Below are 46,700 nucleotides of genomic sequence, written 5' to 3' on the forward strand. Positions count from 1 at the left end.
GCGAGGAAGATGGCGCCGATGGTGACGAAGGCGACATCGGGCGAATTGATCAGGAAGGCGACGATGTAGTGCGGGCTGACCGCCCACAGGATTTCCGGGTCGGCGATGATCTGGTTGAGACCGGAAAGGCCGATCGCCAGGAACCATACAGCGGTCACCGGACCGAAGACTAATCCCACCCCACCCGTGCCAAAGCGCTGCACCGCGAACACCATGGCGAGGATGACCAGGGTCAGCGGCACCACATAAGGCTGGAAAGCAGGCGTGACGACGTTCATGCCTTCGACGGCCGAAAGCACCGAAATCGCGGGCGTGATGACCGCGTCGCCGAAAAACAGCGAGGCGCCGACGATGCCGATGCCCAGGATCACCGCCGACCGCTTGGGGAAACTGCCGCGCGCTAGCGCCATTAGCGACAGCACGCCGCCCTCGCCGCCGTTATCGGCGCGCAGCACGAACATGATGTACTTGATGGTGACGATAATAGTCAGCGACCAGATGATCAGCGACAGCACGCCGAGGATATCGCCGCGCTCGGCGACATTGCCGCCCGACGACGCCACCAGCGCCTCACGGAATGCGTAGATCGGGCTGGTGCCAATGTCGCCATAGACAACGCCGAGCGCGCCTAGCATCAGCACCTTGGGGCTTTGCTGTTCGATTGCCGGATGGCTCGACTGTTCGACGGGTTCTGCCTCGCTACCAGTATTGGTAAGGACCATGGACGACACTCCGATAAGGGGCGGCCCTCTACCTTTGCTGCACTGCAATATCAAGTGCCGCAACGTAATGGCTCCGTATGCGGACCGCATTTGTTGCCGCACCGGCGGATTGTCTCATACGAAACCACGATCCCGCTCCCGGGCCATTTCCCCGACGAGACACAGGCTCAAGGGGAACCTGATGGAGGGCCAGACCGGATCAGCGATGATCTGCGGCAGGAAACGATGGCGCTGCTTGTAGCTGACGGCATATCTTTCTACTGTGTGTGTCTGCCAGACGAGTGGGCGGGCACGGAAGTGGTCGCGCTCTACTGCCAGACATGCTCGTCGAACCTGATGAAAACCTGACTTGTACACCCAGCCCAAACAGGTGCGAGGGGTCGGTCTATTACCAAAGGCTCTGAGGGCTGATGGTAGTGTGCTGAGAGTTCTGCAAATTCGCTGAGAGAGGGCGGTCATGGCAGGCTGGTGATGTTCAACGTCACCGATTCCCTGGAAGGAACGCCACCATGACCAAGACAGAAGGTAAATCGACCAGCGCTGCCGTCAAAGACATTCTGCTTTCGAACCCGGAGGGGCTGCACGAAGTGATCCGTGCGGTAATGCAGGAGGTTCTCGAGGCCGAGATGGAGGAGGCGCTGGGTGCTTCGAAGGGCGAACGCACGCCTGAGCGCCTTGGGTAACGCTCGGGTTACTACGGCCGCACCCTGGTCACCCGGGTGGGCAAGCTTGAGCTGCGGGTTCCGCAGGACCGGGCGGGTCACTTCTCCACCGAGCTGTTCGAGCGCTACCAGCGTTCGGAGCGGGCCTTGGTTGCGACGCTTGCGGAGATGTATGTCCAGGGCGTGTCGACCCGCAAGGTCAAGGCGATCACGGAAGAGCTGTGCGGTCATGCGTTCTGGGCTTCGTCGATCTCGGCCATCAACAAGCGCTTGGACGAGAGCCTGAAGGCGTTTGCCGAACGACCGCTTCAGGAGCCATTCCCCTACCTCATTCTCGATGCCCGCTACGAGAAAGTGCGCGAAGCCGGCATCGTGATGAGCCAGGCGGTGCTGATCGCGGTCGGCATCGACTGGGACGGAAGGCGCCAGATCCTGGCCGTGGAGATGGCCAATCGCGAGAGCCGCTCGGCCTGGAAGGACTTCCTCGTCGGCTTGAAACGACGCGGTCTCAAGGGCGTCGAACTGGCCGTGTCCGACGACCATGCCGGCCTGGTCGCGGCGATCGGCGAGGTGATCCCGGAAGCAGCATGGCAGCGCTGCTACGTCCACTTCCTCGGGAACGCGCTCGATTAGTCAGCATTCGATACACCGAGCGCTTGGCGGAGGCCGGCGTCGAACCCTCGGTGGGCAGTGTCGGCGACTCTTTCGATAATGCTCTCGCCGAAACGATGAACGGTCTTTACAAGGCCGAGGTGATCCATCGACGCGGACCCTGGCGCTCATTCGAGGCCGTCGAGTTCGCCACGCTCGAATGGGTCGACTGCTTCAACAATCGCCGGCTGCTGGAGCCCATCGGCAACATCCCGCCGGCCGAAGCCGAGGAACGCTACTACGCCATGTTGGATGAACCAGCCATAGCCGCGTGACTCAAACAAAACGGCCTCCGAAAAGCCCGGGGCGGTTCACATCGCATTTGATGCCAACTTCATCGTATTTTCTTCGTCTTAGACGGGCTCTTTGCAGACCCACAGAGCTGGGAACCCTTTGCCATACTACAACTGTAACATCATATCGGTTTAGCAGGTCAAGCTTCGGTGGTACCCTCATTGGGTAGAATAACTACTTTGGAGGCGAGCAATGGATCGCGATAGCAAACGGGCACGCGCAGCTGCAAGATCATCTCAAGGCGTGGGGAGCAGTAGCCTCCGTGACGTTCCAGAGGGGCCATTGAGCGATGTTGCAGAACGGCTGGTAACCGCTAACCCGCGTGATACAGCGCGAAATCTTGGGGGCTTCAAAGGCCTCGGGACGCACGAGCGAACAGCCGTTCGGGGCACTCAAGCCGGGCCAGAAACTGACCTCGCGAGATTTGAAAGGCGGGCCAATCAGCTTGGACGATCAGCCATCGATCTGGCCGAGAAATTAACAGCCGGATTGGGGTACACCCCGGATGACGTAGCGTTGCAGCAAGTCAGAGCGGTCAGTAATGTATGCCATTACCTAACGCCAGGGATGCAAGATGCTATTGTTAATCGCATTGGCAACATGGAGCCGTCGTCGCAAGCTCTCGGAGCTCTTTACGTTGCGCCACACTTCAGTAAGTTTAATGACGAAAATAAATCTCGCATTCTTGATCAGGCCATTGGATTGGCTTCTGATCCGGATGTCAATGTCAAGTTGACAGCATCCAATGCTATTCTCAACGCGTATCACCAGTTCGACGCAAATCAACAGGCCCAAGCTCACTCAGTTCCCGGCATGCAACACATCTTGCCGCACATGCCGCCGCCGCAGCATGCAGCAGAGGAACGGAGTGCGAATCTGGACGGCCACATAGCAGGTATTGAGGCTGCAGTCCGTGATACAGTAAGCCCGCAAACCTCCTATGAACAGCTGCAGCGGGGTGCTCAAGTCGGGCAGTCCATAAGCCACACCTACAATCACGCCCGAGAGGACCTAATGGAGGCCACCAGAAGCAGAGATCGCTCCGGCCGTTGAGGTCTCGGCCATGGTACAGTGACGCTTTCTCTCCCGAATTCCGTTTACGGCCTTGCCGTTTCCAATTCGCTGGCCGTTGAGGCGCCTGCTTAGTGTAACTTTCAAAAACCACGTCTGCCGGGTGATGCGCTGCAAGCATCGCACCACCCGCTGCGGCATCGATCTGTCGAGCGGCGACATCGCGCGACGCCGGTTCGGTCTCTGAAGCACGCGCAGCATTAGCTACGGCTAATCCGGCAATGGAACAATGCTTTCAACAAAAACGACGCCCCCCAACTTGGCCATTAGCATCGCGTGCTCACTCGCCGTGGGCTTCTGTGCGGCAAGTCTTTACGCAACCTTCCGCCACGGCGGTAGCGGCGAGGCTCTGATGGCGTTTGATGTCCGTGCCTTTTGGTTTGAGACGCCCTTCTATTTGGGTTTCGCAACCCCCGTTTTCTATCGGGGCGCGGCTATCGTGCTCTCGACGTCCGCGGTCGTCTTGCTGATTCAGCAGATCGTATTGCGCCGCAAGCTCGAACACCACGGGACGGCTCGTTGGGCTCGCGTGGATGAAATGCGACGCACGGGATATCTGCGACGATACCGCGGCGTGACAGGGCCGGTGTTTGGGAAGACAAGTGGCCCTTTCTGGCCTGGCTACTACCTGACCAATGGCGAGCAGCCTCACAGCCTCATCGTTGCACCGACCCGCGCTGGCAAGGGCGTCGGCATAGTCATTCCAACGCTACTTACATTCAAAGGCTCGGTGATAGCTCTGGACGTCAAGGGGGAGCTCTTTGAGCTCACCTCGAGGGCGCGCAAAGCCGCAGGTGACGACGTGTTTAAATTCGCGCCGCTGGATTCGGAGCGGCGCACAAACTGCTACAATCCGCTGTTGGATCTTATAGCGTTGCCTCCACAGCAGCAATTCACCGAAGCCCGCCGCTTGGCCGCAAACCTGATTACGGCCAAGGGGGAGGGCGCGGAAGGTTTCGTCAGCGGCGCGCGAGATATCTTTGTCGCGGGAATCCTTGCCTGCATCGAGCGGGGCACGCCAACAATCGGCGCCGTCTATGACCTCTTCGCCCAGCCGGGGGAGAAGTTTAAGCTCTTCGCGCGACTCGCCATGGAGACCCAGAACAAAGAGGCACAACGCATCTTCGACGACATGGCGGGGAACGATACGAAAATCCTAACCTCCTACACTTCCGTGCTCGGCGATGGCGGGCTCAACCTGTGGGCGGATCCCGCTGTAAAGGCGGCCACAAGTCGCTCGGACTTTTCGGTCTATGATCTTCGCCGTCGCAGAACGTGCATCTATCTTTGCGTTGGTCCGAACGACCTTGAGGTGATCGCGCCTTTGATACGTTTGTTTTTTCAGCAAATCGTTTCAATTCTGCAGCGGTCGCTGGCCCGTCGGGATGAAAAGCACGAGGTTCTCTTCCTGCTCGACGAGTTCAAGCACTTGGGTAAGCTGGAGGCGATCGAGACCGCAATCACGACTATCGCGGGCTACAAGGGGCGTTTCATGCTCATCATCCAAAGCCTTTCGGCACTGACGGGGGCTTATGGAGAGGCTGGCAAGCAGAATTTTCTCAGCAATACCGGACTGCAAGTGTTCATGGCCACGGCTGATGACGAGACTCCGAACTACATTTCCAAGGCCATCGGTGAATACACGTTTGAAGCCAAATCGATTTCCCACAGCCAGGCGCGAACGTTCGACTGGACCATTCAGAATTCACATCAAGGTGCACCGCTATTGCGTCCCGAACAGGTTCGGCTGCTCGATGACGACTACGAGATTGTTCTTATCAAAGGTCTGCCACCATTAAAATTGAGGAAGGTGCGTTATTTCTCGGATCGCATTCTGAAACGCATCTTTGAAAGCCAGACAGGCGCCCTCCCGGAGCCGGCGCCCTTGACGGGAGCAGAGGAGGCGCTCTCCGCCGAATCTCAACTCGATGACCCGCTGTGTGAATTGGCGCAGGACTTTGACGATACAGTTTGATGTGAGGCTGGTGTGGACCCCGCGAAAAAATCCATCCCGTGTAACAGCTTTGTCGCAGGTGCAGGACGCGGCTTGGAAGAGGGGCAAGCGGGCCAAGCCCGGCGAGTGGGCTTTGAGCAGCACGCGTCCGAGGCGCTCCGGCCGCTATTCGATGGTCGAGCTGACGAGCCGCCAACCAATCCAGAGGAGCTTCTGCGACTGGAACAGGGGGTCTCGCGAGGTGCTTCAGCGAGGGCAGGATCATCAAGCCGCCTCATCTTTTTCCAGCAACCCAGGGATGCCCGATGGACGGGATGACCTCAACAGAAGCGTGTCGGAGGCTTTCGCAAGCTCTGGGACGCCGGAGTTCGGGCCGCCGCCCCCAGTCTTGGCTGCCAGCCAACAGCAGATCCGCCCTTCGCCGGATGAGCTTGACCAGGGCAACCACCTGCCACACGAGTGAGTCGTCCCAACAATGAACATTCACCAGCGCTGTTGTGGCCAGCGGAGACGCAGAGGGCTGCTGAATGCGCCGCAAGCCGTCGCCATTCAGCAGCAGCTGAGCGAAATCGGCAATTCAGGCGGCCGCGTGCATATGCAGAGAGGGGCTGATGCGATCTCCAGACCGGTAGCTCTCGCCGTAATTGATCAGGCTGGTACTGTTGGAAGGCTTGATCAGCCTCGTCGCCCCAATCTCCAGCATAGCTCACTGTCACGCGGCCAACGTGCCTCCGTAGCTAACGTCTACGTCAGCGTTGAAGAAGTACCCTGCGCCACGGGATGTTTTGACCAGGCGAGGGTTGGCCGCATCAGCCTCCAGCTTTCGGCGCAAGCGCATGATTAGGACATCGATACTTCGATCGTACACCTCTTCTCCACGCACACGGCTCGCGAGCAAAAGCCGTTCTCTGGATAGCACGTTGCGGGGGTTCTCCAGAAATGCGATCAACAGATTGAACTCACATGCGGTAAGCTTGACCTCGCCACGCTCCGCACAGATCAGTCGCCGCTGCTTCACGCTGAGCTTCCAGGCCCCAAAGCGAAATGAGCGCTGCTCTCTGGTTCGCGGACTAGAAATGCGCTGGCGTAGCGCTACTCGAATGCGGGCCAGGAATTCGCGCATCCCGAAAGGCTTGGGAATGAAATCGGTTGCGCCGAGCTCCAGTGCAACCACTTTTTCCGCCTCATCAAGCCGGTCGCCGCTGATCACTATGATAGGAACATCCGATTTTGTCGCCAGATTGCGGACGATCGCAAGTCCATCCTCCCGGCCTAGGTTAAGGTCGACAACCACGAGATCGACTGGCTCACGTGAAAGAACATAGTCAAACTGCTTGCTATCGTGGACTGCGGTTACCTTCAGGGCATGCATCGTGAGATACTCGGCGATGAGGCGCCGCATTGCGGCATCATCGTCAATGACAAGAACATGTTTCAACGGCACACCTTCAATCTTGAATCCCCTTGTTAAACCTGTTGCCGAGCAACCCTGGGGCACCGACCCAGAACAGCTGCTCCTTGATACCACTCGCCGTTGCGTGCGGCCAATGTGAGGCCGTGCTCGTCCTGTTCTTTTCATCCCCAGCGAATTGACCGCACCAAGGCAGCCCGCGGCCACCAGACAGGTCCAAGCGCCGACATGACCCTGCCGTGTGGTCCTTCGCTTTTTCGCTTCGAGCTCCCCCGTTGGTGCAGGCCTGCCAATATCACTCAAGTTCGACCTCATGGATGCCAAGTTTCCTGCTATGCCCTTGCATCCTGGTCATCCTGGAGTTTGCGGACCTGGATCATCTCGATATCCTCCGGCTCGTGGATCCAGCTCGGACATGGTTGAGCAGCGCGGCGTTTGGCTTGATCGGAGAGGCGGTCGGCGGAAGAAGACCGTGATTCGCTGCAGCGGCCTTGTGCAAAATAGTGTGTCTCCTGCCAAGCCGGCTTCGTCCAAGGTGGCCGGCGGCCTCAAATGCTGTTCGGCGACCGGCAGGTCGCCGGTTGCGGTGAACGTCCGGGCTAACATTTCTCAGTTACTGCAACTCCTCCATCTTGAGCGTGTCACTATGCTTGTCCATTGCGCCGTCGGACTCCGTCAATGACGTGCGGTTATCTGCCGATGGGACTGTGCATGATCCACCCTTTGGCGGCGGCGGCCGAACAGCTGAACGAGGCTCGCACCCGGATGGGCTGCGCCGCCACGTCTTCCCGGTTGACCCTCGCCGCCGCGGATTTGCGCCTTCGAGCCAGCTTCGCGGACGAGCTCGCGTCTCAAGCAATGATCTGAGTGTGCAGGGCCGCGCATGGCTGCTCTTTAAGGACCGGCAGCATACCGGCAAAGTTGGGCCGCTTTATCGCCTTAGTCGATTCCCCACGGTGATCCCGAGCCTGAACAAGCCCGCCAAGCTCCCCATTTTAGTCCTTGGCTTGGCGCTGACAGAAGTACCATCCATGACGCCAAAGTCGCGGCCCACACTCCAGGAGCAACGGACGGCCGGGACGAGCAATCCTGTACAGGAGTCATTGTACCAAGATGCTCCGGATGTCGCTGGCTGATCGGGCCCGCGCCACCCACGCATGCGCAAGATGCTCACCCACGCTGATACGAACACGGTCTTTGCTTCAATTGAAACCGAAAAGCTGAACTTGAACATCACACAGTAACAAACCTCCCCGATAAGCGCGTGCCGAACAGGGCCAGAACCCGTCCGGCGGCTTGGAAAGGTAGGTGATAGGGAATGTTTATTGCAGCTTGGCCGCTGGCCGTCGTCCTGTTGACATCCATGTTACTCCCAGCCGAGCCCGCGCCACTTTCTCCGCGTGAGTTCCGCAGCCTGTCGCGCAAATGCGCCCCCTGGGTTGCGCCCTCCACCCTCGCCGCGATTGCCAAGATTGAAAGTGGCTTTGACACGCTGGTGGCTCATGACAACACCACAGGTGAGCAGCTTCGCTGGATAGACCACCTGGAAGCCACGCGGGGCATCAAGGAACGCCTCGAAGCACAACATTCTGTCGATGTTGGATTGATGCAGATAAACAGCAAGAACTTTGCCATGCTCAATCTTACGCCGGAAAGGGCTTTCGAGCCCTGCGCCTCGCTTTCGGCTGCCGCCCACTTGCTTGAAAGCCGGTATGCCGGCGGCACCACTGCTGTGGCCCAGCAACTGGCGCTTCGCCGTGCCATCTCGGCCTATAACACGGGCGACGTCACGCGTGGCTTCGCCAACGGTTATGTACGCAAGGTCGAGTCGGCCGCAAAGGACATCTCAAGTCTCCTTGAGCGAACGTTGGAGCCGACTGCTCGAGATGTGCCGCACCTTGAGGCACCCGGTCGGAAAGCCGTGCCGCCTCTGCTCCAGCAGAGCCAACAGGCCAATAGAAAGAAGCAGCCCAACCAAGATTCTTGGGACATTTGGGGCTCGTATCAGCCAGACCGCTCCGGGGCCGATCCCTCCGGTCCGACAGGCAGCCAGGCTGCGAAAGCACGGGAACCCGCGAACCCGAACAAACTCGTATTCGATTGAAACATGGAGATGCAATGATGACGCCACTCAAGATACTTCGTGCGCTTAAAACGCGTGTTCCTTCGCCTTTTTCCATGCTGCGCATGGCGGCTGAATATGTACCGGCCGCTGCTGCAGGCGCGGCGTGGACGGTCTTCTACAGCGGGCCAGCCGCGGCTCAGGTGACCGGAGGGACGGATCCTGCCAAGATGGTCCAGAATATCTGCACGTTCATACTTGGCCCCTTTGGACAATCACTGGCCGTGCTCGGGCTCGTAGCCATCGGTATCTCTTGGATGTTCGGTCGTGCTTCACTTGGCCTGGTTGCGGGTGTCGTTGGAGGGATCGTCATCATGTTCGGGGCCAGCTTCCTGGGCAAGGCGCTCATAGGCGGCGGCTGATGAGCGACCGGTTGGAAGTGAGCACCCTCTATGTGGCGGCGACGCGCCCCGCACTGTTTCTGGGGGTGCCGCTGACGCTGGCCGGATTGCTCATGATGTTGGCTGGGCTTGTTATCATTATCCTTCAGAACCCGCTCTACGAAATCGTTCTCGTGCCACTCTGGTTCGGAGCACGGCTGGTTGTTGAGCGTGACTATAACGCGGCAAGCGTCGTGCTGCTCTATTTGCAGACGGCCGGCAGAAGCGTGGACGGGCCGGTCTGGGGAGGCGCAAGCGTCAGCGCCAATCCGATCAGAGTGCCGAAACGCGGAAGAGGAATGGTGTAATGTTCGGCGCCAGCGGCCGGACCGAGAGGTCTGGCGAGATCTACCTTCCGTATGTTGGTCACGTAAGCGATCAGGTTGTCCTTCTGGAAGACGGATCGATCATGGCCATGGCACATGTGAACGGTGTGCCCTTTGATTTGGAAGACGCTGAGATGCGCAACTCGCGCTGCCGCGCGTTCAACACTCTCTTGCGCAACATCGCCGATGACAATGTCTCGATATACGCTCATCTTGTGAGACACAACGATGTGCCGGCGCCGGCGCCGCGCCAGTTTCAAAGTGCATTCGCTGGCAGTCTGAGCGAGGCCTACGAGCGTCGTGTGCTGTCGGGAAAGCTCTTTCGCAACGATCACTTCCTCACTTTGATCGTGTCCCCCCGCACCGCAATCGGCAAGATCGGCTTGCGGATTGCCAAGTCCCGCAGACGGAATGAGCACGATCTAGCCACCCAAATGCGGAGCCTGGAAGACCTCTGGCACATCACTGCTGGCGCACTCGGCGGTTACGGTCTGCGCCGGTTGGGCATTCGTGAGAAAGGCAACGTGCTCTTCACGGAAATCGGCGAGGCGCTTCGGCTCATGATGACTTGCCGGTTTCTTTCGGTTCCGATGGTTACCGGCTCACTTGGCGCCTCGATCTACACTGACCAGGTCATCTGCGGGAAGCGGGCGCTTGAGATTCGAAGGCCCGGGGATAGCTCCGTCGGATCATTGTTTTCGTTCCGTGAATATCCGGCGACGACGCGGCCGGGCATGCTAAATTCCTTGCTGTCCGCCAACTTCCCGCTTGTCCTGAGCCAGAGCTTTTCCTTCCTCACTCGCCCACAAGCTCATGCCAAACTAAGCCTTAAGTCCAGCCAGATGACGAGTGCCGGCGACAAGGCTCTCACCCAGATCAATGAACTTGCCGAGGCAGAGGACGCACTGGCAAGCAACGAATTCGTGATGGGTTCGCATCATCTGAGCCTGTGCGTCTATGCCGACAGCCTCAATAGCCTTGCAGATCGCGCAGCAAGTGCCCGCGCACGGCTGGCCGACGCGGGCGCCGTTATCGTCCAAGAGGGCATCGGCATGGAGGCCGCATATTGGTCCCAACTTCCGGGGAACAACAGGTGGCGCACGCGCCCGGGGGCGATCACCTCACACAATTTTGCCGGGCTCGTCTCATTTGAGAACTTCCCAAGCGGTTCCAGTTCCGGTCACTGGGGCAATGCTGTTGCGCGCTTTCGCACAAACGGTGGAACTTCTTTCGACTACATCCCCCATGAGAATGACGTCGGCATGACGGCAATATTCGGGCCCGTTGGCAAAGGCAAGACGACGCTGATGACCTTTGTCCTCGCGATGCTTGAGCAAAGCTTGGTCGGTCGCAATGGTGCGATCGTCTTCTTCGACAAGGATCGGGGTGGTGAACTGCTGGTGCGAGCCACGGGAGGGACATATCTTGCGTTGCGCAGAGGCGCTCCGAGCGGCTTGGCCCCTCTGCGTGGACTGGACAACACCTCCGCCTCCCGGGACTTTCTGCGCGAGTGGTTGATGGCCCTGATCGAGAGTGACGGCCGTGGTCCGATCTCGCCGGAGGAAAGCCGTCGGCTGGAACGCGGCATTGTTCGTCAGCTTTCGTTCGAACCCCCTATGCGCTCACTTGCGGGCCTGCGCGAGTTCCTATTGCACAGCCCCTCCGAGGGCGCAGGAGCACGGCTGCAGCGGTGGTGTAGAGGGGGGGCGCTTGGATGGGCCTTTGACGGCGACGTGGACGAAGTAAGGCTGGATGCCTCCATTACGGGCTTCGACATGACGCAGCTCCTGGAATATGAGGAGGTCTGTGCACCGGCCGCCGCATACCTTCTGCATCGAGTGGGCGCTATCGTCGATGGTCGTCGGTTCGTCATGAGCTGCGACGAATTTCGATTCTATCTACTCAACCCCCAATTCTCGGCCGTTATCGACAAGTTCTTGCTCACGGTCCGCAAAAACAACGGCATGTTGATACTCGCAACGCAGCAGCCTGAACACGTTCTGGAATCGCCTCTCGGAGCTAGTCTCGTTGCGCAATGTATGACGAAAATTTTCTACCCATCACCGACGGCGGACCGCTCTGCGTATGTCGATGGCTTGAAGTGCACTGCGCAGGAGTTCGAGGCAATCCGCCAGGGAATGGCAATCGGCAGCCGCAAGTTTTTGCTCAAGCGCGATAGCGGGAGTATTGTTTGCGAATTCGATCTTGGGCAGATGCGCGAGTACGTAGCCGTACTCTCGGGGCGGGCCAACACAGTGCGCTTTGCCGACCAGCTTCGTAACCAGCACGGAGACGCCCCAAGTGGGTGGCTCGACAAGTTCATGGCCCGGTACCACGAAGTTCAAGATTGACGGAGGAATATTCATGAAATTTGCCAAACTTGCAGTAACGACCCTTGCTGCTTCCCTTCTGCTTCACGGACAGGCCCGTTCGCAATTTATCGTCAGCGACCCTGTAACAGAAACACAAGCGACCTTAACAGCGCTTTCCAATGCGGCGATCCTTGAGAGGTCAATCGAGACGCTTGCTACCACGATTGAAATGGTGACAATTCTAACGTCGTCATTCGCTGTCACGGGACTGCTAAGCTCACTGAACCAAGGAAATCACTACCCGTCGAGCAATAAGCTGGAGGAGCAGATGTTTGATGCTCGGGCGCCAGCTTCGATTATGGCCCGTAACATTGCGAAGGACCCAAATCGGATAGTCAACGGCACCGATTCAGAAGCGAAACTGTTACAGGGACAAATCGCCGGGGCCGCCAATGCCGCAGCTATTGCAGCCGACACTTTGGGCATGATGGACAAGCGCCTTAAGGATAACGCCGGCACGCTTGGTCAGCTTTCCCGCTCGGGAAATATTATGCAGGCCACCGTGACCAACGGTCTGGTCCTCAAGCAGATTCACGATGCGATGATCCAAAATGTCCAGGCCACGAGTCTGCTGACAATGGCCACTGCACAAGGGAGCCTTCACGCCGTGGAGGAGGCCGCCACGCAGCGTCGCGAACATCAGGACACCGCTAATATGTTTAGCATCCTCCCGTAAACCACACAGAGTTCATCAGGCTCAGCTGCGCTGATCAGGGACACATCAGGCTCACGCCATGAATTTCAAAATTCCCGCGCCATTCACGACTATACACACGATCTTTCATGGGGCCTTCACGTCCGGGCTGCACAAAGTGCTTGAAAACGTCCAAGCGGCGGTCAGTGCGCCTCTGGTTGCGTGTGTCACGCTCTGGATAATAATCCAAGGCTGTCTGGTCATGCGTGGTCAAGTCGATGCGCGCGGGGGTATCTCGCGCGTAATCATGGTGTCGATTGTCGTCGCCCTTATCTTAGGGCAGGCCAACTATCAGCAGTACATTGAAGCGCTCTTCGACGACACGATTCCGAGGTTGGCTCACGACATCAGTGGCAGCGACTTGCCCTTCATCGGAATCCCCCAGAAGCTCGATCTCATGTTTGCTTCAAGCCAGTATGTCTTTCAGCTGATTGCTTCCGAAATTGGGCCTATGAACGGCCAGGACATACTTGCTTTCGAGGGAGCGCAATGGATTTTCTACGGCGCGCTGTGGACAGCGTTCGAGATCTACGATGCCGTTGGAATTCTGACGAAGGTGCTCTTGACGATCGGCCCCCTGGTCCTTGTAGGCTACCTTTTTGATCACACTCGAGACATAGCCACCAGATGGATCGGCCAACTGCTCTCGTACGGGCTGCTGCTTCTCCTCCTCAACATCGTTGCAACGATAGTAATCGCTGCCGAAGCAGTCTCGCTGGCAGCCATGCTTTTGATGATCAAATTCTCGGGCACGACAGCAGCCAAGATCATCGGGCTTTACGAGCTCGACATGCTTTTCCTAGCTGGTGACGCTCTGATCGTCGCGCTTCCGACGATTGCCAGCAGCATCGCCGGCGGCTCTTGGGGAGGTGCGAACCGACCTCTTAACAGCCTCAATCGCCACTTTGCCAAAACGGCGGGTGGCTAATCAATCGACAAGCTCGGTGCCAAAAACATGAAATATTGCCTACTTCTGTCAATCCTCGCTTTGGCCGCCTGCAAGACGAGCCATGGGCTTGCGACATGCGCGGGTGCCCCATTCCAACTGAACGTGGGACAATGGGAAACCACCCCTGAGGATCTTCAGGTCGAATGCGCGGAAGAGCCAAAGTGAAAGTCCCTGAACATGCCCTTCTGGTGGAGAGAGAAACGCTAGCCGCCCACTATAAGAAGGTGGAAGCGTTTCAAACTTCACGAGCGAAGTCTGCGCGGCGCCTGTCAAAGGCCCTGATAGCCTTTGCCGCAGCGGCGGTCCTAGGAAATGTTGCCCAGGCATTTACCATCGCTGCCATGGTCCCGTTGGCCAAGCTCGTACCTGTGTTCCTCTGGGTCCGGCCGGATGGGACCGTCGACAGCGAAGTGTCAGTGTCTCGACTGCCGGCAACCCAAGACCGAGCCGTCATAAATGCTTCGCTGTGGGAATATGTACGCCTGCGCGAGGGGTACACAGCAGATACAGCCCAATACGGCTATGACCTCGTATCCAGTTTCAGCGCGCCGGCTGTGCGACAGCAATATCAAGATTTCTTCAACTATCCGAATCCCACCTCGCCGCAAGTCACGGTGGGCAAGCGCGGCAAGCTCGAGGTCGGGCATATTTCTTCAAACGACATCAGTCCGGACGTTCAACAGATCCGTTACAAACGTACGCTTGTTGTCGATGGGCAGATGCCGATAGTGACCACCTGGACAGCTACCATCCGCTACGAGCGCTTGACGGGTCTGCCTGGGCAATCGAGGCTCACCAATCCGGGAGGTCTACTCATCACTTCCTATCAAAGCTCGGAAGATAGCGTATCGAACCTGGGCTATGTGCAGCCATGACAAAAAGAGCGTTTCTCGCGCTGGTCTGTTCGCTCTTCTTAACGATGGAAGCGTCCGCGGAAGACACACCACTTGCCGGCAAGCATGATGCGCGCATGCGCTACCTGGCTTACCGTCCTGACGAAGTGGTGCGCCTGTCTACCGCAGTGGGGGCAACGCTGGTTGTCACATTCGCGGCCAACGAGACAGTCGCAGCCGTGGCCGTTTCCAATAGCAAAGACCTGGCTGCGCTCCCGCGCGCCAACTATCTCTTTTTTAAGGCTAGCCGGATGCTCCCGCCGCAGCCGGTCATCGTGCTGGCCGAGAGTGAGTCCGGTACACGGAGATACGTCTTCAGTATTTCAACGAGAGCGATGCCAAAACTCGATGAGCAGCAACCTGACCTATACTACAGTGTGCAGTTCACCTATCCTGCTGATGAGGCTGCTGCTCAGAGAAAGGACGCAGAAAGGCGCTCGATTCTTGGTCAGGCCCGGGCGAAAGTGCTGCGCGACGAGAGAGTTCAGGATTTGTTGAATCGGCCCGCCGCAACTACCAGTCCGGACGAAAGCAATTTTCATTACGTCGCAAAGGGCGATCGATCGCTGGCGCCGCTGGAAGTTTTCGATAATGGCTTTACCACCGTATTTGGCTTCGCAAGCAATTCCCGCATACCCTCCCTCTACATTATCAATCCCGACGGCAAGGAAGCCGCTGCCAATTACACGGTCAAAGGAGACTATGTTGAAGTATCCGCAGTCGCCCGGGAATGGCGTCTGAGAGATGGCAATACGGTCTTGTCCATTTTCAACAGGGCTTATGACCCTGTGGGACGAGCGCCAGGGACCGGTACAGTGACACCCGACGTGTGGCGCGTTTTGAAAGGCCCGGCCGATGAATGAAACCGGCCCACAGTCGGGACATGATGTCCATGCCTCAGGATCGATGGTCTCGGAGCCGGCCCGCCGGCATGTTTCGGGATTGCAGAAGTTGGCCGTCGCTGCTCTTGTTCTCATCTCATCTCTATCGCTCATCTGGCTCGGCGGTCGTCCCAGCACACAAGACGAGCCAACTCAGCCAAAACCTCCAATTGTCGCCGACGCCGAGCCATTCCGCCCCGTGCCGATTGAGATTGCTCCCGAAGCTCCAGCACCCGTACAGGCGGCGCAGGCAGGAGATCCTGCGCCATCCACGCCGCCTCCGGCGCCAGCTGATCCGCCGCCGGAGGAAACACCAATTTTCGCCTACAGTGGCAGCGGTCAAATGCCCAACGACGGTCAGCGGAGCGAAGACAACCATAGGGATGCTCCCGCGACCTCGCATGAGATTTCAGACGCTGGCGATCTGACGGGGCGATTGAAGCCAGATATACAGGAGCCAAGCCGGGCCACACTTTTGCCGCACCCTGATCTCGTGATTACCCAAGGAACGATAATTCCCTGCATTTTGCAAACGGCAGTCGACACAAATTTACCGGGTTATGTGAAGTGCGTCTTACCTAAAGACGTCCGCGGCGCCACCAACAACGTGGTGCTTTTGGATCGCGGGACGACCGTGATTGGCGAGATCCAGCGTGGTCTCCAACAGGGGGATGCGCGTGTCTTCGTGCTGTGGACGCGCATCGAAACGCCTGACCATGCCCTCGTTTCGCTAGCGTCGCCGGGCGCTGACGAGCTCGGCCGCTCCGGAATGCCTGGCACGGTGGATAATCACTTCTGGCAGCGCTTTGGCGGAGCAATGCTCATGAGCGTCATTCAAGGCGCGTTTCAGGCCGCCGGTCAATACGCTGGCAGCTCAGGTGGAGGAAGCGGCATCAACAGCTTCCAGAGCAACGCCGGACAAGCCGTTGACACGACCCTTAGAGCAACGATCAACGTTCCGCCAACTCTGAAGAAAAACCAGGGAGATGCTGTATCCATCTTTGTGGCTCGGGACCTCGATTTCTCAGATGTATACGATCTTAGACCGATCGCCGTGGCGCCAGCCCCCCAACATCGCCAACGCCGGAGAGACAACAATGCGACCGGAGGCTGACCCTCAATTGCGTTTGCTTCTCAACCCTGTTTTGAAATGGCTTGAGGAGCCAAGGACCGAAGAGGTCGCTATCAACCGGCCTGGGGAAGCCTTTGTCCGACAGGCCGGCGTTTTCACGAAACATCCGCTGCCGCTATCTTATGACGATCTGGAGGACATCGCGATCCTCGCTGGAGCGCTGCGCAAGCAAGATGTCGGACCGCAAAGCCCCCTCTGTGCGACTGAGCTGCCGAACGGAGAGCGGCTGCAGATCTGTTTACCGCCCGCTGTTCCCTCAGGAACAATAAGCCTGACGATACGGCGTCCCTCAAGTCGTGTGACCGAACTCAAGGAAGTTTCTTCTCGCTACGAATACTCGCGTTGGAATCAATGGCGGTCACGAAAGGAGCGCCAAGAGCGGCAGGACGAAACGATTCTTCAGCACTACGACCATGGTGACTTGGAGCAATTTTTGCGAGCATGCGTTTGCGGGCGGCTCACGATGCTGCTTTGCGGACCTACTGGAAGCGGCAAAACGACAATGAGCAAGACTTTGATCAACGCTATACCCCCGCAAGAGAGGCTGATAAGTATCGAGGACACGCTCGAACTTGCAATCCCGCACGAGAACCATGTCCGGTTACTCTATCCGAAGGACCGAGCAAGCGTAGGTGCGGTGACAGCCGAGCAACTGTTGCAAGCCAGCTTGCGCATGCGCCCTGATCGAATATTGCTTGGCGAGATGCGCGATGATGCTGCTTGGGCCTACCTTAGCGAAGTCGTCTCCGGCCATGCGGGATCAATATCAACGATTCATGGGGCGGATCCGGTCCAAGGCTTTAAAAAGCTCTTTTCACTCGTCAAGAGCAGCCCGCAAGGAGCTGCTGTGGAAGACCACACGCTTCTTGACCTGCTGTCGGCTGCCATTGACGTCATTGTGCCGTTCAGTACCCACGGCGACGTGTATGAGGTGGGGGAGGTGTGGCTCGCCGCCGATGCCCGGCGACGCGGAGAGACAGTAGCCGACCTTCTTAACAAGCACTAAGGCTAGAGCACGTCGGGGATCGGTAAGTCTTTTGTGATACGATGGCGTAATTTGTTCAGATTGAACGTCCACTTTGATTTGAGGGAGGTGGATAATGGGAGGAGGACTGGGCGTAGACCTTCGGTCACAAGTCTGAAGTCTTCGGGCGCCCTGTCGGCGCGGCAAGTTGCGGCACGATTCGACTGGGTGTATCGAGCGCGTCCGCTGAATTGCGCGGGCGACGCTCACCGAGCTGGTGCCGATGCCTGCTTCAAAAGCGGCATCGACACCCGGCAGGTCGTACCCTTGATTTACCTAGCCGCGCTCAATGAGTGTCTTCAAAGCCGCCGAACGTGGTTCGGAATGACCGGTGGTAAGTCGGGAAGTGCCATATAGGGAATCCTCCTGGTATTGCCTCCAGGGGGTCCTCTCAATGAATAAAGCCGCACCCTTGCGACCTCAGCTGGAGTTTGCGACGCAACCCATAGGAGGATCGATGCGCAGAGAACTCGCAGGCAGAGTCGGTGGCATTGTGGGCCCGCCGACCGACGGTTTCAGCCCGCTAACAGGTCTTCACGTGTTCCATCCTCGACTATTGCAGGCGTGCGGCTTGCATGCTCCCGCGATCACCCATCGGAAAGAGCGTTACGAACACTACGAAGAGTTGCGCGACTTCTGCTGTCGCCCCGGTCTTACAGCGGACGGTGACCTGTCCGACCTTGATAGGACGTGAAATGCGAACGCTGCTCATTGATCATCATGTGGATCTTACGCGCGCTGTGCGAGTTGCGCTCGGGGATAGCGGTTTTGCCGTTGATGTAGTTGGCAACCTGGAACAGGCGTCGAGGGCATTTTGTTGCGCAAACTATGAAATTCTCCTGCTGGAGTTGGCTCTGCCAGATGGCGATGGCTTGGGCTGGCTGAGACAGCTAAGGAGCGACGGGCATTCAGTTCCAACCCTCATTATGAGTAGCATCAACGATCTCGAGAAGCGAATTGCAATTTTCAACGGTGGCGCGGACGACTTTCTGCTCAAGCCCGTCTCTTTCGATGAGCTCATCGCCAGAATGAGAGCCATTCTGCGCCGGTCGACACAGGTGACCGACCCCATCGTTGTATTTGGCAATCTCAATTTCGATCCGATCGGCCGACGGGTTTCCGTCTCGGGTCATCCTCTGAAGATCGCACGCCGCGAACTATGTATTTTAGAGCATCTGCTTATCCGTGCAGGCCGCATCGTGCCTCGTGCGCAGTTGGAAGATCACCTCTATTCGTTCAACGACGAGGTATCTGCCAACGCGCTTGAAGTCGGAATCTATCGCTTACGTGGACACCTGAGTAGGTCAGGTGCAACGCCACGTATCACGACCGTGCGCGGCATTGGTTACATTCTTGAATTGACTGAGGCGGCATCCGCATAGTTGGTCCAAATTGAAAGAACAGACTGCCTGCCCGTCGTGAGGTCGAGCTTGTGGCCATAATGGACATCGCGGCCGCCCTTGACGATGGTGTCGGCATGCGGTTCGAACGGCTCTGTCGCAAACCTTTTTGTAAGCGAGCATGGCAAGAAAAACGCCTCAGCTGTGGAGGAGCACGTGATGTTAAAGGGCCGCCATTTGGACCAGTCGGTGATCCTGCTGTGCGTGCGCTGGTACCTGGCCTACACTCTGAGCCTGCGCGATCTGGAAGAGATGATGGCCGAACGCGTTGAAGGTCGACCACTCCACTGTGCATCGCTGGGTCGCCCACTTCTCGCCGAGCTGCTGGAGCGCTTCAACCGGCGCAAGCGTGTGGTCGGCAGCAAGTGGCATATGGACGAGACGTACATCAAGGTCCGCGGCCATGGATGTATCTCTACCGCGCTATCGACATCCTCGGCGACACGGTCGAGTTCTTCTTTAGCGAAAACCGTGACCTGGTGGCGGCCCAACGCTTCCTCCGCAAGGCGCTGACGCGCCATGGCCGGCCGGAGCGCATCGTCATCGACGGCAGCCAGACCGAAGCAATCCTTTCCTGCGACGCTGAAAGCCGGCTGCGGCAGCGATCGCGGCGACCGCTGAAGCCGATCCGGCATCCGTAATAGCCCGCATCTCAACAATCGGATCGAACAGGATCACCGGCGTATCAAGCGCCGCATTCGATCCATGCTCGGCTTCAAGTCGCATGCGAACGACGTGGTTATCCTCTCCGGCATCGAGATGATCCACATGATGGGCAAGCGACAGGCGAGGTATGCCTACAAGTCTGTCGATCGCTGTTTCGATATCCAGCTGCCTGACGGACAGGCCGAAATGGCCGTTCACAACCCAATTTCCAGGTTTGCGACAGAGCCTTTTGCCGGCGTTGCCGGCTTCGAAGGGCCGGTGCGCGCCGAGCGCATCAAGATCACCCCCGGCCACCTTGCTGCGGCCACTCGCCGAGTACGAAGCGGTGGCCGGAGGGAGCTGGTGATGACGACCATAGATCATGACCTGCTGATCGCAATCCTGGATCGGCTGAAGTTGACGGCGATCCGCGACCAGCTCGACACGCTCATGTCGAGCAAGATCGCGCAGTTCACGTTTGTCCGCGAACTCGACGGCTTCGGCTTCGACGCGCAGCCATCGGTCTGCATCAGCCAAACGTATTCATAGGTATGGGACAGGCTGCTATGTCCGCCACCCACGCCTGCTCCGAGGCCCTCCAGGGCAATGGTCTGAGACCTGGGCTCAAGCCCTTCGGCGAGGAGGATGAGACGCCGCTGGAGCTCGGGTGCAAGCGCTGCCACGCCCGCTCCGAGGCCCCACAAGGCCGAAGCGCAGTCGTCGGGGTCACGAGGCCCCTCGGCCACGACGACGAGGCGCTGCTGGAGCCCGGTTGCAAGGCTGCCACAGATGGCCTGAACCTGAATCCGCCTTTCTTGAGGCGTTGCGACTATCATCGCGGCGACACGCAGCTCTTGATTTGTGTGCGAAATCCTCAGCAGATCCATCGGGCTGAGCCGCTCAGCAATATCAACGAGAATGTCCAGCGGCAGATCAAGGATACTCAGAGGAGGAAACGCTTGATCTTGAGGCTCAGAGCGCGTCTGCTCCACTATAGAACAGGATGATTCACCGGGTCCTTCAACGCCAGCCGCCGGTTCCGATGAGAGAATTGTCCCTGATATCACGCTCGATGGAGTTAAAAGCCGAGATGGGCGCCTTGCCACGCTCCTCAATGCCCCTCATGATTCACCGCCTATAGCTACGAACTGAATGAATCATCGTGATTGTCGCGCAGCGGAATCCTCAAGGATCGGGCAGTTCGTAGGGGGCGCCGGTTTGACCAGGTTGAGCCCGCGAATTGCTCGATCGGACAAGATCCTGATTCTCGACCATGCGGTGAGGCTCGAACGAGATCCTCGGGACGCACTCCAAGGTGTCGATCATGTTCGGCACACAAGGAAAGGGCGGCATTGCTGCCGCCCTTTCCGCTGTAAGTTGATAGGGGCTGGATTAAAAATCCATACCGCCCATCCCGCCCATGCCGCCCATACCGCCGCCGCCCATGCCGCCAGGCATGCCGCCGCCAGCAGACTCCTTCTTGGGAGCCTCCGCGATCATGGCTTCGGTGGTGACGAGCAGGCCGGCGACCGAAGCCGCGTCCTGGAGGGCAGTGCGAACGACCTTGACCGGATCGACGATACCCATGGCGATCATGTCGCCATATTCGCCGGTCTGGGCGTTGTAGCCGTAGGTCGCGCCCTTGTTGTCGAGGATCTTGCCGGCAACGATCGAAGCTTCCGCACCTGCGTTCGAAGCGATCTGACGGGCCGGAGCCTGCAGTGCACGACGAACGATGTTGATGCCGGCAGCCTGGTCGGCATTGACGCCGGTGACCTTGATGTTGGCCGAAGCGCGCAGCAGTGCGACGCCGCCGCCTGCAACGATGCCTTCTTCCACGGCCGCGCGGGTCGCGTTGAGGGCGTCGTCGACGCGGTCCTTCTTTTCCTTGACTTCGACTTCCGTCGCGCCGCCGACACGGATCACCGCGACGCCGCCCGCGAGCTTCGCCAGACGTTCCTGCAGCTTCTCCTTGTCGTAGTCCGACGTGGTCTCTTCGATCTGCTGCTTGATCTGGGCAACGCGGCCCTGGATCTCGTCCTTCTTGCCGGCGCCGTCGACAATGGTGGTGTTCTCCTTGGAGATCGACACCTTCTTGGCGCGGCCGAGCATGTTGAGGCCGACGTTCTCGAGCTTGATGCCGAGGTCTTCCGAGATGACCTGGCCACCGGTGAGGATGGCGATGTCTTCCAGCATGGCCTTGCGGCGATCACCGAAGCCCGGCGCCTTGACGGCGGCGATCTTCAGGCCGCCACGCAGCTTGTTGACGACCAGCGTGGCCAGAGCCTCGCCTTCGACGTCTTCCGAGATGATGAGCAGCGGCTTGGAGGTCTGCACGACGGCTTCGAGAACCGGCAGCATGGCCTGGAGGTTGGAGAGCTTCTTCTCGTGCAGGAGGATGTAGACGTCCTCGAGCTCGGCAACCATCTTGTCGGCGTTGGTGACGAAGTAGGGCGAGAGATAGCCGCGGTCGAACTGCATGCCTTCGACGACTTCCAGCTCGGTCTCGGCGGTCTTGGCTTCCTCAACCGTGATGACGCCTTCGTTGCCGACCTTCTGCATCGCTTCGGCGATCATCTTGCCGACCGACTCGTCGCCATTGCCGGCGATCGTGCCGACCTGGGCAACTTCTTCGGAGGTCTTGATCTTCTTGGCAGCGTTGCCGAGAGCCGCGACGACTTCGGTCACGGCCAAGTCGATGCCGCGCTTCAGGTCCATCGGGTTCATACCGGCGGCAACCGCCTTGTTACCTTCCTGGACGATCGACTGCGCCAGGACGGTCGCGGTCGTGGTTCCATCACCGGCGATGTCGTTGGTCTTCGAAGCAACTTCGCGGATCATCTGCGCGCCCATGTTTTCGAACTTGTCGGAAAGTTCGATTTCCTTGGCGACGGTGACGCCGTCCTTGGTGATGCGCGGTGCGCCGAACGACTTGTCGATGACGACGTTGCGGCCCTTGGGACCGAGGGTCACCTTCACCGCATCGGCGAGGATGTTGATGCCGTGAAGCATGCGCTCACGGGCATCGCGGGAGAATTTTACGTCTTTAGCAGCCATTTTTTAGCTCCTGGCAGGGGGCTTGCGATCAAGCCCGAAATTAGTTGACGGTGAGGCCGATAATCAGCCGATGATGCCCATAATGTCGGATTCCTTCATGATCAGAAGGTCTTCGCCATTGAGCTTGACTTCGGTGCCCGACCACTTGCCGAACAGGATGCGGTCGCCGGCCTTGACGTCCAGCGGGACCAGCTTGCCGGCTTCGTCGCGAGCGCCGGAGCCGACAGCGATGATCTCGCCTTCCTGCGGCTTTTCCTTTGCCGTATCCGGGATGATGATCCCGCCGGCGGTCTTGGATTCGGATTCGACCCGGCGTACGACCACGCGGTCATGCAGCGGCCGGAAATTCGACTTTGCCATTTTTGGATTTCCTTGGTGCGGATGTTGAACGGTGCTCCGTTGCCGGAGCATGCCTAGCACTCAGCCGAAGCGAGTGCTAACGCGGCAATGAGATAAGCCGCAGGCTCCTGCTAGTCAAGACGGAAGAGCAAAGAGCAAAGAGAAAAGAGAAGACAGCAAAGAGCGTGTAAGCATCGAGCCTTTTATGTGAACAATGTCGGGTATCCGACATATATGGGGCGGCTCACCCTTTGTAATTGAGCTTTATTCAGATGGTACGATTGGTGCAACGGGTGTTGCATTTGAACTCATCCAGAGGCTCGCACGGGTGGTGCTGCGTCAGCTTGGTCATGTCGAGCTTCAGAAGGCCATTTTTTGGCATTGGTTCTGTTGCTCCTATTGCCATTCATGACCAGTCCTGCGCGCGTGAGCCGGCCGGCTAGATTCCAACCACGAGAGCGCCGCCGCTGAGACCCGCACCCGCCGCCGCCAGAAGGATTTTCTCTCCTGGCTGGAATGGCTTCATCTGGTTGGCGAGCGAGAGCGACAGCGGGACCGTCGCGGCCGAAGAGTTGCCGTATTTGGCAATCGTCTTGACAATTGCTTGGTCCGCAATGCCGAGGTTCCTTCCGACCGCGCCGAAAATCCGAGTATTGGCCTGATGCGGCACAAACCGGCCGACATTGTGTGGCCGCACTCCCGCAGTGGCTAGCGCGGCTGTCGAGCAATCGGTCATCATCTCGACGGCCTTTGCGAACACTTCGGGCCCGTCGGTCATCGTCATCCGGGTCTGCCCGAGGTCGAGGTCGCCATGGAACGGCGTGTTGCTTCCTCCTGCGGGAATCTGGATCAGCCCGTAGCGCGAGCCGTCCGAAGCCACCGAGGCACCGAGAATGCCCCGATCAGCATCATCGCACTGACCGATCACCAGGGCGCCGGCGGCATCGGCGAACAGGACTGAGCTCGCGCGCTCGGCTGGGTTGATGCGGCGGCTGAGGATGTTGGCGGCGATGACCAGCGCTGGTTTGCCATGCAGGCGGGTGAACCCGTCCGCAAACATGAGCGCATAGATGAAGCCGGCGCAGGCGCCGGTCAGATCGACCGCGCCTGCGCGGCCAAGGCCAAGCTTGTGTGCGACCAGCGGCGCGCTTGGCGGCAGAAGATGGTCGGGCGTCGAGGTGGCAAGCAACAGCAGACCGATGTCGTGGCGCGCAATACCGGCGTTCACCAGCGCCATGTCGCCAGCCCGGGTGGCAAGACCCGACAGCGTGTCTTCGTCCGTTGCCCAGAAGCGCGAACGGATTCCGGTACGCCTTTCGATCCAGCCCGGCTCGAGGCCGAGATTGCTCTCGATCTCGGCATTGGCCACCTTGCGCCCAGGCACGTGATGGCCAAGTCCGAGAATGCGCGACGACTTGCTCATGGCCTTGACCCGAAGCGTTCCCCGGCCTCCTCGATGGCGTCATAGAGTCGTTCGAGCTCGTCGCCTGCGATGCAATAGGGTGGCAGAAGGTAGAGGACATTGCCGAGCGGGCGCACAAGCAGGCCGCGCTCGAGGAAGAAAGCGCGCAGCTTCGGACCAATCTCGGCGAGATAACCTGCTGAACCGGTTCGCAGGTCGAGCGCCGCGATCGTTCCCGTGGCTCGACAGTCGGCAAAATATGGATTGTCCCGAAAGCGTTGCAGCCCGACGGCCTGCATCACGCTCAAGGCCGTGATCCGCCCGGCCACTGGCTCGTCACGCCAGATCTCGACATTGGCGAGTGCTGCCGCACAGGCAATCGGATTGGCGGTGTAGGAGCTCGAATGGAAAAACGTCTTCTTCCGGTCCTCGGAATAGTGCGCCCGGAAGATGGCATCGGTGACAAGCGTTACGGCCAGCGGGATGGTGCCGCCGGTCAAGCCCTTGGAGGTGCACAGGATATCTGGAGAAATCGATGCCTGCTCGCAGGCGAACATGGTTCCGGTGCGTCCCCAGCCGGTCATCACCTCGTCGGCGATCAGCAGCGAGCCGGAGGCCTCAGTGATCTTCTTCAATTCGGCCAGAACCGATGCTGGATACATCAGCATGCCGCCGGCGCCCAGCACCAGCGGCTCGACGATCAAGGCTGCGGCTCGTCGATCGCGGGTCACAGCCTCGAAACGATCCAGCGTCTCCTGCTCGTGCCCCGCGGCCGGAAAGGGGATGATGTCGACCTCGAACAGCAAGGGTTCATAGGCGGCGTTGAACACGCCACGCGCACCGACGCTCATCGTTCCAATCGTGTCACCATGATAGCTGTGCTCCATGACGACGATGCGCGAGCGCGGCGCGCCGATGTTGCGGAAATAACCGAGCGCCATCTTCAGCGCGACTTCGACTGAGGTCGAGCCACTGTCGGAATAGAACACCCAGTCGAGTCCAGCGGGAGCGAGGCCGACAAGCGCCTTGGCCAAGCGCTCTGCCGGCTCGTGCGTGAAGCCCGCAAAGATAATCTGGTCGAGGCTCGACGCGGTTGTCTCGATTGCCTTCATGATGCGGGGATGGCGGTGGCCATGTGTGACGACCCACCAGGAGGAGATGGCGTCCAGGATGCGGGCGCCGTCGGCCCTGTGGAGATAGGCGCCCTCAGTCAGGACGATTTCTGGGATCGCAGGCTCGAGCGCGTGCTGGGTGAAGGGATGCCACACATGAGACTGCGACATCAGTCACCTCCAGTAATCGAGGCGAAGGCGAAGCCGGCAACCATTGCGTCCCTCAGTGTTTTGCCCGTCAGCACATCGAGGTGCGGCAGCCTGCCGAGCTGCGGCGCACCGCTGAATTCCACGATGGTCCGTTGCGTATCGGCCATCTCATCGCCGATGAAAGCGATGCCCGCCAACGGGATGGAGCGTGCGCGGAGCGCCTCGACCGATAGCAAGGTGTGGTTGATGGTGCCGAGTGTGGTGCGGGCGCACAGAATAACGGGCAGCCGCCATTCAGCGAAGATGTCGATTAACCTTGTGCGCCGGTTGAGCGGCACCATTAGGCCGCCGGAGCCTTCGATGACGAGCGGCGTCGGTAGGACGGGAAAAGCAAGATCGGCAGCCTTGATCGCCACGCCGTCGATCTCGGCCGAACGATGCGGCGACAGCGGGCTCTGCAAGCGGTAGGCTTCCGGCAGCACGCGCTCTGAGGGCAAGCCGGCAAGCCGCGCGACAACCTCGCTGTCGGTCTCGCCGTCGAGGCCCGATTGCACCGGTTTCCAGTAAAAGCCGTCCAGCAAACCGGCGAGCCCAGCCGCAAACACGGTCTTGCCAACTCCGGTATCCGTTCCGGTGATGACGATGCGTTGGGTCATATCGCCTCCGGTGATGTTTGGGCCAACACCTCGACCAGCGCCTCGACCATGGCGGAAATGTCGGCTTCGCCAATATTGAGCGTCAGTGAGATGCGCAGCCGCGACGTGCCCTCGGGCACGGTCGGAGGACGAACGCCGCGTATGTCGAAGCCGCGGACCTGCAGGCGCGCCGCCACCGCCATGGTGCGCCTGACATCGCCGATTACTAAGGGCTGGATCTGAGAGCCACTTGGTGTCACACCACAGCGATTGACCAACCGGCCGGCGCTGGCGACGCGTTCATGCAGCTGAACACGCCGCATAGGCTCGTCGGCGAGCATTGCGAGTGCCTCGCGCGCCACGACCGCCATCAGTGGCGATGGCGCGGTCGCGTAGATGAATGCCCGGCAACGGTTGATCAGATATTCGCACAGTGCCCTCGGCCCGGTCACGAGCCCACCAGATGCGCCGAGCGCCTTGCCGCAGGTGTGGAGCGCTATGATGTTGTCTCGGCCCTCGAAAGCGGCGGCAAGCCCCCGGCCGTCCGGTCCCCAGACGCCGGTGGCATGCGCCTCATCAATGACGATGAATGCGCCGTGCCGATCGGCAAGCGCGACCAGGCTCTCCAAAGGCGCGCAGTCGCCATCCATGCTGTAAAGGCTTTCCACCGCGATCCAGACGCATCCCATGCCGCCTGCGACGCGCCACCGTGTAATCGCATCCTCGACAGCGGTGGCGTCGTTGTGCGCGGCCAGCACGAACTGTGCGTGCCCGGCCTGCGCACCCTCATGCATGCTGGCATGGGCGAGCTCATCGAGGACCAAAAGATCGCCCTTCTGCGGCAGGGCACTCAGCAGAGCGAAGTTGGCGATGTAGCCGCTGCCGAAGAACAGCGCGCGGTCGGCTCCAAAGAATGCCGCCGCATCTGCCTCGAGCTGCTCGTGTTCCGGTGCATTGCCGCGCAACAGCCGCGACCCGGTGGCGCCAACCGGCGTGCCCCGCGCAATCGCCGCCACAACCGCATCGCCAAGTCTTCTGGACGCGGCCAGCCCGAGATAGTCGTTCGACGAGAAGTCCAGCCCGGCGCGGGGCGAAAGCGTCCGCAGCCGGTCCTTGCGCGCTAGTCCCTGCAAGGTCGCATCAAAACGGGCAAGCGGCGCCCCGTTCATTGCGCCTCGAGTTCCATCGGATCGATGCCAAGGCGCCGGAACAGCAGGGTATCCTTGTCCTCACCGGGATTGTCCGCCGTCAGCAGCGTGTCGCCGAAGAAGATCGAGTTGGCGCCGGCAAAAAAGCACAGCGCCTGCATCTCGTCGGTCATCGCGGTGCGGCCGGCGGACAGACGGACATGCGATTTCGGCATCATGATGCGCGCCAGCGCGATCACGCGCACGAATTCGATCGGCTCAATGGGCTTGGCGTCTGCAAGCGGCGTACCGGCGATCGGGATCAGCATGTTGATCGGAACGCTTTGCGGATGTTCCGGGAGATTGGCCAGCGTCACCAGCATGTCGATCCGGTCCACCGGCTCCTCGCCCATGCCGACAATGCCTCCACAGCAGACCTTGATGCCGGATTTGCGAACGTGCTCGAGCGTCTCGAGCCGCTCGGCAAAGCTCCGCGTACCGATGATCTCGCTATAGTAGCGTTCTGACGTATCGATGTTGTGGTTGTAGTAGTCGAGACCCGCCTGCTTCAGTCGAGCGGCTTGCTCAAGATCGAGCATGCCGAGTGTCATGCAGGTCTCCAGGCCCAGCGCCTTGACGCCTTCGACCATCGCCACCACCGCATCCATGTCGCGCGCCTTGGGGTTTCGCCAGGCCGCGCCCATGCAATAACGGGTGGCGCCGGCATCACGCGCCTTGGTCGCTTCGGCGATGACGCGCCTGACATCCATCAGCTTGGACGCCTCCAACCCGGTTTCGTGACGCGCCGACTGGCTGCAATAGCCACAATCCTCCGGGCATCCTCCGGTCTTGATGCTGAGCAGCCGGCTGAGCTGGACCTTGTTTGGATCGAAATTCTGGCGGTGCACGGTCTGCGCCAGGAAGAGGAGATTGTTGAAGGGGGCATGGTAAAGTGCCTGAGCCTTTTCCAGGGTCCACGCTCCAGCGTCAGGCGGGTCAGGCGATTGAGCGTGCGGCGATGTCTGCGTTGAACTTGTCGTTTGCATCTCCATGCTGTTCCTCCGGTCTGTCTTGCGGGTCTTTGCTATCTGACTATGATGATCGGAAAGGACAGTTGACCCGATCCTGTTCGTTACTCAGACAATCATGAGCCCCGATGGTCGAGGCCGATATCCAGGATCGGCGCGCTGTGGATGAGTCGGCCGACCGAAATCAGATCAACGCCGGTCGCGGCAACCGCTCGCGCTGTATGCGACGTGATCCCGCCAGAAGCCTCGGTGATAGCGCGGCCACCGACCATTGCGACGGCGCGGCGAAGATCGGGGAGGGACATGTTGTCGAGCAGAACCGCATCGGGAGCGAAGCCAAGTACCTCCTCCAGCTGGGCCAGAGTATCGACTTCGACTTCGATCTTGACGAGATGACCGGCCGCTCTTCGTGCTCGCTCGAGCGCTGGCCGGACGCCGCCTGCGATGGCGATGTGGTTGTCCTTGATCAAAATTGCATCGTCCAGGCCGAAGCGGTGATTGGACCCGCCACCTGCGCGCACGGCATACTTTTCGACTGCCCGCAATCCGGGCGTTGTCTTGCGGGTGCAGACGATCTTCGCGCCATATCCACGAACCGCAGCGACGATCGATGCCGTTGCTGTGGCGATGCCGCTCAGATGGCACAAAAAATTGAGTGCCGTCCTTTCCGCTGTGAGAATGGCTCGGGCCGGGCCAGCCACTGATGCAATGACCTCTCCATCCACGACATTGCAGCCGTCTGTCCGCTCCACGGAGATTTCGACACCAGGATCAATCATGCCGAAAGCGAGCATCGCCAGATCGATGCCGGCGACAACTCCGGACTGTCGCGCCACCAACACGGTTCCCGCTTGGTATTCCTTCGGGACGATGGCGTCCGTGGTCAAGTCGCCGGCTCTGCCAAGGTCTTCAAGAAGAGATGCCCGTACAAGCGGCTCAAGCAGGACCGTGGGGAGCGGTGAGAGCATCATCACTTTGCACCTTCGGAGCTTGGCGAGTGTCCGAGTTCCCGCGCAGCCGCCAAGGCGGCTTCGAGCGTGATTTCGGACCGTCGGGCGGCAGTCGCATGATGAGGAAAATCTGTCCGGTAATGAGCGCCGCGGCTTTCTTCGCGCAACAAGGCGGCAACAGCAATCATTAGCCCGACAGCCGCCGGATCCGAGACCGCATCCTTGCTTTCGGCGAGCGGCAATAAGGCACGCGCGGCTGCTTTCAACCCTTGACCATCCCGGACGATGCCGAGTGCGCGCGACAGAAAAACGCGCACGGCTATCGGAGCGGGCGGTGGGTAGACGTTCGCAAACGCAGGCCTTGTTCTGCGCGCAGGCGTTCCGGCGACGCTTTCAGCGACCCAGCGGGCGCACACGATTGCCTCGGTCAAGGAATTGCTGGCGAGCCTGTTGGCGCCATGCAGTCCTGTCGAAGCGACTTCGCCGCAGGCCCACAGCCCCTTGACGGAGGTCCTGCCCGAGCTGTCCACGGCAACGCCACCCATGTGGTAGTGTTGGGCCGGACGAATGGGGATGAGATCGCGCGCGGGATTGATGCCCGCTCCAAGGCAGGCTGATGCGATTGTCGGGAAATGTCGAGCGAATGCCGGGCCTGGCCGTTGTCGGGCATCGAGAAAAACATGGTGGCCGTCCGCAAGGTGGTTCCACACGGCGCGGGCCAAGACATCGCGAGGCGCAAGTTCCGCCCCTGGCACGCTCTGGAGAAAAGCCTGGCCGGTTTCATCGATCAGGGCAGCACCTTCGCCTCGCACAGCCTCGCTGACCAGCGCCATTGGGCGTTCTGGGCCGTCAAGCGCGGTCGGGTGGAACTGGATGAATTCGAGGTCGGCTAGGACAGCTCCAGCGCGGGCCGCAAGCGCAAGGCCTTGTCCGCAACTGCCCCAAGGGTTCGTGGTGTCGAAAAACAGTCCCCCGATGCCACCGGTGGCGAGGACGACCCGCCGTGAGCCGAAGAAGAAAGGTGCGATCGAACAGCTCGCCCAGACGCCTCGGATCGCATTCTCTCGCACGGCGAGCCGGCGCGCTTCCACGCCCTCCACGACAACTATCGACGGAGTGGAACGCACAGCCGCGATCAGCGCACGCATGATCTCACGCCCGGTGCCGTCCCCATGCGCATGAACGATGCGACGTCGGCTGTGTGCGGCCTCCAATCCGAGGCACAGTGATCCTTCCGGCGTGCGGTCAAAGCGAACCCCAAAGCCCGCAAGCCCCTCTATGGCCTTGGGCGCGGCTTGGAGGATGCGGCTCGCCACGGCTCTGTCGCAGAGACCATCCCCGGCGGCAACCGTATCGGCCAGGTGCATTGCCGGATCGTCGTCTTCGCCGAAACTTGCAGCCAGGCCCCCCTGGGCCCAGGTGCTCGAGTTGTCAGCTCCCAGCAGCGACCTTGACAGAAGAAGCACCGGCTCCGGCGACAGTTGAAGCGCGGTCATCAGTCCGGCGATGCCGCCGCCGATGATGATGGGCCGCCCGAAGAAGCTGCGGGGGTCGGCGCTCAAACTGCCAGCATCCGTTCGACCGCTAGCCGCGCGCGCCCGGCGATCCCGGGTTCGACGGTTACGACATGGTGGTTCTGCTCGAGCGCCGTGCGGATGTTGGCAAGCGTGATCCGCTTCATATGCGGGCACAAATTGCAGGGCCGGATGAACTCGACCTCTGGGTGCGCTAACGCGACGTTGTCGCTCATTGAGCATTCCGTCATCAGCACGACACGTGGCGGCCTTTGCCTTTCGACATAGTCGGACATGGCAGCCGTCGAGCCGGAAAAATCGGCTTCAGCCACGACGTCGGGCGGGCATTCGGGATGGGCGAGCACGACCACGCCGGGATGGCTTTCGCGTAACTCGCGGATGTCGGCCGGTGTAAAGCGCTCATGCACCTCGCAACGCCCTTTCCAGGCGATGATCTGCACATCTGTCTGGGCGGCGATATTCTGGGCCAGATATTCGTCCGGCAACATGATCACCCGGGGAACCCCAAGGGATTCGACGACCGCCTTGGCGTTGCCGGATGTACAGCAGATATCCGACTCGGCCTTCACTTCGGCGGACGTATTTACATAAGTGATGATCGGAACGCCGGGATAACGCTGGCGCATCAAGCGCACGTCTTCTGCCGTGATTGAGTCCGCCAACGAGCAACCGGCGCTGAGATCCGGAATGAGCACGGTCTTGCCCGGATTAAGGAGCTTGGCCGTTTCGGCCATGAAATGGACGCCGGCCAGCACGATGACTTGCGCCTCGACCGTCGCGGCCGTGCGGGCTAGTGCCAAGCTGTCGCCGACGATGTCGGCCACGCAGTGGAAGATCTCGGGCGTCTGATAGTTGTGCGCCAGGATGATCGCGTTGCGCTCGCGCTTCAGCGCAAGGATCGCCTCGATATCCTCGGCGAAAGCCGGCCATTCGATCGGCGGGATCACTCGTCGGACGCGCTCGTAGAGCAACGCGGCCGTAGGCAGCATGGCGCCCATAGACCCCCTCCCGCTTATACTCTAACTGAAAATAACCAGCATATACTTGCTGTGAGTATAAGGGATGTCAACCCCGCGCCAGCGGCAATTTTGTCCCGGCGATGAGCCTATCGTCGAGAACGGCGTGGCGGAAACGGAAAAGCTTCGCTGGCCGGCCGCCGGTCTCAGTGGTGGCCTCTCCGGTCTCCTCGACCAGCTCCTGCTGTTCGATCAGTCGGCGAAAGTTCGGCTTGTGGATGAGCCTGCCGGCGAGCGCCTCCACGGTTCGCTGCAGCTGCAAAAGCGTGAAGACCGGCGGCATCAGCTCAAAGACGACTGGGCGGTATTTGATCTTGGAGCGCAGCCGCGCAATGCCGGTCGCCACGATGCGGCGATGATCGGCGACCATGGACTTGCTGGGCACCAGCGGCGGGGGTCCTGCGTCCCGCCCTCTTACGGCCTCTTGGACCAGGCCTGCTTCGTAGACTAACTCATAGCGTTGAAGCGTGAGTTCCTCGTTCCAAAGGCGGTCGTCGAAGCCAAAGGCTATCGTCGCCCGCTGCCAGCGTTCACGTCGCGTGGCCGAATCGCCAACGCCGTTTGCCCATTCGATCAGGCGCGGCCGCAGAACGTCCAGCACGACCGCAGGCGTGCCGGAGCGGTGGTCCTCCCATGGAAAATATTCATACCAACTCTGCCATCCGCACTTGGGCGAGCCCGCTGCCTGTTCCTTGCGCGTCAATGCCAGATAGCTGATGGAGATGACGCGCTGCTGGCGCTCGGCGCCGATGCGATCCCGATCCGCGAACGTGTAGAGTTGCTCAATGTACCCCAGCCGATGGCCGGTTTGCTGCTCGACCCACCCCCTCAAGCCGGATTGCAGCGATCGGTGCTCAAGCGCAAAGGGACCGGAGGGCAAGGTGTCCGCCTGGCCGATGGTGAGGACACAGGGTTGACTGCCGTTTACGGCGACCACAAAGGCGATCAAGTCCACTTTGACGTTGTCGGCCTTGCCGGCGGCTCTGTCTTTCCTGAGTCCTATTGCCTGATCGTCCATTATTTGGCCAGCTCGGGGGCACCTTAATCGATTTAGTGTAAGCGTGCCAATTGGCACGTCAACACCCCGCAGCTGCATGGCCATTTTTTTGCTCTTCGCACCTGCACAAAAATGTGCCAAAGGCGACAGCCGCAGCTGGTAACGTAGGGGAAGGAGGGTCCCATGAGCGCTTATGGTGACACCAGGGCGATCACACCGCCGGATATTCGTTCGCGCAAAGGTGGGACGCCGCTCGTCTGCCTTACCGCCTACACCACCCCAGTCGCCCGGCTTGTCGATCCCCATTGTGATGTGGTGCTCGTCGGCGACAGCGTCGGCATGGTTCTCCACGGCCTGCCCTCGACGCTCGGTGTCACGCTGGAGATGATGATCACGCACGGCCAGGCGGTGCGCCGTGGCATCAAGCAGGCGCTGATGGTGGTCGACCTGCCGTTCGGTTCCTACGAGGAAAGCCCAGAGCAGGCTTTCCGCAATGCCGCGCGCGTCATGGCCGAGACCGGCTGCACGGCCGTCAAGCTCGAAGGCGGCGAAGCGATGGCAGAGACGATCGGCTTCCTCGCCGCACGCGGCGTGCCCGTCATGGCCCATGTCGGATTGACGCCGCAGGCCATCAACACCATCGGTGGCTACCGCGTACAGGGCAGGGGCGGGGATGCCGAGCGCATCAGGCGCGACGCAATTGCGGTGGGCGAAGCGGGCGCCTTTGCGGTCGTCCTGGAGAAGGTTCCTGAGGCGCTCGCCCGCCGGATCACCAAGGAGGTGGCGACCCCGACCATTGGCATCGGTGCCTCGGCAGCCTGTGACGGCCAGATTCTCGTCGTCGACGACATGCTGGGCCTCTTCGGCGACTTCCGGCCCAAGTTCGTCAAGCGCTATGCTGAACTCCGGGAGGCGGCTGCGGCTGCGATCGCTTCCTATGCGCGCGAGGTGAAGGAGCGCCAGTTTCCCGCCGCAGAGCACGTGTTTGCCGATGCGCCCAAGCCCGCCGACACGGACGCCACCAAGAGCGGAGAAGCAGCGTGAGCGTGCCGATCGTCAGGAGCGTTGACCAGCTTCGCGAAAGCGTCGCCGCATGGCGCTGCGAAGGTGTGAGGATAGCCCTGGTGCCAACGATGGGCGTCCTGCATGAGGGCCATCTCAGCCTGGTGCGCGCTGCACTCGAGAAGGCAGACCGTGTGATAGTGACGCTCTTCGTCAACCCGAAGCAATTCAACAGCCAGGCCGATCTTGCCGCGTATCCCCGCACCGAGGACGAGGATGCCGCCAAACTGGCACCGGTTGGCGCGCACCTGCTTTATGCGCCAGATGCAGAGGAGATGTATCCGGCGGGCTTCGCCACCACCGTTTCGGTTTGCGGTGTCAGCGAAGGCCTGTGCGGTACATTCCGGCCGGGGCATTTCGACGGCGTGGCGACCGTCGTCGCCAAGCTCTTCCTGCAGACCAGCGCTGACTTCGGCTTCTTTGGCGAAAAGGACTTTCAGCAAATTCACCTGGTCAGGCGCATGGCCCGGGATCTGGATATTCCAATCACCATTGTTGCCTGTCCGACAGTCCGTGAAGCCGACGGTCTTGCGCTATCATCGCGCAATGTGCGGCTCTCGCCAGCGGAACGCGCTGTTGCTCCCAAGCTATCATCGGTCCTGCTCAAGACGGCTGAGCGGCTTGAGCGCGGCTCACCCATCCTGCCAACGCTTGCAGAATCTCGCGCAGCAATTCTGGCTGCAGGCTATCGCGAGGTCGAATACCTGGAACTTCGCGATGAGGCAGATCTGCACCCGATAACAAGCCTCGATCGACCGGCACGGTTGCTTGCCGCCGCCTGGCTCGGCGGCACACGGCTCATAGACAACGTCAGACTATTTCGGATTGGTTCAACAGATTAGCCACGTTCTCGGCACGCGCCGTATTCGTCCGGGATCATCTAAAACAAGGTCTCTGCCTGGCATTGAGCGTTACGGAGGTTACGCACAGGACACATGCATCGCGTGTTTGAGAACTTCGTCGAGCAACTGTCTGCAAGTGTTGATGCTGCCGATCTCTGTGAGGCAATGGCCTCCGCTGCAGCCGGCTTCGACTTCCCGCTATTCGCCTATTTCACCTACCCGTCAGCCTCCGGCGACGCCCCCCAATTGATTTCAAACTATCCTTCATCCTGGACGTCACGTTATCTGCAACAGCGGTACCACAGTCTCGATCCGGTCATCCTGCGCGGGCTGCAAGGCTGGGATACATTCGATTGGGGTGTGGATCGCGCTCGGCACGGTCTGCCGAATTCGCAGCAACAAATTCTAGAGAGTGCGGCTGAGTTTGGCATCTGCGGCGGCCTGACGATGTCCATGCATGATCATCTCGGCCGGTTTGCTGCCCTGACCTTTGCTTCCGACGAGTCCCGTCCGCCTCTGTTGCGGTCACTGGCACGTTACGAAAAAGCATTGCAGCTGGTGGCCATCAACTTTCATATCCATGTCCGGCGAAGGCTCGCCGATCATCGCGTGGTGGATGGTGTAACGCTCACCCCGCGGGAGTTCGAGTGCCTGAAATGGGCGGCGCGCGGCAAGTCGGCTTGGGATACTCGCCAGCTTCTCGGCGTCTCAAAGCGCACCGTGACCTTTCATCTGGAAAACGCCAAGGCAAAGTTTGGCGTTCGAACGATCAACCAAGCCGTTGCACGAATGGCTGCCTCCGGCCTGACGAGATCCTGATTCTCAGCCACGATACCTGTAAACCTCTACAGGCTGCATCGCTGTCAGCTTTGCCCTTCGATGGCGGGAACACATCCCACATGGAGGCGACCATGATGCAACTGATAGCACCAGACTTTTACAGTGATTTTGCAGGCGAGCTCAAAGAGATGCACGGGCTCAGGTTTCGGGTGTTCAAGGAAAGGCTCGATTGGGAAGTTGATACCGAAGACCAGATGGAATCCGATCCGTTTGATGCTCTCAAGCCTGTCTATCTGCTCCTCAAAGGATCCGACTGGCGAATTCGCGGTTGCGTGCGTCTTTTGCCCAGCACCGGACCCACAATGTTGCGCGACACCTTCCCGGTGCTGCTGGGTGCTGACGTCGTGCCCTCGACCACCGACATATGGGAGAGCAGTCGTTTCGCGCTCGATCTTCCTCCGTCGGCGCCCAAGGCAGCGGGCGGGCTGGCCCAGGCGACCTACGAGCTCTTCGCGGGCATGATCGAGTTCGGCTTGGCCAAGGATCTGACCCGGATCGTAACGGTGACGGACACGCGCATGGAGCGGATCCTCCGCCTTGCTACGTGGCCATTGTCGCGCATCGGAGAACCCAAGTGCGTCGGCAAAACGGAGGCGGTGGCTGGGTTTCTCGAGATTTCCCACGCGAGCCTTTTGCGCATCCGCAGCAGGGGACGTCTGAGCGGACCGGTACTGTGGCAACCGGTTCTAGGCCCGTCAGTATAGCGCCATTGTGGACACCTGTGCCATGAAGGATGCTGGTTTGTCCAAGGAAGCGACGGTCGGCCTTGTATGCTGGCCGGACTGGCGTCGCCAGGACGCTTACCACTACGCCAGACGATTGCCACGCACTGGCTGGGCCTGGGAGTTTCTTCGGCGCAATCCACAATTCCAGCGCGACCACGCCAAAATGGCACCGTCCGCCTGCTTTGTCGGAACCCAGGCCGACATGAAGATAATCGAGTTGACGACAGAATCAGCTTTCCTAAGACAATGGAGCCTCCTTTTTCGCGGACGCGCCACAGTCGGACGCTACATCGGCGAGGGTCTTTTGGGATCCGCGCGATTGCGCCTGTATTCTACGAGCGGCCGCGGAGCCGCTGGGGCTCGACCACGATTTTGAACCGCTTCACCTTTCTTCGCTCTCATGCTGCAAGGACATCCTGCTGACAGCTGCGGGCATGCAGCACGTGCTGCTGAGGGAGAACTGCCGGAGTCTGCAGATCGCCGTTTCCGGTGCGTCCGTCCTCCGCCCGTTGCGGCTATATGTCGACGCGATCCTTCAGCCGCAGCACCTCAAGTTCCATGTCGCTGCCCTTCAGTTCCTGAACGACATCAATGATTGCCGCCGCGTGTCAGCTGCTTGCTTTCCGCCGGAACACCGCGGAGCGCGTCTGCGTATTGTACTGCAGGCTTTGGATGGCTCGCTGGCGGGAGCATCTCATCAGGAGGTCGCCATTGCCTTGTTCGGGAGACGCCGTGTCGAAGAAGATTGGCGTCATCCAGGCGGCCATCTTCGCGATCAGGTACGTCGCGCCATCCAACGCGGCCGCTACCTGATGGGCGGCGGCTACAGACAGTTCCTGAGGTAATTGGAGTGGGTGCGATTGTGTTATACGAACGCGCAACCTCCATTTTCTCACTGCAATGGTGCGTTGCACAAAACGTGGCAAGCGCCTAGTTCTTCCGCGGCGAATCGGGTTTCGGCGAAACACCGGGACCCAACTTCGTCGATAAGTGCATTCATGACCTGAGGACCCCGATGACCGTTATGAACTCCGACAAAGCCGGCGCTGCAAGCCTTGAGACAATCGCGCGAAACGGCAGCATGCTGCGTCGCATAGCCGTACGCATTCCGACCTACCTGTCGGATATTCGCGAGAACCCGGCGTGGCTGCCCATGTTCATGTTGGCGCGCACCATGCCGGCACGGAGAATGCACTGGCGTGGTGCAAAGCCGGTCCGAAGGCCGCAAAGAGCCCAGGACACGATGTTTGCCGGTGTCAATTGCCACGACGTTGTCGACGCGCTGCGGATGGATGGGCTTTTTCCCGGCCTTGTCCTGCCTGCAATGGTGGCTGAAGATGTAGCCGCATTCGCCAGGTGCACACCTTGTTTCGGCAATTTCGATCGCCGACTCGAGTTCATGCCGGCGGAGCATGCGGAGGCTGAGGCGCGATTTGGCCGTCCGTTGCTCAGCGGCCATTATTTCGAGCGCATTCTGGGCTGTAAGTCGGCCGTTGCCATCCAAAACGATCCGCTGCTCATGGATATCGCGGCGCACTATCTCGGCGGCCAGGCGACGCTGATCACGACGCGCGTCTGGTGGAGCTTCCCGACCGGCCAGGCGTCGGACGCGGACAAGAACCTGGCTTCGCTCGGCAAATACCACTTCGACCTGGACGACTGGCGGATGCTGAAGTTCTTTTTCTATCTGGTGCCCGTCGACGAGGGGACCGGCCCGCATATCTATGTTCGCGGCAGCCATGATCGCCGCGCCCTCAAGCACCAATTTACGCTTGTCGTCGGCCATCCAGCGCAAGAGATTCTGGACGTCTACGGCAAACAGAGTCCGGTCACGCTGACCGGCAAGGCCGGTTTCGGTTTCGTCGAGGATCCGTTCGGGTTCCATATGGGCACCGTGCCGTCGCACAGGCCACGGCTGATGATGGAAGTTGGCTTCGGCGTTTCTCCTCCATCGCGCCGCCGCTTCCATGGCGAGCCTGTGATCCGCTGATTTCGAAAAGTCCCGAAACAGCCTTCCCGTTGTGAGGGAAAGATAAGGCTATGCCGCCAATCGATCTGTTCCGGGCCAAAAGCGGTTGTCTGCACATGCCCTGAACTTGGCTGGTGCAATGAGTCTCGCCATTGCTCCAGCCAGCGCATCAGTGCCTGTTTAATCGAGGTTAGATGGCAGTGCGCCCAAGAGATCCTCCTCGATATCGCCTGCCGCGCGAAGCCTCAGATGCTCTTCGAAAACCTCCTTTACGGACCAAGTCGTCTCGGGTCTCCTTTGAGTGGCCGGAAGGTGGTGCACAGCCGTATCGTGCTTCGGGATCCTGAACGAAGGCGAGGGGCGGTTTGTTCCTCGCGGGGCGCATGCAGCGGTGCCGGCATAACAGCTTCGTCTTGGATCCCGATGCTCGGCAACGTCGGCGGTGAAGGCTCTGTCTAGGCGGCTTACGTGACTCCAATGCAGGAGATCGACCATCTCCTGTCGAGCACATTCGTTGGCGATCACCGTCGCGGCGCTACGGACGCCGCGGCGCCTGCGATCAATGCAGTTTGCCGACTAGCCGAGCGTATTCGGCTTCAGCCCTGCCATATGACCCATCTGCCAGCGCAATTAGACGCGCGCGATCAAGAATGACTACCTCTCCTCGCATTGAGCGTATCAGACCTTGGCCCTCCAAGATTTGCAGCGCTATGGTGACGCCGGGCCGCCTGACACCGAGCATAACTGATAAGAACTCGTGCGTAATCGCAAAGCTGTTCCCGTCGACGCGATCATCACACATCACCAGCCATCTTGAGAGCCTGTCGACTATGTTCATCCGGGCATTGCTGAGCGCGGTGAAGCTTGCCTGGAGGTGAAAGTAGTGAACGTAGCGGAGCAGAAAACTTCGCAGGGTTGGGCTTGTCAAAAGCGCCTTGGTGAAGAGGCCCGCGTCGATAACAAAGGCTCGGGCCTCTAATTGGACGTAACAATCGTGCGTTGACCGGTCATCGCCCATGATAAGCGCTGAGCCGGTCATACCCTCACAACCAATGATTCCGATCTCAGCTTCAATACCAGGCCGCAGTTCGCCCACCACTGACCCGAGACCGCTCTCGAAGAAGTACACGGTTCTGATTGGAGACCCCGCCACTTCGAGATGCGTCTTCAGTCCAAGGGAGACGCTTTCCAAATGAGGTTGCAGCAAGGCCAAATCTGCCGAGCACATTCGAAGCAGCAGCGAATTGCGATAGATCGAATTTTGGCCGGTGTCGCGTTGCGCGGCAGTGTGAGTTTGTGAACTGGAGTCTGTCATAGCTCCCTCTCCCTATTGGGGCGGAAGCATGTTGATCGCTCACAGCCGACGGACGCCCTTAGAGTTGCCGTCGATGGCACACTGTATGCCTGCCGACCGCGGATGTCCCATTTTTTAATCAATTACGTTAATCGGCCCGAGCCAAGCTTTGGCGCACCCGCTCTAACGCGGCATTCAGATGCTCCAGAAATTCGTCATCGCTTTTGGTCGCCAAGCCGACTTGTCGAGCGCGAGTTACAATGCGCTCCTGGAGTGAAACCGCTGTCTCATAGTGGTCCACGATCATCTGAAATGAAGCGCTCATTGGGGCGGATTCAAAGAGCTGTGCCATTCTGGCAATGTAGTTCCAAGATGATGAGAGTCCATGCGGCCGCCGCTTGGGTAACAATCGTACAATATACCTAAGACTGGCCGCGCTCTTTGGTTATCCTCCCAGAAATCCGTAGCCTCGCGAGGCGCAGCTTCTCTTCGCCCTCCGACCTCGTGACCGGCGGACCAGTCCCGGCTTCAGCCATTCGGCCTTGTTCTTCTTATGCTCCTTCGGGACCGGGCCGCCGACCTCGCCCTGCACACGATTCCACAGCGTTTGCCTCTTGTAGGCCTTGAAGGCTACTATCGGCCGCCCTTGTAGGGCCGCTTTCAGCCATGATCACCTCGGGGCGCTGAACGAAGCGCGTGCTTGTCGACTCTGTCGGTCGTCGCAGACGCTTACGGAGGCCTCACCGCAGAGGGCGATGCGAACTCCGGCTCGACGACGGCTGTCAAATCAGACTGCTGTGGATGCACTACCACCGATCGGTACTAGGATTCTCGACCTCGGTAATAAGCTGGTCTGTACAGCTAGCGACCTTCCTGCCTAGCAATATCAAAAGTCAAACCCCGCCGAAGATGCATATGCCTGGCAGCACGCGTCGGTCTTTGGCCACGCATCTGCCAAACCGAAATCAAGTAGCCCGCCATCGCGCGACCCTCAACGCGATCTTGATCATTGCAGTGGGGCAATAACTTATCTCTTTGGAGCTTGGTGGTGATATATAGGCGCCCAAGCCAGCGCTAATATTGCATGGAGCTAAAATGCCCGCTAAGATTTCTTGGGTGTTAGCTGGCGGGTGTTTGATGCGGTTTCATTGTCTAGGCGCGGTCGCTCTGGGTCTGGCGTCCTTCATCAGCAGCGCTCATGGCCAAGAATCCTGCGATCCTAACTACACAGGCGCCTGTGTTCCAATCGCCAGCGATGTCGACTGTTCCTCCGGAAAGGGCAATGGTCCCGCATACGTACACGGGCCGGTCTCTGTCGTAGGCACCGATATCTATGATCTTGACCGAGACGGCGACGGAATAGGTTGCGAAAACGGCTAGAGGAGGCAAGTCGCCCTCCAACTTCATGACGGCACCAGCCCATCCGCTGTTGATGGTGACGGTCACCTCCGAGTTGAGGGTGAGCAACGTTCCCAGCCATTTGCATCAAATATCAGGACCTCGTAAATGCGACTTATGGCGACTCTGCGGTACGACGGTCGAACACCGTCCACGTCTCAACCGTCTCCTGCCTTACGTTTTGTCAATTGGTAGCTGATTGTAGAATGTGCCAGTCACTGGGATGCTCATCGCGTTCCACTTGCGCGAGCCCTGATGCGCGTCAGTTATTTTTACTCTCCGGTCACGATTGAGACCAATGGCCCGGGCGATGTTCCCCGAGAAGAACAAAGAGGTAGATGGTGCCGGCATGGTCCCACCAATGCCAATGCTCTCCCCTTGTGAACGGCATCCAAACTTTTCGGCGGGCTTGAACAGCGGCCACCTTTGGCGGCTATCGAGGCTGATGATAGATTCCATTCCAGCTCTTTCTAATGTGTCGTCCGAACAGTGAACGAAAGTAGAACATATAATTCAAGCGCGAATCGACTGTGAGAGGGATGAGCTGCAATTTGGGTCAGGCCTGACGCTGGCGGAAGACGAAATTGCGGTGGCGACTGGAAGCTCAGCGATGCACCAAATGAAACTGGGCAGCTGGTGCTGTCCGCTGCGGCGCTATGACGTCAGACGATGGTATCTGCCGAATGACCTGGGGAATCTTCGGGGACGTCGAGGCCGACGTGGTCGGAAGCAAACTGAGTTGCAGGCGATGCGGCAGGAACGACCATATGCAAGCTGAGATGCCTGTCGCCGTCTCCGCGTTCCAGGCCGACGTTCTCTGCATTCGGAGGCCTGGTGAGCGATACGGGTGCGCCTGAGTGTCAATGGCGCATTTAGCAACGGCCTGGTACACGATTCACCGCGGTGCGAGCTGATCGAAACTGGCTTGGTCGATTGCATCGTAATAGCGCCGCCCACGAGGAAAGATTTTTCTATCGTTTGCGGTTGCGGTCGCATGACGCGATTGTCGGACGCAACAAGCCAGCTTGGCAATAGGCAGAGGCTGTCCACACTGTACTCCCTAATGCCAATCCATACCTAACGAGACCGCCATGCCGTCACCTCCAGATTTCACCGACGATTTTCGCTCCGAGCTGATCACGCTGCTGCGCTGGCGCAGGGATGTGCGGCGCTTCGAGCCGACGGCTCTGCCAGAGGGTACGCTGGAACGCCTGCTCGAGCTCGCCAGCATTGCGCCGTCCGTCGGTCTCAGCCAGCCCTGGCGCTTCGTAGTCGTCGAGAGCCTCAAGCGGCGCACTGCCGTGAGAGACTGCTTCGAGCGCTGCAATGCTGAGGCGCTCACGCGCTTTTCGGGAGAGCGCGCCGCACTCTATGCCCGGCTGAAGCTTGCCGGGCTCGACGAGGCGCCCTGTCAATTCGCGGTCTTCGCCGACCGCACGACCCGACAAGGCCATGGGCTCGGTCGCATGACCATGGCGGCGACCATCGACTATTCGGCCGTCATGGCAGTGCACACACTGTGGGTGGCGGCGCGGGCGGAGGGCATCGGCATGGGCTGGGTGTCGATCCTCGATGCGACCGAGATCGCCGAAATTCTCGACACGCCGCCCGAATGGACGCTGATCGGCTATTTCTGCCTCGGCTATGCCAGCGAGGAGCACGACATGCCGACCTTGGAACGCGAATGCTGGGAACATCGGCGGCCGCCGGTGGTCATCAGGCGGTAGTGGGGCTGCCCATCATTCGCCTCTTCCCTGGCGATGAGCTTGACGCAGATCGGGTCGCCCTTCGCCACATTGCCATTCCGACCGAAGCCGAGGTTCGTGTTCTTGCAAAGGCCAGGAAAGAGCAGCATGACAAGCGCGACCGCAGCGAAGATGGCGCTTGCGACAACCGGGCTGAAGCCGGGCATGGAGGTGGTCGACCTCTGTTGCGGGGCGGCTGTGCCGATCGCCACGATCGCCCGCCTGTCGTCGCACTACGCCGACCAGCTGGAGGCCGCGCACCGCCGGCTGACCGGCGCCGGCGCGACCAATTGCTATTGGTCGCCGGCTACGCGCTATGAACTCGCTACTCTGGTGTCGCGCCCCGTCGATTTCGTCTTCACGGCCAACGCCTTCGACGGCGTCCCGGACCGACCGCGGCTGGCACGTGCCGTGCGCGAGGCGCTCGCCCCCGGCGGACATTTGTTATCGTCAACTGACACCGGCAGCCGCGCGAGAAGACGACGGTCCTGAAGCGAACTCAGGCTGTCGCCAAGACAGACCATCGCCGATGCCCAAGTCGGCGGCACCATGCTCCTAGATGCCGACTGCCTGACAAGGGGTCGCAGGCCCGTCGTCCGTCCACTGTCCAAGGCCTCCTGGCCTTTCCGAGGCCGTGATCCTGCCGCGGGTGTGAGTTTGCGATCCTCATAAGAGCGTCAGGCGCGAATAGAAGTTTGGGTCGTGGCTCCACAGCGGCCGACCTATCCATCGGGTGGATGGTAGTTATCACAACAATCAATTTTACCAATATTATGGAATTCTACTACAAGGCCGCCACTTAAAGCGGCCGGACGGGTATCCGTCTCGCGTGGGCTGGTGCTGCCCGCAAAGATGCGGAGACGAACATGTGCGGGATTGTTGGCATCGTTGGGCAACAGCCGGTGTCGGATCGGTTGATCGGCGCGTTGAAGGGTTTGGAATATCGCGGCTATGATTCCGCCGGCGTTGCGACGATCATCGAGGGTGCCTTGCACCGCCGGCGCGCCGAGGGCAAGCTCGTCAATCTCGAGACGCGACTGAAGGAAGAGCCGCTGAGCGGCAACGTCGGCATCGGCCACACGCGTTGGGCAACCCACGGGGCCTCGACCGAACGCAATGCGCACCCGCACTTTAGCGACGGTGTCGCCGTAGTCCATAACGGCATCATCGAGAATTTCACCGAGCTGAAGGACGAATTGGCGGCGGATGGCGCCGAGTTCCAGACCGACACCGACACCGAGGTCGTTGGGCATCTCTTGGCAAGATACCGCCGAGAGGGCATGAGGCCGCAAGAGGCCACGCGTGCCATGCTGAAACGCGTCAAGGGCGCTTATGCGCTTGCCATCCTCTTCGAAGATGAACCGTCGACCATCACGGCGGCGCGCAACGGACCACCGCTCGCGATCGGCCACGGCGACGGCGAGATGTTCCTGGGCTCCGACGCGATCGCCCTTGCTCCCTTCACCAATGAAATTACCTATCTCATCGACGGCGACTGGGCCGTTGTCGGCAATTCGGGCGCCCATATCTTCGATGTCGACGGCCGTCCCGTCGAGCGTCCGCGCCATATCTCCACGGCCGCGGCCGATCTCGCCAACAAGGGCAACCATCGCCACTTCATGGAGAAGGAGATTTACGAGCAGCCCGAGGTCATAGCCCATGCTCTCCATCATTACATTAACATCATAGACAGTCGCGACATGGTTCCTGGCATTGATTTCGCCAAGGTCCCGAGCTTGGCGATCTCTGCCTGCGGGACCGCCTATTTCGCCGGACTGATCGGAAAATACTGGTTCGAGCGCTATGCGCGCCTGACGGTTGAAATCGACGTTGCGTCCGAATTCCGTTACCGCGAGATCCCGTTGCCGCCGCAGTCGGCGGCTCTTTTCATCTCGCAGTCCGGCGAAACCGCCGATACGCTTGCGTCATTGAGGTACTGCAAGGAGCGTGGGCTGAAAATTGGCGCTATCGTCAATGCCTGCGAATCGACCATCGCTCGCGAGGCCGATACGGTTTTCCCGATCCTTGCCGGACCGGAGATCGGCGTCGCCTCTACCAAGGCTTTTACCTGCCAGCTTGCCGTTCTAGCAGGACTCGCCATCGGCGCCGCCAGAGCCCGCGGGACCGTCCCCGAAGACGAGCTGCAGGAGCTCGTCAGCAGCCTCGCCGAATTGCCGCGCGTGATGGGCCACGTACTCGAGAGCATCCAGCCGGAAATCGAGTTCTTGTCGCGCGAACTGTCAAAGTGTCGTGACGTCCTGTATCTCGGCCGTGGCACCAGTTTCCCGCTAGCGATGGAAGGTGCGCTGAAGCTCAAGGAGATTTCCTACATCCATGCCGAGGGCTATGCAGCGGGTGAATTGAAGCACGGGCCGATCGCATTGATAGACGAGAACATGCCAGTGATCGTCATCGCGCCCCATGACCGTCTTTTCGACAAGACCGTTTCCAACATGCAGGAAGTGGCTGCCCGTGGAGGGCGGATTATCCTCATCACCGATGAAAAAGGGGCAGCCGTATCGAAACTCGAAACCATGCACACGCTCGTGCTGCCGGTTGTCGACGAGATTATCGCGCCAATGATCTTCTCGCTCCCGATACAGCTTCTAGCCTACCACACGGCGCTCTTCATGGGGACGGATGTGGACCAGCCGCGCAATCTCGCAAAATCGGTCACAGTCGAATGATTGTGCACCTGTACAGGTGGCGATGCGCCTCCAGGAAAGCGGTACCCCTTGTCTGGATCCGAAGCCCGGATGAAACCAGATGACCATTGTTTGCTGCAATTGCGAAACTCGGTAGCGGTTACGAGCGGGTTTTTCGCTGCCTCGCCGGCGGAGATTGCCGAAGGAAGCAGTGTCCGTGCCGAAAGTTCGAGTTGCTGTTCAAGAAAGCCATCGGCGAGAATGGTCCACGAAGGATGGCAGGTCGCATGCGCTACGCCGACCAGGCTCTCAGCACGGGCAGCCTTGATACTTGATCAGAAGCAGGTGAGCCGCCATATTCCGGCCCGGCCAATTCAGCGGCCCATCCCATGCATGAGGCCGGTTCGGCCGAATGGACGACCATTTTTTTTATTTGCTAGGTGTGCGCCTCGGGAGGAATCTCCGAGGGAGCTCCCAGTTCTTGGAGATGTTTATGAAGGATTCGCGCATTCCCGAACCAGTCTTGACGGCTATGTCCCAGGGAACCCACATCGTCCGCGCTTATCGCGAGCACCTTGGATATTCGATCGACGATCTGGCGGTCGCGTGCGGGCTGGCCGCTGAGGAAATCCAAAACATCGAGCGAGGTCTGAGGTACAGCAAGGGCTATCGGGATCGGATAGCGAAATCGCTTTCCATACCTATGGGAATTCTTGAGTCGGAGTTGGACATTTCGGACGCCGCCTGATCAGTCGGATGATCTGCAATGGGTGGACTAGCTGTTGTGATGTGAAGCTTGCGGCTGATGTCGACGCTTGAGTCGATTTGATGCGAATGCCTTCTGGCGCAGCTCGCCGAACAACAAGCGATATAGCCGCCCGGAGTGCTACGAAACGTGCACGACGGCATCGGCTCGCGACGAAGGATTGTAACGGCGAACTCTTCCTAGTTCGGCAAGGCGATGCTGGCTTGAGCATCAACTCGGCCTACGAGAGGGGCTACTCCTAGGCTGAATCGTCCAACATGGCGAGTCGCGCCGCTCTGAAAGTACCATGGCGGGCATCCTGACGTTTCCGGGTTGACTATGGGCGTTCGAACCACGAAAAGGGGCCGCTCTTCGTGAGTGGCGTGCGGGGGGGGGGGGGGGGCCCCGCCCCCCCCCCCCCCCCGCCCGCCGCGGGGCTGGGACTTGAATTATGAGCATAGAGGGGGGGAGGCGGGGGCCGCGCCGTTGGTGTGTGATGGGGGG

Annotated in this window: 40 protein-coding genes and 4 pseudogenes; 28 read left to right on the plus strand and 16 right to left on the minus strand. The window is 59.8% G+C overall.

Going from position 1 to position 46,700, the window contains the following annotated elements:
* Positions 1-722 (minus strand): KUP/HAK/KT family potassium transporter (locus NKI05_RS30135; RefSeq protein ID WP_352793948.1); only part of this gene is annotated, 722 nt, incomplete at its 3' end.
* A gap of 83 nt (positions 723-805) precedes the next feature.
* Positions 806-941 (minus strand): annotated as a pseudogene (locus tag NKI05_RS30140) (IS6 family transposase); the annotation flags it as partial.
* A 290-nt stretch (positions 942-1,231) separates the two neighbouring features.
* Between NKI05_RS30140 and NKI05_RS30145 the strand changes: the two are divergent.
* The 4 genes and pseudogenes from NKI05_RS30145 to virD4 form a co-directional block, all read left to right on the plus strand.
* Positions 1,232-2,014: pseudogene (locus tag NKI05_RS30145) on the plus strand (IS256 family transposase); the annotation flags it as partial.
* Positions 2,015-2,016: 2 nt separating this feature from the next.
* Positions 2,017-2,310: pseudogene (locus tag NKI05_RS30150) on the plus strand (integrase core domain-containing protein); the annotation flags it as partial.
* Positions 2,311-2,611: 301 nt separating this feature from the next.
* The gene (locus tag NKI05_RS30155; protein WP_352594796.1) at positions 2,612-3,382 is read left to right on the plus strand and encodes a hypothetical protein; all 771 of its coding nucleotides are present in this window, start codon (positions 2,612-2,614) and stop codon (positions 3,380-3,382) included.
* Positions 3,383-3,629: 247 nt separating this feature from the next.
* A complete protein-coding gene (gene virD4, locus NKI05_RS30160) occupies positions 3,630-5,375 on the plus strand; it encodes a type IV secretion system ATPase VirD4 (RefSeq protein ID WP_352793950.1) in 1,746 nt (581 codons plus the stop codon).
* Positions 5,376-6,066: 691 nt separating this feature from the next.
* Here the strand turns inward: virD4 and virG are convergent.
* Positions 6,067-6,792 carry a two-component system response regulator VirG gene (gene virG, locus NKI05_RS30165; protein ID WP_023685159.1) on the minus strand — a complete coding sequence of 242 codons (726 nt, stop codon included), beginning with the start codon at positions 6,790-6,792 and terminating at the stop codon, positions 6,067-6,069.
* 1,291 nt (positions 6,793-8,083) lie between these two features.
* Here virG and NKI05_RS30170 point away from each other — a divergent pair.
* The 13 genes and pseudogenes from NKI05_RS30170 to NKI05_RS30230 form a co-directional block, all read left to right on the plus strand.
* Positions 8,084-8,869, plus strand: a complete 786-nt coding sequence (locus tag NKI05_RS30170) for a type IV secretion system lytic transglycosylase VirB1 (protein WP_352793952.1) — start codon at positions 8,084-8,086, stop codon at positions 8,867-8,869.
* Positions 8,870-8,943: 74 nt separating this feature from the next.
* Positions 8,944-9,249 carry a pilin major subunit VirB2 gene (gene virB2 / locus NKI05_RS30175; protein WP_023673707.1) on the plus strand — a complete coding sequence of 102 codons (306 nt, stop codon included), beginning with the start codon at positions 8,944-8,946 and terminating at the stop codon, positions 9,247-9,249.
* Entirely contained in the window at positions 9,249-9,575 is a 327-nt protein-coding gene (locus NKI05_RS30180; protein WP_023673706.1) for a type IV secretion system protein VirB3, read from the plus strand. The genes virB2 and NKI05_RS30180 overlap by 1 nt, the downstream gene beginning before the upstream one ends.
* A complete protein-coding gene (gene virB4, locus NKI05_RS30185; RefSeq protein WP_023694986.1) occupies positions 9,575-11,944 on the plus strand; it encodes a type IV secretion/conjugal transfer ATPase VirB4 in 2,370 nt (789 codons plus the stop codon). Before NKI05_RS30180 ends, virB4 begins: the two co-directional genes overlap by 1 nt.
* 13 nt (positions 11,945-11,957) lie before the next feature.
* Complete coding sequence (locus tag NKI05_RS30190) at positions 11,958-12,641, plus strand: TrbJ/VirB5 family protein (protein WP_023673704.1); 684 nt, start codon at positions 11,958-11,960, stop codon at positions 12,639-12,641.
* Positions 12,642-12,699: 58 nt separating this feature from the next.
* On the plus strand, positions 12,700-13,587 hold the full coding sequence (locus NKI05_RS30195; RefSeq protein WP_023762840.1) for a type IV secretion system protein: 888 nt from the start codon (positions 12,700-12,702) through the stop codon (positions 13,585-13,587).
* A 27-nt stretch (positions 13,588-13,614) separates the two neighbouring features.
* Positions 13,615-13,773 (plus strand): type IV secretion system lipoprotein VirB7, encoded by a 159-nt coding sequence (locus NKI05_RS30200; RefSeq protein WP_081731114.1) that lies wholly within the window; start codon positions 13,615-13,617, stop codon positions 13,771-13,773.
* Positions 13,770-14,483 (plus strand): type IV secretion system protein VirB8, encoded by a 714-nt coding sequence (locus tag NKI05_RS30205; protein WP_352793954.1) that lies wholly within the window; start codon positions 13,770-13,772, stop codon positions 14,481-14,483. The genes NKI05_RS30200 and NKI05_RS30205 overlap by 4 nt, the downstream gene beginning before the upstream one ends.
* Positions 14,480-15,364, plus strand: coding sequence for a TrbG/VirB9 family P-type conjugative transfer protein (locus tag NKI05_RS30210; RefSeq protein WP_023679588.1), 885 nt, complete (start codon positions 14,480-14,482; stop codon positions 15,362-15,364). Before NKI05_RS30205 ends, NKI05_RS30210 begins: the two co-directional genes overlap by 4 nt.
* Positions 15,357-16,496, plus strand: coding sequence for a type IV secretion system protein VirB10 (virB10, locus tag NKI05_RS30215; protein WP_023679589.1), 1,140 nt, complete (start codon positions 15,357-15,359; stop codon positions 16,494-16,496). Before NKI05_RS30210 ends, virB10 begins: the two co-directional genes overlap by 8 nt.
* Positions 16,480-17,520, plus strand: coding sequence for a P-type DNA transfer ATPase VirB11 (gene virB11, locus NKI05_RS30220; protein ID WP_023673699.1), 1,041 nt, complete (start codon positions 16,480-16,482; stop codon positions 17,518-17,520). The genes virB10 and virB11 overlap by 17 nt, the downstream gene beginning before the upstream one ends.
* 713 nt (positions 17,521-18,233) lie before the next feature.
* Positions 18,234-18,920 (plus strand): response regulator, encoded by a 687-nt coding sequence (locus tag NKI05_RS30225; protein ID WP_352793956.1) that lies wholly within the window; start codon positions 18,234-18,236, stop codon positions 18,918-18,920.
* Between the two features lie 177 nt (positions 18,921-19,097).
* A pseudogene (locus NKI05_RS30230) lies at positions 19,098-19,739 on the plus strand (IS6 family transposase); the annotation flags it as partial.
* A 1,236-nt stretch (positions 19,740-20,975) separates the two neighbouring features.
* Here the strand turns inward: NKI05_RS30230 and groL are convergent.
* The 11 genes from groL to NKI05_RS30290 all read right to left on the minus strand — a co-directional run bounded on the left by groL (position 20,976) and on the right by NKI05_RS30290 (position 32,952).
* Entirely contained in the window at positions 20,976-22,640 is a 1,665-nt protein-coding gene (gene groL / locus NKI05_RS30240; RefSeq protein WP_286460910.1) for a chaperonin GroEL, read from the minus strand.
* Between the two features lie 63 nt (positions 22,641-22,703).
* Positions 22,704-23,000, minus strand: coding sequence for a co-chaperone GroES (gene groES, locus NKI05_RS30245; RefSeq protein WP_019863563.1), 297 nt, complete (start codon positions 22,998-23,000; stop codon positions 22,704-22,706).
* A gap of 418 nt (positions 23,001-23,418) precedes the next feature.
* Positions 23,419-24,402, minus strand: a complete 984-nt coding sequence (gene bioZ, locus NKI05_RS30250; protein WP_352793960.1) for a 3-oxopimeloyl-[acyl-carrier-protein] synthase BioZ — start codon at positions 24,400-24,402, stop codon at positions 23,419-23,421.
* The gene (locus tag NKI05_RS30255; protein WP_023673641.1) at positions 24,399-25,664 is read right to left on the minus strand and encodes an adenosylmethionine--8-amino-7-oxononanoate transaminase; all 1,266 of its coding nucleotides are present in this window, start codon (positions 25,662-25,664) and stop codon (positions 24,399-24,401) included. The genes bioZ and NKI05_RS30255 overlap by 4 nt, the downstream gene beginning before the upstream one ends.
* Positions 25,664-26,299 carry a dethiobiotin synthase gene (gene bioD, locus NKI05_RS30260; protein ID WP_352793962.1) on the minus strand — a complete coding sequence of 212 codons (636 nt, stop codon included), beginning with the start codon at positions 26,297-26,299 and terminating at the stop codon, positions 25,664-25,666. Before bioD ends, NKI05_RS30255 begins: the two co-directional genes overlap by 1 nt.
* Complete coding sequence (locus NKI05_RS30265) at positions 26,296-27,447, minus strand: 8-amino-7-oxononanoate synthase (RefSeq protein WP_352793964.1); 1,152 nt, start codon at positions 27,445-27,447, stop codon at positions 26,296-26,298. Before NKI05_RS30265 ends, bioD begins: the two co-directional genes overlap by 4 nt.
* Positions 27,444-28,457 (minus strand): biotin synthase BioB, encoded by a 1,014-nt coding sequence (gene bioB / locus NKI05_RS30270; protein ID WP_023727898.1) that lies wholly within the window; start codon positions 28,455-28,457, stop codon positions 27,444-27,446. The genes NKI05_RS30265 and bioB overlap by 4 nt, the downstream gene beginning before the upstream one ends.
* A gap of 92 nt (positions 28,458-28,549) precedes the next feature.
* Positions 28,550-29,404 carry a carboxylating nicotinate-nucleotide diphosphorylase gene (gene nadC / locus NKI05_RS30275; RefSeq protein WP_352793966.1) on the minus strand — a complete coding sequence of 285 codons (855 nt, stop codon included), beginning with the start codon at positions 29,402-29,404 and terminating at the stop codon, positions 28,550-28,552.
* The gene (locus NKI05_RS30280; protein ID WP_352793968.1) at positions 29,404-30,945 is read right to left on the minus strand and encodes an L-aspartate oxidase; all 1,542 of its coding nucleotides are present in this window, start codon (positions 30,943-30,945) and stop codon (positions 29,404-29,406) included. Before NKI05_RS30280 ends, nadC begins: the two co-directional genes overlap by 1 nt.
* A complete protein-coding gene (gene nadA / locus NKI05_RS30285; protein WP_352544302.1) occupies positions 30,942-31,916 on the minus strand; it encodes a quinolinate synthase NadA in 975 nt (324 codons plus the stop codon). Before nadA ends, NKI05_RS30280 begins: the two co-directional genes overlap by 4 nt.
* 67 nt (positions 31,917-31,983) lie before the next feature.
* Positions 31,984-32,952: an NUDIX hydrolase gene (locus tag NKI05_RS30290; protein ID WP_023673634.1), complete on the minus strand. Its 969-nt coding sequence runs from the start codon at positions 32,950-32,952 to the stop codon at positions 31,984-31,986.
* A 162-nt stretch (positions 32,953-33,114) separates the two neighbouring features.
* On the opposite strand from NKI05_RS30290, the gene panB reads away from it, so the two are divergent.
* From panB to NKI05_RS30325, 7 genes are all read left to right on the plus strand, one after another.
* The gene (panB, locus tag NKI05_RS30295) at positions 33,115-33,975 is read left to right on the plus strand and encodes a 3-methyl-2-oxobutanoate hydroxymethyltransferase (protein WP_023707031.1); all 861 of its coding nucleotides are present in this window, start codon (positions 33,115-33,117) and stop codon (positions 33,973-33,975) included.
* Positions 33,972-34,835, plus strand: coding sequence for a pantoate--beta-alanine ligase (gene panC / locus NKI05_RS30300; protein ID WP_023740408.1), 864 nt, complete (start codon positions 33,972-33,974; stop codon positions 34,833-34,835). Before panB ends, panC begins: the two co-directional genes overlap by 4 nt.
* 93 nt (positions 34,836-34,928) lie before the next feature.
* Entirely contained in the window at positions 34,929-35,654 is a 726-nt protein-coding gene (locus tag NKI05_RS30305) for a LuxR family transcriptional regulator (RefSeq protein WP_352793970.1), read from the plus strand.
* A 92-nt stretch (positions 35,655-35,746) separates the two neighbouring features.
* Positions 35,747-36,379, plus strand: coding sequence for an acyl-homoserine-lactone synthase (locus tag NKI05_RS30310; protein WP_352793972.1), 633 nt, complete (start codon positions 35,747-35,749; stop codon positions 36,377-36,379).
* A 22-nt stretch (positions 36,380-36,401) separates the two neighbouring features.
* Positions 36,402-36,776, plus strand: a complete 375-nt coding sequence (locus tag NKI05_RS30315; protein WP_352498917.1) for a transcriptional regulator domain-containing protein — start codon at positions 36,402-36,404, stop codon at positions 36,774-36,776.
* A gap of 58 nt (positions 36,777-36,834) precedes the next feature.
* Positions 36,835-37,245, plus strand: a complete 411-nt coding sequence (locus tag NKI05_RS30320) for a DUF2285 domain-containing protein (RefSeq protein WP_023673629.1) — start codon at positions 36,835-36,837, stop codon at positions 37,243-37,245.
* A 170-nt stretch (positions 37,246-37,415) separates the two neighbouring features.
* Positions 37,416-38,390, plus strand: coding sequence for a hypothetical protein (locus NKI05_RS30325; protein ID WP_023708080.1), 975 nt, complete (start codon positions 37,416-37,418; stop codon positions 38,388-38,390).
* Between the two features lie 538 nt (positions 38,391-38,928).
* Here NKI05_RS30325 and NKI05_RS30330 read toward each other — a convergent pair.
* Complete coding sequence (locus tag NKI05_RS30330) at positions 38,929-39,684, minus strand: Crp/Fnr family transcriptional regulator (RefSeq protein WP_352793975.1); 756 nt, start codon at positions 39,682-39,684, stop codon at positions 38,929-38,931.
* Positions 39,685-40,815: 1,131 nt separating this feature from the next.
* Positions 40,816-41,130: a hypothetical protein gene (locus tag NKI05_RS30335; RefSeq protein WP_352793977.1), complete on the minus strand. Its 315-nt coding sequence runs from the start codon at positions 41,128-41,130 to the stop codon at positions 40,816-40,818.
* A 1,022-nt stretch (positions 41,131-42,152) separates the two neighbouring features.
* On the opposite strand from NKI05_RS30335, the gene bluB reads away from it, so the two are divergent.
* The 4 genes from bluB (at position 42,153) to NKI05_RS30355 (ending at position 46,199) form a co-directional block, all read left to right on the plus strand.
* Positions 42,153-42,788, plus strand: coding sequence for a 5,6-dimethylbenzimidazole synthase (gene bluB / locus NKI05_RS30340; protein WP_352793979.1), 636 nt, complete (start codon positions 42,153-42,155; stop codon positions 42,786-42,788).
* 126 nt (positions 42,789-42,914) lie between these two features.
* Positions 42,915-43,298, plus strand: coding sequence for a class I SAM-dependent methyltransferase (locus tag NKI05_RS30345; RefSeq protein ID WP_352793981.1), 384 nt, complete (start codon positions 42,915-42,917; stop codon positions 43,296-43,298).
* A 374-nt stretch (positions 43,299-43,672) separates the two neighbouring features.
* Positions 43,673-45,493, plus strand: a complete 1,821-nt coding sequence (glmS, locus tag NKI05_RS30350) for a glutamine--fructose-6-phosphate transaminase (isomerizing) (protein WP_352793983.1) — start codon at positions 43,673-43,675, stop codon at positions 45,491-45,493.
* 451 nt (positions 45,494-45,944) lie between these two features.
* Entirely contained in the window at positions 45,945-46,199 is a 255-nt protein-coding gene (locus tag NKI05_RS30355; protein ID WP_352559006.1) for a helix-turn-helix domain-containing protein, read from the plus strand.
* Positions 46,200-46,700: the final 501 nt, after the last annotated feature.

The sequence above is a fragment of the Mesorhizobium sp. M0771 genome (genome assembly GCF_040320155.1).
In the GTDB taxonomy this organism is placed as follows: Bacteria; Pseudomonadota; Alphaproteobacteria; order Rhizobiales; family Rhizobiaceae; genus Mesorhizobium.

What these genes read in the sequence shown, in the direction of transcription:
- virD4 (WP_352793950.1), top strand. Translation starts at nt 3,630, where the DNA reads ATGCTTTCAACAAAAACGACGCCCCCCAACTTGGCCATTAGCATCGCG.
- NKI05_RS30170 (WP_352793952.1), top strand. Translation starts at nt 8,084, where the DNA reads ATGTTTATTGCAGCTTGGCCGCTGGCCGTCGTCCTGTTGACATCCATG.
- virB2 (WP_023673707.1), top strand. Translation starts at nt 8,944, where the DNA reads ATGCTGCGCATGGCGGCTGAATATGTACCGGCCGCTGCTGCAGGCGCG.
- NKI05_RS30180 (WP_023673706.1), top strand. Translation starts at nt 9,249, where the DNA reads ATGAGCGACCGGTTGGAAGTGAGCACCCTCTATGTGGCGGCGACGCGC.
- virB4 (WP_023694986.1), top strand. Translation starts at nt 9,575, where the DNA reads ATGTTCGGCGCCAGCGGCCGGACCGAGAGGTCTGGCGAGATCTACCTT.
- NKI05_RS30190 (WP_023673704.1), top strand. Translation starts at nt 11,958, where the DNA reads ATGAAATTTGCCAAACTTGCAGTAACGACCCTTGCTGCTTCCCTTCTG.
- NKI05_RS30195 (WP_023762840.1), top strand. Translation starts at nt 12,700, where the DNA reads ATGAATTTCAAAATTCCCGCGCCATTCACGACTATACACACGATCTTT.
- NKI05_RS30200 (WP_081731114.1), top strand. Translation starts at nt 13,615, where the DNA reads ATGAAATATTGCCTACTTCTGTCAATCCTCGCTTTGGCCGCCTGCAAG.
- NKI05_RS30210 (WP_023679588.1), top strand. Translation starts at nt 14,480, where the DNA reads ATGACAAAAAGAGCGTTTCTCGCGCTGGTCTGTTCGCTCTTCTTAACG.
- virB10 (WP_023679589.1), top strand. Translation starts at nt 15,357, where the DNA reads ATGAATGAAACCGGCCCACAGTCGGGACATGATGTCCATGCCTCAGGA.
- virB11 (WP_023673699.1), top strand. Translation starts at nt 16,480, where the DNA reads ATGCGACCGGAGGCTGACCCTCAATTGCGTTTGCTTCTCAACCCTGTT.
- NKI05_RS30225 (WP_352793956.1), top strand. Translation starts at nt 18,234, where the DNA reads ATGCGAACGCTGCTCATTGATCATCATGTGGATCTTACGCGCGCTGTG.
- groL (WP_286460910.1), bottom strand. Translation starts at nt 22,640, where the DNA reads ATGGCTGCTAAAGACGTAAAATTCTCCCGCGATGCCCGTGAGCGCATG.
- groES (WP_019863563.1), bottom strand. Translation starts at nt 23,000, where the DNA reads ATGGCAAAGTCGAATTTCCGGCCGCTGCATGACCGCGTGGTCGTACGC.
- bioZ (WP_352793960.1), bottom strand. Translation starts at nt 24,402, where the DNA reads ATGAGCAAGTCGTCGCGCATTCTCGGACTTGGCCATCACGTGCCTGGG.
- NKI05_RS30255 (WP_023673641.1), bottom strand. Translation starts at nt 25,664, where the DNA reads ATGTCGCAGTCTCATGTGTGGCATCCCTTCACCCAGCACGCGCTCGAG.
- bioD (WP_352793962.1), bottom strand. Translation starts at nt 26,299, where the DNA reads ATGACCCAACGCATCGTCATCACCGGAACGGATACCGGAGTTGGCAAG.
- NKI05_RS30265 (WP_352793964.1), bottom strand. Translation starts at nt 27,447, where the DNA reads ATGAACGGGGCGCCGCTTGCCCGTTTTGATGCGACCTTGCAGGGACTA.
- bioB (WP_023727898.1), bottom strand. Translation starts at nt 28,457, where the DNA reads ATGGAGATGCAAACGACAAGTTCAACGCAGACATCGCCGCACGCTCAA.
- nadC (WP_352793966.1), bottom strand. Translation starts at nt 29,404, where the DNA reads ATGATGCTCTCACCGCTCCCCACGGTCCTGCTTGAGCCGCTTGTACGG.
- nadA (WP_352544302.1), bottom strand. Translation starts at nt 31,916, where the DNA reads ATGGGCGCCATGCTGCCTACGGCCGCGTTGCTCTACGAGCGCGTCCGA.
- NKI05_RS30290 (WP_023673634.1), bottom strand. Translation starts at nt 32,952, where the DNA reads ATGGACGATCAGGCAATAGGACTCAGGAAAGACAGAGCCGCCGGCAAG.
- panB (WP_023707031.1), top strand. Translation starts at nt 33,115, where the DNA reads ATGAGCGCTTATGGTGACACCAGGGCGATCACACCGCCGGATATTCGT.
- NKI05_RS30305 (WP_352793970.1), top strand. Translation starts at nt 34,929, where the DNA reads ATGCATCGCGTGTTTGAGAACTTCGTCGAGCAACTGTCTGCAAGTGTT.
- NKI05_RS30310 (WP_352793972.1), top strand. Translation starts at nt 35,747, where the DNA reads ATGATGCAACTGATAGCACCAGACTTTTACAGTGATTTTGCAGGCGAG.
- NKI05_RS30315 (WP_352498917.1), top strand. Translation starts at nt 36,402, where the DNA reads ATGAAGGATGCTGGTTTGTCCAAGGAAGCGACGGTCGGCCTTGTATGC.
- NKI05_RS30320 (WP_023673629.1), top strand. Translation starts at nt 36,835, where the DNA reads ATGCAGCACGTGCTGCTGAGGGAGAACTGCCGGAGTCTGCAGATCGCC.
- NKI05_RS30325 (WP_023708080.1), top strand. Translation starts at nt 37,416, where the DNA reads ATGACCGTTATGAACTCCGACAAAGCCGGCGCTGCAAGCCTTGAGACA.
- NKI05_RS30330 (WP_352793975.1), bottom strand. Translation starts at nt 39,684, where the DNA reads ATGACAGACTCCAGTTCACAAACTCACACTGCCGCGCAACGCGACACC.
- bluB (WP_352793979.1), top strand. Translation starts at nt 42,153, where the DNA reads ATGCCGTCACCTCCAGATTTCACCGACGATTTTCGCTCCGAGCTGATC.
- NKI05_RS30345 (WP_352793981.1), top strand. Translation starts at nt 42,915, where the DNA reads ATGACAAGCGCGACCGCAGCGAAGATGGCGCTTGCGACAACCGGGCTG.
- glmS (WP_352793983.1), top strand. Translation starts at nt 43,673, where the DNA reads ATGTGCGGGATTGTTGGCATCGTTGGGCAACAGCCGGTGTCGGATCGG.
- NKI05_RS30355 (WP_352559006.1), top strand. Translation starts at nt 45,945, where the DNA reads ATGAAGGATTCGCGCATTCCCGAACCAGTCTTGACGGCTATGTCCCAG.